The 55289-nt window shown below is 67.2% G+C and carries 57 protein-coding genes (2 of these 57 running past the window's edge); 16 read left to right on the top strand and 41 right to left on the bottom strand.

Annotation, left to right across the window (positions count from 1 at the left end; genetic code table 11):
• Together IPF36_RS19365 and IPF36_RS34750 are read left to right on the top strand one after the other, a co-directional pair.
• On the top strand, nucleotides 1-44 hold the final stretch of the coding sequence (locus IPF36_RS19365) for a cupin domain-containing protein (protein WP_195429607.1). It extends 1162 nt beyond the left edge of the window; the window shows 44 of its 1206 coding nt (coding positions 1163-1206); its start codon lies beyond the left edge, outside the window; the stop codon is at nucleotides 42-44.
• A 199-nt stretch (nucleotides 45-243) separates the two neighbouring features.
• Nucleotides 244-486 (top strand): hypothetical protein, encoded by a 243-nt coding sequence (locus IPF36_RS34750; protein WP_084402413.1) that lies wholly within the window; start codon nucleotides 244-246, stop codon nucleotides 484-486.
• A gap of 77 nt (nucleotides 487-563) precedes the next feature.
• On the opposite strand, the gene IPF36_RS19370 is transcribed toward IPF36_RS34750, so the two are convergent.
• From IPF36_RS19370 to IPF36_RS19400, 7 genes are all read right to left on the bottom strand, one after another.
• The gene (locus tag IPF36_RS19370) at nucleotides 564-1352 is read right to left on the bottom strand and encodes an MBL fold metallo-hydrolase (protein ID WP_133097505.1); all 789 of its coding nucleotides are present in this window, start codon (nucleotides 1350-1352) and stop codon (nucleotides 564-566) included.
• A 72-nt stretch (nucleotides 1353-1424) separates the two neighbouring features.
• Nucleotides 1425-2657, bottom strand: coding sequence for an outer membrane protein assembly factor BamC (gene bamC, locus IPF36_RS19375; RefSeq protein ID WP_133097506.1), 1233 nt, complete (start codon nucleotides 2655-2657; stop codon nucleotides 1425-1427).
• 48 nt (nucleotides 2658-2705) lie between these two features.
• The gene (gene dapA / locus IPF36_RS19380; protein ID WP_133097507.1) at nucleotides 2706-3590 is read right to left on the bottom strand and encodes a 4-hydroxy-tetrahydrodipicolinate synthase; all 885 of its coding nucleotides are present in this window, start codon (nucleotides 3588-3590) and stop codon (nucleotides 2706-2708) included.
• 147 nt (nucleotides 3591-3737) lie between these two features.
• The gene (locus tag IPF36_RS19385) at nucleotides 3738-4325 is read right to left on the bottom strand and encodes a bifunctional 2-polyprenyl-6-hydroxyphenol methylase/3-demethylubiquinol 3-O-methyltransferase UbiG (protein ID WP_133097508.1); all 588 of its coding nucleotides are present in this window, start codon (nucleotides 4323-4325) and stop codon (nucleotides 3738-3740) included.
• 10 nt (nucleotides 4326-4335) lie between these two features.
• The gene (locus tag IPF36_RS19390) at nucleotides 4336-5001 is read right to left on the bottom strand and encodes a site-2 protease family protein (RefSeq protein WP_133097509.1); all 666 of its coding nucleotides are present in this window, start codon (nucleotides 4999-5001) and stop codon (nucleotides 4336-4338) included.
• Nucleotides 5002-5114: 113 nt separating this feature from the next.
• Entirely contained in the window at nucleotides 5115-5738 is a 624-nt protein-coding gene (locus IPF36_RS19395) for an L-threonylcarbamoyladenylate synthase (RefSeq protein ID WP_133097510.1), read from the bottom strand.
• 40 nt (nucleotides 5739-5778) lie between these two features.
• The gene (locus tag IPF36_RS19400; protein ID WP_133097511.1) at nucleotides 5779-6624 is read right to left on the bottom strand and encodes a 3',5'-nucleoside bisphosphate phosphatase; all 846 of its coding nucleotides are present in this window, start codon (nucleotides 6622-6624) and stop codon (nucleotides 5779-5781) included.
• A gap of 181 nt (nucleotides 6625-6805) precedes the next feature.
• On the opposite strand from IPF36_RS19400, the gene IPF36_RS19405 reads away from it, so the two are divergent.
• Nucleotides 6806-7891: an NAD(P)/FAD-dependent oxidoreductase gene (locus tag IPF36_RS19405; RefSeq protein WP_135704955.1), complete on the top strand. Its 1086-nt coding sequence runs from the start codon at nucleotides 6806-6808 to the stop codon at nucleotides 7889-7891.
• Nucleotides 7892-7906: 15 nt separating this feature from the next.
• On the opposite strand, the gene IPF36_RS19410 is transcribed toward IPF36_RS19405, so the two are convergent.
• On the bottom strand, nucleotides 7907-8800 hold the full coding sequence (locus IPF36_RS19410) for an alpha/beta fold hydrolase (RefSeq protein ID WP_135704954.1): 894 nt from the start codon (nucleotides 8798-8800) through the stop codon (nucleotides 7907-7909).
• A 159-nt stretch (nucleotides 8801-8959) separates the two neighbouring features.
• Here IPF36_RS19410 and IPF36_RS19415 point away from each other — a divergent pair, with 159 nt between their 5' ends.
• Nucleotides 8960-10699, top strand: a complete 1740-nt coding sequence (locus IPF36_RS19415) for an acyl-CoA synthetase (protein ID WP_135704953.1) — start codon at nucleotides 8960-8962, stop codon at nucleotides 10697-10699.
• Here the strand turns inward: IPF36_RS19415 and IPF36_RS19420 are convergent.
• Nucleotides 10696-11550 (bottom strand): ferritin-like domain-containing protein, encoded by an 855-nt coding sequence (locus IPF36_RS19420; protein ID WP_135704952.1) that lies wholly within the window; start codon nucleotides 11548-11550, stop codon nucleotides 10696-10698. The genes IPF36_RS19415 and IPF36_RS19420 overlap by 4 nt on opposite strands.
• Before the next feature lie 147 nt (nucleotides 11551-11697).
• On the opposite strand from IPF36_RS19420, the gene IPF36_RS19425 reads away from it, so the two are divergent.
• The 3 genes from IPF36_RS19425 (at nucleotide 11698) to IPF36_RS19435 (ending at nucleotide 13842) form a co-directional block, all read left to right on the top strand.
• On the top strand, nucleotides 11698-12222 hold the full coding sequence (locus IPF36_RS19425; RefSeq protein ID WP_135704951.1) for a gamma carbonic anhydrase family protein: 525 nt from the start codon (nucleotides 11698-11700) through the stop codon (nucleotides 12220-12222).
• 42 nt (nucleotides 12223-12264) lie between these two features.
• Nucleotides 12265-13272, top strand: a complete 1008-nt coding sequence (locus IPF36_RS19430; RefSeq protein ID WP_133097516.1) for an Hsp33 family molecular chaperone HslO — start codon at nucleotides 12265-12267, stop codon at nucleotides 13270-13272.
• Nucleotides 13273-13410: 138 nt separating this feature from the next.
• Complete coding sequence (locus IPF36_RS19435) at nucleotides 13411-13842, top strand: hypothetical protein (protein ID WP_135704950.1); 432 nt, start codon at nucleotides 13411-13413, stop codon at nucleotides 13840-13842.
• A gap of 37 nt (nucleotides 13843-13879) precedes the next feature.
• Here the strand turns inward: IPF36_RS19435 and ftsB are convergent, their stop codons facing one another.
• The 12 genes from ftsB to edd form a co-directional block, all read right to left on the bottom strand.
• A complete protein-coding gene (ftsB, locus tag IPF36_RS19440; protein WP_029046895.1) occupies nucleotides 13880-14221 on the bottom strand; it encodes a cell division protein FtsB in 342 nt (113 codons plus the stop codon).
• 183 nt (nucleotides 14222-14404) lie between these two features.
• Complete coding sequence (eno, locus tag IPF36_RS19445) at nucleotides 14405-15694, bottom strand: phosphopyruvate hydratase (protein WP_133097518.1); 1290 nt, start codon at nucleotides 15692-15694, stop codon at nucleotides 14405-14407.
• Nucleotides 15695-15782: 88 nt separating this feature from the next.
• Nucleotides 15783-16076, bottom strand: coding sequence for a DUF1330 domain-containing protein (locus IPF36_RS19450; RefSeq protein ID WP_133097519.1), 294 nt, complete (start codon nucleotides 16074-16076; stop codon nucleotides 15783-15785).
• Between the two features lie 82 nt (nucleotides 16077-16158).
• A complete protein-coding gene (kdsA, locus tag IPF36_RS19455) occupies nucleotides 16159-17028 on the bottom strand; it encodes a 3-deoxy-8-phosphooctulonate synthase (RefSeq protein ID WP_135704949.1) in 870 nt (289 codons plus the stop codon).
• 27 nt (nucleotides 17029-17055) lie between these two features.
• The gene (locus tag IPF36_RS19460) at nucleotides 17056-18708 is read right to left on the bottom strand and encodes a CTP synthase (protein ID WP_135704948.1); all 1653 of its coding nucleotides are present in this window, start codon (nucleotides 18706-18708) and stop codon (nucleotides 17056-17058) included.
• Nucleotides 18709-18881: 173 nt separating this feature from the next.
• Entirely contained in the window at nucleotides 18882-19688 is an 807-nt protein-coding gene (locus tag IPF36_RS19465) for an alpha/beta fold hydrolase (protein WP_133097522.1), read from the bottom strand.
• Nucleotides 19689-19699: 11 nt separating this feature from the next.
• Nucleotides 19700-20521, bottom strand: coding sequence for a peptidase (locus tag IPF36_RS19470; protein WP_133097523.1), 822 nt, complete (start codon nucleotides 20519-20521; stop codon nucleotides 19700-19702).
• A gap of 130 nt (nucleotides 20522-20651) precedes the next feature.
• Nucleotides 20652-21497 carry a transglutaminase family protein gene (locus IPF36_RS19475; RefSeq protein WP_195429609.1) on the bottom strand — a complete coding sequence of 282 codons (846 nt, stop codon included), beginning with the start codon at nucleotides 21495-21497 and terminating at the stop codon, nucleotides 20652-20654.
• Between the two features lie 56 nt (nucleotides 21498-21553).
• Nucleotides 21554-22507 (bottom strand): alpha-E domain-containing protein, encoded by a 954-nt coding sequence (locus IPF36_RS19480; protein WP_133097525.1) that lies wholly within the window; start codon nucleotides 22505-22507, stop codon nucleotides 21554-21556.
• A 79-nt stretch (nucleotides 22508-22586) separates the two neighbouring features.
• Complete coding sequence (locus IPF36_RS19485; RefSeq protein WP_133097526.1) at nucleotides 22587-24062, bottom strand: circularly permuted type 2 ATP-grasp protein; 1476 nt, start codon at nucleotides 24060-24062, stop codon at nucleotides 22587-22589.
• A 322-nt stretch (nucleotides 24063-24384) separates the two neighbouring features.
• On the bottom strand, nucleotides 24385-24870 hold the full coding sequence (locus IPF36_RS19490; protein ID WP_195429611.1) for a gluconokinase: 486 nt from the start codon (nucleotides 24868-24870) through the stop codon (nucleotides 24385-24387).
• Between the two features lie 54 nt (nucleotides 24871-24924).
• Nucleotides 24925-26820, bottom strand: a complete 1896-nt coding sequence (gene edd, locus IPF36_RS19495; protein WP_135704945.1) for a phosphogluconate dehydratase — start codon at nucleotides 26818-26820, stop codon at nucleotides 24925-24927.
• A gap of 255 nt (nucleotides 26821-27075) precedes the next feature.
• On the opposite strand from edd, the gene IPF36_RS19500 reads away from it, so the two are divergent.
• Nucleotides 27076-28026, top strand: coding sequence for a MurR/RpiR family transcriptional regulator (locus tag IPF36_RS19500; protein WP_195429613.1), 951 nt, complete (start codon nucleotides 27076-27078; stop codon nucleotides 28024-28026).
• Here IPF36_RS19500 and IPF36_RS19505 read toward each other — a convergent pair.
• The 4 genes from IPF36_RS19505 to IPF36_RS19520 form a co-directional block, all read right to left on the bottom strand.
• A complete protein-coding gene (locus tag IPF36_RS19505) occupies nucleotides 28023-30461 on the bottom strand; it encodes a DNA internalization-related competence protein ComEC/Rec2 (RefSeq protein WP_195429615.1) in 2439 nt (812 codons plus the stop codon). The genes IPF36_RS19500 and IPF36_RS19505 overlap by 4 nt on opposite strands.
• 71 nt (nucleotides 30462-30532) lie before the next feature.
• Nucleotides 30533-31384: a TatD family hydrolase gene (locus tag IPF36_RS19510; protein ID WP_195429617.1), complete on the bottom strand. Its 852-nt coding sequence runs from the start codon at nucleotides 31382-31384 to the stop codon at nucleotides 30533-30535.
• Between the two features lie 22 nt (nucleotides 31385-31406).
• On the bottom strand, nucleotides 31407-32147 hold the full coding sequence (lolD, locus tag IPF36_RS19515; protein ID WP_133097574.1) for a lipoprotein-releasing ABC transporter ATP-binding protein LolD: 741 nt from the start codon (nucleotides 32145-32147) through the stop codon (nucleotides 31407-31409).
• A complete protein-coding gene (locus IPF36_RS19520) occupies nucleotides 32140-33390 on the bottom strand; it encodes a lipoprotein-releasing ABC transporter permease subunit (protein ID WP_195429626.1) in 1251 nt (416 codons plus the stop codon). The genes lolD and IPF36_RS19520 overlap by 8 nt, the downstream gene beginning before the upstream one ends.
• Before the next feature lie 146 nt (nucleotides 33391-33536).
• Here IPF36_RS19520 and IPF36_RS19525 point away from each other — a divergent pair, with 146 nt between their 5' ends.
• Both IPF36_RS19525 and recJ read left to right on the top strand, forming a co-directional pair.
• A complete protein-coding gene (locus IPF36_RS19525; protein ID WP_195429628.1) occupies nucleotides 33537-34643 on the top strand; it encodes a hypothetical protein in 1107 nt (368 codons plus the stop codon).
• 52 nt (nucleotides 34644-34695) lie between these two features.
• Nucleotides 34696-36402, top strand: a complete 1707-nt coding sequence (recJ, locus tag IPF36_RS19530) for a single-stranded-DNA-specific exonuclease RecJ (RefSeq protein WP_195429630.1) — start codon at nucleotides 34696-34698, stop codon at nucleotides 36400-36402.
• 27 nt (nucleotides 36403-36429) lie between these two features.
• Here the strand turns inward: recJ and IPF36_RS19535 are convergent, their stop codons facing one another.
• Nucleotides 36430-37161 (bottom strand): peptidoglycan DD-metalloendopeptidase family protein, encoded by a 732-nt coding sequence (locus tag IPF36_RS19535; RefSeq protein ID WP_135704938.1) that lies wholly within the window; start codon nucleotides 37159-37161, stop codon nucleotides 36430-36432.
• A 203-nt stretch (nucleotides 37162-37364) separates the two neighbouring features.
• On the opposite strand from IPF36_RS19535, the gene prfB reads away from it, so the two are divergent.
• The 4 genes from prfB (at nucleotide 37365) to IPF36_RS19555 (ending at nucleotide 41977) form a co-directional block, all read left to right on the top strand.
• Nucleotides 37365-38469 (top strand): peptide chain release factor 2 gene (prfB, locus tag IPF36_RS19540; protein WP_133097579.1). Its coding sequence is split into 2 segments (ribosomal slippage): nucleotides 37365-37445 and nucleotides 37447-38469, totalling 1104 coding nucleotides; the frame shifts between segments, so codons are not numbered across the junction.
• A gap of 130 nt (nucleotides 38470-38599) precedes the next feature.
• Nucleotides 38600-39358, top strand: coding sequence for an SDR family oxidoreductase (locus tag IPF36_RS19545; protein WP_133097580.1), 759 nt, complete (start codon nucleotides 38600-38602; stop codon nucleotides 39356-39358).
• Nucleotides 39359-39409: 51 nt separating this feature from the next.
• On the top strand, nucleotides 39410-40966 hold the full coding sequence (gene lysS, locus IPF36_RS19550; RefSeq protein WP_195429640.1) for a lysine--tRNA ligase: 1557 nt from the start codon (nucleotides 39410-39412) through the stop codon (nucleotides 40964-40966).
• Between the two features lie 237 nt (nucleotides 40967-41203).
• The gene (locus IPF36_RS19555) at nucleotides 41204-41977 is read left to right on the top strand and encodes a glycine zipper 2TM domain-containing protein (RefSeq protein WP_195429642.1); all 774 of its coding nucleotides are present in this window, start codon (nucleotides 41204-41206) and stop codon (nucleotides 41975-41977) included.
• Between the two features lie 78 nt (nucleotides 41978-42055).
• Here IPF36_RS19555 and iscX read toward each other — a convergent pair whose 3' ends face one another.
• The 14 genes from iscX to uvrB all read right to left on the bottom strand — a co-directional run bounded on the left by iscX (nucleotide 42056) and on the right by uvrB (nucleotide 51960).
• Nucleotides 42056-42250, bottom strand: a complete 195-nt coding sequence (iscX, locus tag IPF36_RS19560) for a Fe-S cluster assembly protein IscX (RefSeq protein WP_133097583.1) — start codon at nucleotides 42248-42250, stop codon at nucleotides 42056-42058.
• 34 nt (nucleotides 42251-42284) lie between these two features.
• Nucleotides 42285-42623, bottom strand: coding sequence for an ISC system 2Fe-2S type ferredoxin (gene fdx / locus IPF36_RS19565; RefSeq protein WP_111519648.1), 339 nt, complete (start codon nucleotides 42621-42623; stop codon nucleotides 42285-42287).
• Nucleotides 42624-42663: 40 nt separating this feature from the next.
• Complete coding sequence (gene hscA, locus IPF36_RS19570) at nucleotides 42664-44529, bottom strand: Fe-S protein assembly chaperone HscA (protein WP_133097584.1); 1866 nt, start codon at nucleotides 44527-44529, stop codon at nucleotides 42664-42666.
• Between the two features lie 107 nt (nucleotides 44530-44636).
• On the bottom strand, nucleotides 44637-45155 hold the full coding sequence (gene hscB, locus IPF36_RS19575; protein WP_133097585.1) for a Fe-S protein assembly co-chaperone HscB: 519 nt from the start codon (nucleotides 45153-45155) through the stop codon (nucleotides 44637-44639).
• Between the two features lie 55 nt (nucleotides 45156-45210).
• Entirely contained in the window at nucleotides 45211-45450 is a 240-nt protein-coding gene (locus tag IPF36_RS19580) for a DUF3565 domain-containing protein (protein WP_135704934.1), read from the bottom strand.
• A gap of 22 nt (nucleotides 45451-45472) precedes the next feature.
• Entirely contained in the window at nucleotides 45473-45793 is a 321-nt protein-coding gene (gene iscA, locus IPF36_RS19585) for an iron-sulfur cluster assembly protein IscA (RefSeq protein WP_010809024.1), read from the bottom strand.
• 41 nt (nucleotides 45794-45834) lie between these two features.
• Nucleotides 45835-46233 (bottom strand): Fe-S cluster assembly scaffold IscU, encoded by a 399-nt coding sequence (iscU, locus tag IPF36_RS19590; RefSeq protein WP_010809025.1) that lies wholly within the window; start codon nucleotides 46231-46233, stop codon nucleotides 45835-45837.
• A gap of 66 nt (nucleotides 46234-46299) precedes the next feature.
• Entirely contained in the window at nucleotides 46300-47523 is a 1224-nt protein-coding gene (locus IPF36_RS19595; protein ID WP_276609610.1) for an IscS subfamily cysteine desulfurase, read from the bottom strand.
• A gap of 67 nt (nucleotides 47524-47590) precedes the next feature.
• Nucleotides 47591-48145, bottom strand: a complete 555-nt coding sequence (iscR, locus tag IPF36_RS19600; protein WP_063238406.1) for a Fe-S cluster assembly transcriptional regulator IscR — start codon at nucleotides 48143-48145, stop codon at nucleotides 47591-47593.
• 172 nt (nucleotides 48146-48317) lie between these two features.
• Nucleotides 48318-48806, bottom strand: a complete 489-nt coding sequence (locus IPF36_RS19605; RefSeq protein WP_133097589.1) for a low molecular weight protein-tyrosine-phosphatase — start codon at nucleotides 48804-48806, stop codon at nucleotides 48318-48320.
• Between the two features lie 169 nt (nucleotides 48807-48975).
• A complete protein-coding gene (locus IPF36_RS19610; protein WP_133097590.1) occupies nucleotides 48976-49218 on the bottom strand; it encodes a hypothetical protein in 243 nt (80 codons plus the stop codon).
• Between the two features lie 36 nt (nucleotides 49219-49254).
• A complete protein-coding gene (locus tag IPF36_RS19615) occupies nucleotides 49255-49476 on the bottom strand; it encodes a hypothetical protein (RefSeq protein ID WP_195429644.1) in 222 nt (73 codons plus the stop codon).
• A gap of 20 nt (nucleotides 49477-49496) precedes the next feature.
• Nucleotides 49497-49799 (bottom strand): putative quinol monooxygenase, encoded by a 303-nt coding sequence (locus IPF36_RS19620; RefSeq protein ID WP_133097591.1) that lies wholly within the window; start codon nucleotides 49797-49799, stop codon nucleotides 49497-49499.
• Between the two features lie 76 nt (nucleotides 49800-49875).
• Nucleotides 49876-51960: an excinuclease ABC subunit UvrB gene (gene uvrB, locus IPF36_RS19625; RefSeq protein ID WP_135704933.1), complete on the bottom strand. Its 2085-nt coding sequence runs from the start codon at nucleotides 51958-51960 to the stop codon at nucleotides 49876-49878.
• Between the two features lie 257 nt (nucleotides 51961-52217).
• On the opposite strand from uvrB, the gene IPF36_RS19630 reads away from it, so the two are divergent.
• Complete coding sequence (locus IPF36_RS19630) at nucleotides 52218-53414, top strand: amino acid aminotransferase (protein ID WP_135704932.1); 1197 nt, start codon at nucleotides 52218-52220, stop codon at nucleotides 53412-53414.
• A gap of 325 nt (nucleotides 53415-53739) precedes the next feature.
• Nucleotides 53740-54996, top strand: coding sequence for a polyhydroxyalkanoate depolymerase (locus tag IPF36_RS19635; protein ID WP_133097594.1), 1257 nt, complete (start codon nucleotides 53740-53742; stop codon nucleotides 54994-54996).
• 45 nt (nucleotides 54997-55041) lie between these two features.
• Here the strand turns inward: IPF36_RS19635 and IPF36_RS19640 are convergent, their stop codons facing one another.
• Nucleotides 55042-55289, bottom strand: partial view of a TetR family transcriptional regulator gene (locus tag IPF36_RS19640; protein ID WP_133097595.1) — the 3' end only. Its footprint extends 409 nt past the window's final position; the window shows 248 of its 657 coding nt (coding positions 410-657); its start codon lies beyond the right edge, outside the window — the gene reads right to left on this strand; its stop codon occupies nucleotides 55042-55044.

Genomic DNA, 55289 nt, shown 5'->3' on the forward strand with positions numbered 1-55289 from the left:
ACTGGACACAGGAGGGATGGCTACAATTGGGACCCCGGCTGTAATAATGCGTAACATTGCAATTCAGTAAATTTCGGCGCTACACAAGCCGGGAAAACGCGGATATAATCGTTGGCTGGCTAGTACTGTGGACCACTGCATATGTCGGCACCCGGGAGGGCCTCTATTTTGCAGTTCAAGAGCGATAATTACCGGTAATTATTCATCGCCTGTTTTCCGTTATTACAAGTTAAAGGACGAACAATGAAGAAGTCTCTCCTGATCGCATCGCTGCTGGCCGCTGTTGCTCTCGCCGCTTGCGGCAAGAAGGAAGAACCGGCTGCTCCGGCCGCTGACACGGCTGCTCCGGCTGCCGCCGCTCCGGCTGCTGAAGCTTCGGCTCCCGCTGCTGAAGCCCCGGCTGCTGCCGCTGCTGACGCCTCGGCCCCGGCTGCTGAAGCCTCGGCTCCGGCTGCTGACGCTTCGGCTCCGGCTGCCAAGCAGTAATCGGTTTCGACCGACAAAAAAACCGGCCTTCGGGCCGGTTTTTTTTATTGGGCGCCGCAAGGCGCGTCGTGCTCGGTTCAGGCACGCACCGCTTGCCAGTCCAGCCCCATTTCCTGATCGGCTACCAACACTTCCGAAGGCAACGCGCCCAGCGCCGCAGCCAGCGCGCCCGTTGCCAGCTCACGCGTGTTGTTCTGCTTGCTCAGGTGTGCCGCCACGACGCGGTTCAGGCCGGCATGCGCGACCTGCCCCAGGATGCTCGCCGCCACCTCATTGGCCAGATGGCCGAAGTCACCGCCAATCCGCCGCTTCAGCGACGCCGGGTAGACCGAGTTGCGCAGCATCTCGCGGTCGTGATTGCACTCCAGCACCAGCGCATCGACACCTGAGAGGCGCGCCGTCACATAGGGCGTTTCCATGCCCGCGTCGGTCAGCACGCCCAGGCGCGACTGCCCATCGGACAGCACGAACTGCAGCGGCTCGCGCGCGTCGTGCGGGACCGTGTATGGCATTACCTGGATGCCGCCAATGGCAAAGGCGTGGTCTGCGCCGCAGACGCGCACATCGGCAAGGTCGGCGCCACGCATATGCGAGGTCGCCAGCCAGGTGCCGTGGCTGGTGTGGACCGCCAGCCGGTGCCGTGCCGCAAAGGCGTAGGCCGAGCCGACATGGTCGCCATGCTCGTGCGTGACCAGCACGGCGTCGAGTTGGTCCGGCGTGACGCCAAGCCGCTCCAGGCGCCGCGCGGTCTCGCGGATGCCGAAGCCGCAATCAAGCAGCACGCGCGTGGTGGTGGTGTCTTCGCGGGATTCGATCAGCAGCGAGTTGCCCTCGCTGCCGCTGCCGAGGAAGGCGAAGCGCATCATGGCCACGCCCTCCCCGCCGTGCAGTTGGCAGGCCGGCCAGAACGGCCGGTGGTTGAGCCGGTCACCGCCGGCTCAGTGCAGTTGCTCGTCGAGCAGCGACAGGATGCGCTTGCCGATTTCGCCGTTCTCAGGCTGGCCGGCATCGTTGAGCACCGTCACCAGCGTGCCGCTGCCGGTACCCTTGAGCGCCACGCGGTATTTCTTGGCGGTCTTGGGATCATCCGGCTTGGTGAACAGCTTGGAGAAGAAGCCACGGTTGTCGACGTTGGTGCGCGGATCCACGTAGCGCACGTAGTACAGGCCCTGGGCACGGTCGCGGTCTTCGATGGTGAAGTTGACGCGATCCAGCGACAGGCCGACCGAGCGCCAGGCGCGATCGAATGGCTCCGGCAATTGCAGCGCCGGGGCGCCATTGACCTGGGCCAGGTAAGACTTCTGTGCAGCGCCGCCGGCTGCGGCAGCCGTAGCACCGGCTGCGCCAGCCGCGGCCGCATCGGCCGTCGCGGCGCTGCTGCCGGCCGCCGCCGGATTCTTGGCCATGCGGTCGGCCTGTTCCTTCTGCACGCCCAGGCGTTGCGCCAGGCGCGACAGGAACTCGGCTTCCAGCTCGGGATCGGCCGGCCGCGGGGTCCAGACGGTGCTGGACTTGTCGATGCCGGTCAGTTGCTCCTGCGCGCCGCGGTGGCTGATGAACACTTCCAGCGTGCCGTTCTGCGCACGCTCGACGCGGGTGCGGAACTTGTCGCGCTCGGAGGTCGAGTACAGGCCGTCGAACACCTTGCCGATGGTATTGCGGATGATGTCCTGCGGGATCTTGGCGCGGTTCTCGGCCCAGTCGGTCTCCATGATGCCGGTCTCGGGCGAGTCCTGCACCAGCAGGAAACCGCTTTCCTGCCAGAAACCACGCAGTTGCTGCCACAGCTGGTCGCCGCGCATGCCGTTGCTGATCACCAGCCAGCGCGTGTTGCCGTCGCGCTCCATGCGGATGCCCTGCGCCGAGGGGAGTACGTTCTCGGTCGGGGATTGCTCGCGCACCTTGGTCGCCTGGCTATAGGTCGACAGCGTCGAAGTGCCGTTGGCATCGGGCACCGAGTAGCGGCGGTCGCCTTCCAGCTTGGTCAGGTCGGGCGGGATGTCCAGCGTAGGGGTGCGCTTCGACGCCGACGACTTGTAGTCGATCTTGTCGGGCTGCATCGCTTCGTTGAGGCTGCTGCAGCCGGTGATCACGCCCGCGGCCAGCACGGGCACAACCAGGGCGGCGCGGCGGACTTGCGTCGCGCCGCGGCGGTTAAGCTTCGATTTCATTGACACGCAATCCTAGTTGAGGGAGCGACAGCAAGACGCCGCGGTAAATCAGGCCAGCAGGCCGGCGGCGGCCAGTGCCTTGCGTACGGTTTCGTGGTTGGATTCCGACAGCGGGGTCAGCGGCAGGCGGATGCCGCCTTCCATCTTGCCCATCTGCTGCAGGGCCCACTTCACCGGGATCGGATTGGCTTCGACGAACATGGCCTTGTTCAGTCCGATCAGTTCCATGTGCAGGCGGCGCGCGGTGACGACGTCGCCCTTCAGTGCCGCCGCGCACATCTCGTGCATCTTGCGCGGGGCCACGTTCGCAGTGACCGAGATATTGCCCTTGCCGCCCAGCAGGATCAGCGCGACCGCGGTGGGATCGTCGCCGCTGTAGATGGCAAAGCTTTCCGGCGCGTCGTTGATCAGCTGCGCGGCCCGGTCGATATTGCCCGTGGCTTCCTTGACGCCGACGATGCCCGGCACCTGCGCCAGGCGCAGGATGGTGTCGTTGCTCATGTCGGCAACGGTGCGGCCCGGCACGTTGTACAGCAGCACCGGCAGCTCCACCGCTTCCGCGATTGTGCGGAAATGGCGGTACATGCCTTCCTGGGTCGGCTTGTTGTAGTACGGCACGACCTGCAGCGATGCGTCGGCACCCACCTTCTTGGCGAAGGCGGTCAGCTCGATGGCCTCCTTAGTGGAGTTGCCGCCGGTGCCCGCGATGATCGGGATGCGCTTGCCGGCCTGTTCCACGGCCACGCGGATCAGCTCGCAGTGCTCCTCGACGGAAACCGTCGGGGATTCACCGGTCGTGCCGACGATCACGATGGCGTCGGTACCCTCGGCGACGTGCCAGTCGACCAGTGCGCGCAGGGCCGGGAAGTCCAGGCTTCCGTCCTCATGCATCGGAGTGACGATGGCGACGATGCTGCCGGTAATCTGTGTCATAACGTTAAGGAATTCGGGATGCGAATAACGGGATTGTACCGGAACCGCAGGCGGCTTCGACCGCCGGCGGCAGGCAGGATGACTCGGGGTTGATACCAACTGTTTCAACGTGTGCAGCGCATTCTCGCCGACAGCGCACACGCGCTTTCAGGGGTCCAGGCGGTAGCGTGCCGGGGTGGCCGCATCCGGCACGGCGGCGGCCTCGCGCACCGCACACAGGCGCTGCACGAAGGCCGTTTTCGGCACTTCCTGCACGCCGTCTTCATAGGCGATGACGCGCAGTCCATGCGTGCGCGCCACATCGAGCAACTCTCCGGGACGGAGCAGAAAGTCGGGCCGCGACGGCTTGCCGACGGTCTCGTTGCCCGCCGCGAAGGTCTCGTAGAGCCACACCCCGCCCGGCGCCAGCGCCGCGGCCAGGTGCGGCCACAGCGGCCGGTGCAGGTAGTTGGTGACGACGATGGCGTCGAACGGCGCCTCGTCGGCCAGCGGCCAGGCCCCCTGCTCCAGGTCGGCCACGCGCCCGGTCACGCCGGACGGCAGCGCGGCAATGGCGGCGGCATCGCGGTCAACTGCCAGCACCGCATGCCCGCGCGCGGCCAGCCAGGCGGCATGGCGGCCGCTGCCACAGGCCAGATCAAGCACGCGGGCACCGGGACGCAGCAGGTGCGCCCAGCGGGTGACCCAGGCGGAAGGTGCGGACAGGCCGGCATGCGGCGCTGGAACGTCGCTCATGGCGCCCCCGTCAGTGCAGCAGCATCACGACCGGGCGCAGCATCAGCTCGATCAGCGACATCAGCACGTTGACTACCGGCGTCATCCAGATAGTGGTGATCACGCCCGCGGCGACCAGCGCCAGCACCACGAAAATCCCGTAGGGCTCGATGCGCGACACCGCGCGCGCCACGCCCTGCGGCAGCAGTGCGGTCAGCACGCGGCCGCCGTCCAGCGGCGGCACCGGGAACAGGTTGAAGGCGGCCACCACCAGGTTGACGCGCACGCCGGCCAGCGCCATTTCGCCAAAGAAGGGTTCGCGCACGCCGGCCCACGTCAGGCCGATCGCCAGCAGCACCCAGACGAAGGCCTGCACCACGTTGCTGGCGGGGCCTGCCAGCGCCACCCACATGCCATGCCAGCGCGGATTGCGCAGGCGCTCGAACACCACCGGCACCGGCTTGGCATAGCCAAACACGAACTGGCCGCTGGTCATGATGTAGAGCAGCAGCGGCACCGCGATGGTGCCGATCGGGTCGATATGGCGGATCGGGTTCACGCTGACGCGCCCGAGCGAATAGGCCGTGTTATCGCCGAATACTTTGGCCACATAACCGTGCGACGCCTCGTGCAGCGTGATGGCGAACAGCACCGGCAGGGCATAGACCGCGAAGGTCTGGATAAGGGAGGAATCCATGTCGGCTATTGTAACGGGCCGCCGGCTTGCCAGGCGCACGGCGGCGCACCTGTGGCGGCGGCGCACCGCGGGCCTGGCGCCCGAAGTCCAGAGCCCGGGTTCAGAGCCCGGGTTCAGAGCCCGAAGCGCGAGATGTCGCCGCGGCCGGCGCGCACCAGCTCGGGCTCGCCGCTGGTCAGGTCGATCACCGTGGTCGGCTGCGCCGGCGCCGGGCCGCCGCAGACCACCAGGTCGAGCTGCTTCTCCAGCCGGGCGCGGATTTCCGCCGGATCGTTGAGCGGCTCGTCGTCGCCGGGCACCTGCAGCGTGGCCGAGATCAGCGGCTCGCCCGCTTCGCCCAGCAGCGCCAGCGGGATGGCGTGGTCGGGCACGCGTACGCCGATGGTCTTGCGCGCCGGGTGCGACAGGCGCCGCGGCACTTCCTTGGTGGCTTCCAGGATAAAGACGTACGGCCCGGGCGTGGCGCCCTTGATCCAGCGGTACTGGCGGTTGTCGACGCGAGCGAAGTTGCCCAGTTCGGACAGATCGCGGCACATCAGCGTCAGGTGGTGGCGATCGTCGATGCCGCGCAGCCGGCGCAGGCGCTCGACCGCGTGCTTGTCGTCGAGCTGGCAGGCGAGCGCGTAGCTGGAATCGGTCGGCAGCGCGATCAGTCCGCCCTTCTGCAGGATCTGCGCGGCCTGCTTGATCAGGCGCGACTGCGGGTTGAGCGGATGGATCTCGAAGTACTGGGACATGCAGGGCGCCTTTGGTTTTGCTTTTCGTTGGGCTGGCTGGTTACCAGTCGTGCCAGACCGGCGTGACCGTGGACGGCAGCGGCGGCAGCGTGCCGAGTTCGACCCGGCCTTCGCCGGGTCCGTGGAAATCCGAGCCGCGCGAGGCCAGCAGCCCGTAGTGGCGCGCCACCTCGGCATAGCGGCGGTACTGGTCCGGCGTGTGGCTGCCGGTCACGACCTCGACGGCGCCGCCGCCGAGCGACTTGAACTCGTCGAACAGGGCATCGTGCTGGGTGTCGGTGTAGTGGTAGCGGCCTGGGTGCGCCATCACGGCGATGCCGCCGGCGGTGCGGATCCAGCCCACGGCTTCGGACAGGCTGGCCCAGCGATGGCCGACATAGCCGGGCCGGCCTTCCGACAGGTATTCGCTGAACACGTCGCCGATGGTTGCGCAGTGGCCCTGGTCAACCAGCCAGCGCGCGAAATGGGTGCGCGAGATCAGGTCGGGATTGCCAACGTACTTCAGCGCGCCCGCGTAGGCGCCTTCGATGCCGACCCTGGCCAGCGCCTCGGCGATGTCGCGCGCACGCCGGGCACGTCCCGAACGGGTGTCGGTCAGGCCATCGATCAGCTCGGGACAGAACGGGTCGATCTGCAGGCCGACCACATGCACGGTCTGCCCGGCCCACGTCACCGATATCTCCACGCCGGGCACATAGCGCATGCCGAATTCTTCGGCCGCGGCGCGCGCCGCGGCCTGCCCGCCGACCTCGTCGTGGTCGGTCAGCGCCCAGTACTGGACGCCCGCATCGCGCGCGATCTCAGCCACCGCGCGGGGCGACAGCGTGCCGTCGGACACGGTGGAATGGCAGTGCAGGTCGGCGTTGATGGCGTGGGCGTTTTGCATGGGGCTCATTCTACTCCGATCGCCCTTTGCCAGCGTGGCGCCGGCGGCCTGCCGGAGGTGGTCCGGCGCCCATGGCAAAGCCCTGCCGGCAACGCTGGCGTCGCCGGGAAACGGGCTGGCGCGGGGTATAGTCGGGCTTTGCACCATCTTCCGCGGGCCGTCCGTGCCCGCCTTGCCCACCATGTCTACCGACGCCACCACCGCCGCGACCACGTCCGCCGTCACCACCACTGACGTCCTGATCGTGGGCGCCGGCCCGGTCGGGCTGTTCGCCGCCTTCCAGGCCGGCGTGCTCGGCCTCAAATGTGAACTGATCGACGTGCTCGACCGCGCCGGCGGCCAGTGCACCGAGCTGTATCCCGAGAAGCCGATCTACGACATCCCGGCCGTGCCCGGCTGCCTGGCGCAGGAACTGGTGGACCGGCTGCTGGAGCAGTGCGAGCCGTTCGCCTTCCCGATGCATTTCGGCCAGCGCGCCGAAAGCGTGTCCGAAATCCCCGGCGCCCCAGCGCAGGACGGCCATCCGGCGCACCAGCGCATGCTGGTCACCACCGATGGCGGCAAGCGCTTCGATGTCGCGGCGGTGCTGGTCTGCTCCGGCGCGGGCGCGTTCGCGCCGCAGCGCGTGGCGCTGCCCGAGGCCGCGGCGCTGGAAGATCGCCACGTGCACTACGCCGTGCGCGATGTATCGCGCTTTGCCGGCAAGCGCGTGATCGTCGCCGGCGGCGGCGATTCGGCGCTGGACTGGGCGCTGGCGCTGCGCAAGGTGGCCGCGCGCGTGACGCTGCTGCACCGGCGCGAGGGCTTCCGCGCCGCCGATGGCACCGTGGCCGAGATGCGCGCCGCGGTGGCGGCCGGCGAGATGGATTTCGTGGTCGGCATGCTCGGCACCCTGCGCACCGACGGCGATGCACTGGCCGAAGTGGAAGTGCGCACCCGCGACGGCAGCCAGATGCTGCCCGCCGATGAGCTGGTGGCGCTGTACGGCCTGGTGTCCGAACCCGGCCCGATCGCGCAATGGGACATGGACATGCGTGCCGGCCGCATCCTGGTCGACACCACCACGTATGAAAGCTCGCGCCGCGGCATTTTCGCCGCGGGCGATATCGCCTTCTATCCCAACAAGCAGAAGCTGATCTTGTCAGGCTTCCACGAAGCCGCGCTGGCGCTGCGCAAGGCGTATCACTACGCCTTCCCGGAGAAGGCGCTGGTGCATGTCCACACCAGCAACAACGCCGCGCTGAAGGAAAAGCTCACCCACGCCTGAACGCGGGCGCCGTCCCTAGCGGCAGAACGACTCGACCAGCTCGGCCACCGCGGCCGGCTGGTCATGGTGCAGCATGTGGCCGGCGTCATCGATCACGGCCTCGCGGAAATCGCGGAAGGCGCGGAAGCGCTCCTTGAACTCGTCGATGCCCTGCTTGTGGGCGATATGGCGCAGCGTCTCCGAATCGCGCGCCTCGACATGCAACACCGGCGCGCTGACCTGCTCCCAGATCGCCATCACTTCATCGAGCCGGTACAGCAACGGATTGACCAGCTTGTGCGCCGGGTCGCCCAGGATTTCCCAGCGGCCGTCGGCATTGCGGCGCGACCAGTGCGCGGCCAGGAACGCGGCGCGGTCGTCGGGCAGGCGCGGGTTGGTCTTCTGCAGGCGCGCGGCGACGCCGTCGACACTGTCGTAGGTCTTCAGCTCGGCGCCAATGCGCAACTCGTCCAGCCAGCGCGCGTAGCGTTTGGGGGCATGCGCCGGCCGTGTCGCCGTCATGCCGAAGCCTTCCAGGTCCACCACGCGGCGCACGCGTTCGGGGCGGATGCCGGCATACAGGCAGATCACGTTGGCGCCCATGCTGTGGCCGAGCAGGTCCACCTGCCCTTCCGGCTGGTAGTGGTCGAGCAGCGCCTCCATGTCGGCGATGTAGTCCGGGAACCAGTACGACTGCGTGCCGGGATAGCGCGAAGGCCAGTCGGTCTCGCCAAACCCGCGCCAGTCGGGAGCGATCACGTGCCAGTCGCCGCGCAGGTGGTCGACCAGGAACTGGAACGAGGCGGCCACATCCATCCAGCCATGCAGCATGAACAGCTTGCGCGCGCCGGGCGTACCCCAGTGGCGCACGTGGTAGCGCAGCCCGCGCAACGTGATAAATTCAGACCGCGAGGTTTCCTTGATTGTCATTGTCTCCACCCTGGCGTCGGGTCTTCCTGCCGCGGGGGCTGGCGAAGGGAAGCCTCGACAAAATAGAACGATCGTTCGCTTGTTGGCATTATAGCGGCCAGCGCCATTTGCAGCTTGCCGCGCAGGGCGAACGGACAGCAGACCTTCAGGAGACCTTGGATGGCCGCAGCTGCCTTGCCGGCAAGCCGGCGCGACGACTACCGCGCGCTGTACGAATCCTTCCGCTGGGAAATCCCCCCGAACTTCAACATTGCCGAAGCCTGCTGCGGCCGCTGGGCGCGCGATCCGGCAACCATGGACCGCATCGCCGTCTATACCGAGCACGAAGACGGCCGGCGCAACGCGCATACCTTCTCCTACATCCAGGCCGAAGCCAACCGGCTCTCGGCGGCGCTGCGCGACCTGGGCGTGGCGCGCGGCGACCGGGTGGCGATCGTGATGCCGCAGCGGATCGAGACCGTGATCGCCCACATGGCGATCTATCAGCTGGGCGCGATCGCGATGCCGCTGTCGATGCTGTTCGGGCCCGAGGCGCTGGCCTACCGCATCGCGCACAGCGAAGCCAGCGTGGCGATTGCCGACGAAACCTCGATCGACAACGTGCTCGCCGCGCGCCCGGAATGCCCGGCGCTGGCCACCGTGATCGCCGCCGGCGATGCGCATGGCCGCGGCGACCATGACTGGGACGTTCTGCTGGCCGCGCAGCTGCCCACCTTCACCGCCGAAGAGACCAAGGCCGGCGAGGCCGCCGTGCTGATCTACACCAGCGGCACCACCGGCCCGCCCAAGGGCGCGCTGATCCCGCACCGCGCGCTGGTCGGCAACCTGACCGGCTTTGTCTGCTCGCAGAACTGGTATCCGCAGGACGCCGACGTGTTCTGGAGCCCGGCCGACTGGGCCTGGACCGGCGGGCTGTGGGATGCGCTGATGCCGGCGCTGTACTTCGGCAAGCCCATCGTCGGCTACCAGGGCCGCTTCTCCGCCGAGCGCGCCTTCGAGCTGCTCGAGCGCTACGCCGTCACCAACACCTTCCTGTTCCCCACCGCGCTCAAGCAGATGATGAAGGCCTGCCCCGAGCCGCGGCAGCGCTACGACATCAGGTTGCGCGCCTTGATGAGCGCCGGCGAAGCGGTTGGCGAGACCGTGTTCGGCTGGTGCCGCGACGCCCTTGGCGTGATCGTCAACGAGATGTTCGGCCAGACCGAGATCAACTACATCGTCGGCAACTGCACCGCGCAGAACGACGACGAGCGCCTGGGCTGGCCGGCGCGGCCCGGCTCGATGGGACGCCCCTACCCCGGCCATCGCGTGCAGGTGATCGACGAAGAAGGCCGCCCCTGCGCGCCGGGCGAGGACGGCGAAGTTGCGGTCTGCGCCACCGATAGCGCCGGGCATCCGGACCCGGTGTTCTTCCTCGGCTACTGGAAGAACGAGGCGGCGACCGCGGGCAAGTACGTCGAGCGCGACGGCCTGCGCTGGTGCCGCACCGGCGACCTCGCGCGCATCGATGCCGACGGCTACCTGTGGTACCAGGGCCGTGCCGACGATGTGTTCAAATCCTCGGGCTACCGCATCGGGCCGAGCGAGATCGAGAACTGCCTGCTCAGGCATCCGGCGGTGTCCAACTGCGCCGTGGTGCCCTCGCCCGATCCCGAGCGCGGCGCGGTGGTCAAGGCCTTCGTGGTGCTGACGCCGGCGGTGGCGCGCTCATTCGACGCCGACGCGGCGCTGGTGGCGGAACTGCAGGCGCATGTGCGCGGGCAGCTGGCGCCGTACGAGTATCCGAAGGCGATCGAGTTTATCGACCAGTTGCCGATGACGACCACCGGGAAGATACAGCGGCGGGTGCTGCGCTTACTGGAGGAAGAGCGGGCGGCGCAGCGCCGGCAGTCGGCCTAGCCAGCCGACGCTTCCAGCCAGGCCAGCTCATCCTCATCAAACCCGGCCGCGCGCCGAGCATCGAGGTTGAATGGCCCGCGCAGCTTCGGCGCACGGTACTGCTCGGCCAGTCGCGCATAGGTAGCAACCGGCTCCAGCTTGCGCTGCGCGCACAGCCAGCGGTACCAGTGGTTGCCGATCGCAACATGGCCGACCTCGTCGCGCAGGATGATATCGATGATCGCCGCGGCGGCATGATCCCCGGCGCCGGCCAGCCTGGCGCGCACCGGCGGCGAGGCATCGAGCCCGCGCGCTTCCAGCGTGCGCGGCACCAGCGCCATGCGCGCCAGCACGTCGCCGGCGGTCTTGTCGGTCATCTCCCACAGGCTGTTGTGCGCGGGAAAATCGCCGTAGGCCGCACCCAGTGTGCCCAGATGCCCGGCCAGCAGCGTGAAATGCAGCGCCTCTTCGTCGGCCACGCGCAACCAGTCGCGGTAGTAGGCCGGCGGCATGCCGGAGAAGCGCCACACCGCATCCAGCGCGAGGTTGATAGCGTTGAATTCGATATGGCACAGCGCGTGGATCATCGCCGCGCGGCCGGCGGGCGTATGCAGCGAGCGGCGCCGTTCGACGCCCTGCGGCGCCACCAGTACCGGCCGTGCCGGACGTCCCGGGATGGTATGGCCCGCGCCGGCATCGATCGCCTCGTCCGCATGCAGCGCCGCATCGGACAGCGCCATGGCATCGCGGTACAACGCGCGCGCGGCGCCGGCCTTTTCGCGCGGATCGGTCATGCACAGCACCGCCAGCGCGCGATGGCGCGGCGAAAGTGACGGATCAGGCAAAGCGGCGGCGGGAGTTTTTTCTGGCATGAGCGTAAAATCCGGACTGCCGCCATTGTAGGGCCTCGCCGGCACCCACCCTTGTGCCTGGCCATGCAGTTCCCCACAGACCCGCTGACTCTTTAAAGTCCGGCGGCAACCCCCACTTCAACAAAAGCCTTTCGTGCAGGAGACCTCATGGCGCTTTACCAGCTCGGCGACGTCAAGCCCAATATCGACAGCGAAGCCTACGTGGCCCCGGAAGCCACCGTCATCGGCAACGTGACCCTCAAGTCCCGCGCCAGCGCCTGGCCCGGTGTCGTGATCCGCGGCGACAACGAGCCGATCATGGTGGGGCATGACACCAATATCCAGGAGGGCGCGGTGCTGCACACCGACCCGGGCTGCCCGCTGACCCTGGGCGACAAGGTTTCGATCGGCCACCAGGCCATGCTGCATGGCTGCACTGTCGGCGAAGGCTCGCTGATCGGCATCCAGGCCGTGGTGCTGAACCGTGCCGTGATCGGCAAGGAATGCCTGGTGGGCGCGGGCGCCGTGGTCACCGAGGGCAAGGTCTTCCCGGACCGCTCGCTGATCCTGGGCGCGCCGGCCAAGGTGGTGCGGCAGCTGACGGATGAGGACGTCGCCAACCTCTATCGCAACGCCGAAACCTACGCCTCGCGGCAGGCCATGTACAAGCAACAGCTCAAGCGGATCGGCTGAACGCAGCCGCGACCGCGTCCATCGCATTACTCGACAGACAACGTGACTCAGACTACCCCCACCACCCCCGACACCCTGCAGAAGTTCCTGTTCGACGCCGCCCCGGTGCGCGGCGAACTGGTGCGCATGGAAGCCACCTGGCAGGAAGTGCTGGGCCGCCACCGCTACCCCACGCCGGTGCGCCGGCTGCTGGGCGAGATGATGGCCGCCGCGGCACTGCTGTCAGCCAACCTGAAGTTCAACGGCGCGCTGGTGATGCAGCTGCACGGCGACGGCCCGGTGCGGATGCTGGTGGTGGAATGCCTGTCCGACCTGTCGATGCGGGCCACCGCCAAGCTGGCCGAGGGCGCCGAGATTGCCGACGACGCCACGCTGGCCGACCTGGTCCATGCGCACGGCCACGGCCGCTTTGCCATCACGCTCGACCCCAAGGACAAGCTGCCGGGACAGCAGCCGTACCAGGGCATCGTGCCGCTGGCGGACGAGCACGGTCCGCTGCCGTCGATCAGTGCGGTGCTGGAGCACTACATGAAGGCCTCCGAGCAGCTCGACACGCGCCTGTGGCTGGCCGCCGACGATCGCGTGGCCGCCGGCATGCTGCTGCAGAAGCTGCCCTCCTACGGCGGCACCGCCGACGTAGGCGAAACCGGCGCGCCGCTGGCCAGCCATGCCAGGGCCCAGGACCTGGATACCTGGGATCGCGCGGTGCAGCTGGGCTCCACGCTCAAGGCCGAGGAACTGCTGGCCGAATCGCCCGAGACGCTGCTGCGCCGCCTGTTCTGGGAAGACCTGCAGGACGCCGGCCTGCGCGTGTTTGAGCCGATGACGCCGCATTTCCATTGCTCGTGCTCGCGGCCCAAGGTGGCGGGCATGCTGCAGTCGCTGGGGCGTGAAGAGATCGAGGGCATCATCGCCGAGCGCGGCAACGTGGAGATCCATTGCGATTTCTGCGGCCAGCGCTATGAATTTGACCCGGTCGACTGCGCCCAGCTGTTCTCGGCCACGCACATCGCCACCGGCGCCGGGGCCGGCGCGCACCAGCACCACTGAGGCGGCATTCCTCGGCTCGGCCCGTGGCGGGAGCGGCAGGGAGCGGCAGGGAGCGGCGAAATGGAAACATCCGGCGCGCCGCCCGGTCCAACGGCTGTACGATCGCTATACCCGCGAGCCGTGAGCCTGAGGACCGTCATGAACGCCGAAGCCTCCCTCCCGTTACCAGAATCCGGCGCCACGACAGCGGCCGCCACGCGCGGCTGCTTGCGTGGCGCTTTTGTTTTGGCCGCGGCAGTCGCCCTGCTGCTGGCCACCGGCTGCGCGCAGATCCCGCGCGACGCCAACGGCTCGCCCCCGACGGCGCGGCTCGCCCCGAATGCCATGCCGCCCGCCCGGCTGACGCCCGAAGCACGGCAAAAGCTCGATGCCCTGAACCAGGAGGTGCTGCGCGAGCAGGCCGACGCCATCGCGCGGCAGCAACAGGCCGAGGCCTATGCGCGTGCGGCATATGCCTATCCCAATACCAGCTGGAACCTGTTTTACGGAGGATGGGGGGGCGGCCACTGGGGTGGCGGCGTCAGCGTGGGAATGCCCGGCTACTGGGGCGGCTATCCGTACTGGTGGTGACGGCCACGGTGCCGCCGGGCAGGAAGCAGAACGTTGATCAGTGTCCGCCGCGCCCGGCGACGGAGTTCGCCGGCGGCGGCAGCGGCGGCGTGGCGCTGACCTTGGGAGCCGGTGCCACGAACTGCACGAACACCTCGCCTTCCCTCACCATGCCCAGCTCATAGCGCGCACGTTCCTCGATCGCGCCGGTGCCGTCCTGCAGGTCGGCAACTTCCCCTTCCAGCTTGGCATTGCGCAGCTTGAGCGTCTGGTTGCGGGTACCTTGCTCGGTCAGCTGGCGGTTCAGGTCCCAGACGCGCAGCCAGCCACCCTTGCCCAGCCAGAGCGGATACTGGACCGCGAGCAGCAGCACGAACAACAGCAGCGAAATCAGACGCATGAAAGGTTGCGGACGAGAAATTCCGCACAATGATCTGCGAAGTCGGCCCGGAAGGCAATTGCCAGGCAGATTTCGATACAAAAACGGCGGTGGCCGGATGTTATCCGTGCCACCGCCTTTTCACAGCCATCACGTCATGCCGCACTAACGCACTAATGCGCTAACGGGCACGACGGGCAAGGTTCAGCGCAGGTTGTAGAACGCGCCCTTGCCCGGGTAGCTGGCGATATCGCCGAGGTCTTCCTCGATGCGCAGCAGCTGATTGTACTTGGCCATGCGGTCCGAGCGCGACAGCGAGCCGGTCTTGATCTGGCCGGCGTTGGTGCCCACGGCGATGTCGGCAATGGTGCTGTCTTCGGTTTCGCCCGAGCGGTGCGAGATCACGGCGGTATAGCCGGCGCGCTTGGCCATCTCGATGGCGGCGAAGGTTTCGGTCAGGGTGCCGATCTGGTTGATCTTGATCAGGATCGAGTTGCCGATGCCCTTCTCGATGCCTTCCTTCAGGATCTTGGTGTTGGTGACGAACAGGTCGTCTCCCACCAGCTGCACGCGCTTGCCCAGCTTGTCGGTCAGCGTCTTCCAGCCGTCCCAGTCGCCTTCGGCCATGCCGTCCTCGATCGACACGATCGGGAACTTGTCGCACAGGTTGGCCAGGTAGTCGGCGAACTGGGTCGAGGTCAGCTTCAGGCCTTCGCCTTCCAGCTGGTACACGCCTTCGCCTTCGTGGTAGAACTCGCTGGCGGCGCAGTCCAGCGCCAGCAGCACGTCTTCACCGGCGCGGTAGCCGGCCTTCTCGATGGCTTGCACGATGGTGTTCAGGCATTCCTCGTTGGACGAGAAGTTCGGCGCGAAGCCGCCCTCGTCGCCCACCGCGGTGGACATGCCCTTGTCGGCCAGGATCTTCTTCAGCGCGTGGAAGATTTCGGCGCCGCAACGCAGCGCTTCGCGGAAGCTGGTCTGCGACACCGGCATGACCATGAATTCCTGGATGTCCAGGCTGTTGTTGGCGTGCGCGCCGCCGTTGACGATGTTCATCATCGGCACCGGCAGTTGCATCGCGCCCGAGCCGCCGAAGTAGCGGTACAGCGGCAGGCCGGCTTCTTCAGCGGCGGCCTTGGCCACGGCCATCGACACCGCCAGCATGGCGTTGGCGCCCAGGCGGCCCTTGTTCTCGGTGCCGTCGAGGTCGATCAGGGTGCGGTCCAGGAAGGCCTGCTCGGAGGCGTCCAGGCCCATGATGGCTTCGGAGATTTCGGTGTTGATGTGCTCGACGGCCTTCAGCACGCCCTTGCCCAGGTAGCGCGACTTGTCGCCGTCACGCAGTTCGATGGCTTCGCGCGAACCGGTCGATGCGCCCGACGGCACCGCGGCGCGGCCCATCACGCCCGATTCCAGCAGCACGTCGCATTCGACGGTGGGGTTGCCGCGCGAGTCGAGAACCTCGCGACCGATGATATCTACGATTGCACTCATGAATTCCTCTCTGACTGTTGATTCTTGCTGCTGCTGATTACTTCAACCTGTGCCTGTGTCAGGCGCGTGTCAAACGGCCCGACAACCCTCAGGCAGCGCCTTCCACCACGATCATGTTCATCTTTGCCGCATGCTCGCGCGCCTTGCGGGCCGCGCGATAGGCTTCGCCGTCGTGGAACGACTTGGCGGCTTCATAGCTGGGGAATTTCAGCACCACGACGCGGCTCGGCGCCCACTCGCCTTCCAGCGGCTCGGTCTTGCCGCCGCGTACCAGCACCTCGGCGCCATGGATCTGCATGGCCTTGCTCGACAGCACTTTGTATTCTTCGTACTGCTGGGGGTCGGTCACGTCGACGTAGGCGATGATATAGCCCGCGGCCATGGAGAATCTCCCGATTTTTTGTATTGTCTTTCGATATGGTTTGTCACCACCGGCATTGCGGTGGTGACAAGACCGGGCCTGCTCAGGCGCAGGCCGGCCAGCCGAAGTTGTCTTCCAGGAAACCGGCGCGCTTGACCAGCGTGTCCAGTTCCTTGAGTACGGCCAGCAGTTCCTTCATGCGCGACAGCGGCACCGCGTTGGGGCCGTCGGACATCGCCTTGCTCGGATCCGGGTGCGTTTCCATGAACAGGCCCGCCACGCCGGTGGCGACGGCGGCGCGCGACAGCACCGGCACGAACTCGCGCTGGCCGCCGGAGCTGGTGCCCTGGCCGCCCGGCAGCTGCACCGAGTGGGTGGCGTCGAACACCACCGGGGCACCGGTCTCGCGCATGATCGCCAGCGAGCGCATGTCGGACACGAGGTTGTTGTAGCCGAACGAGACGCCGCGTTCGCAGGCCATGAAGACGTCATCCGGCAGGCCGGCTTCGCGCGCGGCGTCGCGGGCCTTGTCGATCACGTTCTTCATGTCGCCCGGCGCCAGGAACTGGCCCTTCTTGATGTTCACCGGCTTGCCGCTCTGGGCGCAGGCACGGATGAAATCGGTCTGGCGGCACAGGAAGGCCGGGGTCTGCAGCACGTCGACCACGGCGGCGACGGGCTTGATCTCGTCGATCTCGTGGATGTCGGTCAGCACCGGCACGCCGACTTCGCGCTTGACGGTCGCCAGGATCTCCAGGCCCTTCTCCATCCCCAGGCCGCGGAACGATTTGCCGGAAGAACGGTTGGCCTTGTCGAACGACGACTTGTAGATGAACGGGATGCCCAGTTCAGCGGTGATGGCCTTGAGCTCGCCGGCGGTATCCAGCGCCATCTGCTCGGACTCGATCACGCACGGACCGGCGATCAGGAAGAACGGCTTGTCGAGGCCGACCTCGAATCCACAGAGTTTCATGACAGACTCCTCTCTTGCCGCCTGGCCTCAGGCGCCCTTGCGCTGCTGGCTGGCAAGCGCGGCTTCGACGTAGGCCTTGAACAGCGGATGGCCGTCACGCGGCGTCGAGGTGAATTCCGGGTGGAACTGCACGCCGACGAACCACGGGTGCATCGACTCCGGCAGCTCCATCATTTCCGGCAGGTTCTCGGTCGGGGTACGGGCCGAGATCACCATGCCGGCGTTTTCCAGCGTCGGCACGTAATGGTTGTTGACCTCGTAGCGGTGACGGTGGCGCTCGTTGACCTCGGCGCCGTAGATGGCGTTGGCCTTGGTGCCTTCCTTGACCGGCACGCGCTGCGCGCCCAGGCGCATGGTGCCGCCCAGATCGGAATCGGCCGAGCGCTGCTCGACCTTGCCTTCGCGGTCGACCCACTCGGTGATCAGCGCGACCACCGGGTGTTCGGTTTCAAGGTTGAATTCGGTCGAGTTGGCGTCGGCCATATTGGCCACGTGGCGGGCAAACTCGATCACGGCCAGCTGCATGCCGAGGCAGATGCCCAGGTACGGCACCTTGTTCTCGCGGGCGTACTGGATCGCGCGGATCTTGCCTTCCGTGCCGCGCTTGCCGAAGCCGCCCGGCACCAGGATGGCGTCGAGCGGGGCCAGCACTTCGAGGTGGCCCGATTCCAGTTCCTCGGAATCGATGTACTCGATGTTGACGCGCGTGGCGGTGTGCATGCCGGCGTGGCGCAGCGCCTCGATCAGCGACTTGTACGACTCGGTCAGGTCGACGTACTTGCCGACCATGCCGATGGTGATTTCGTGCTCGGGATGTTCCTGGGCGTTGACCAGCTTCTGCCACATCGACAGGTCGGCCGGGCGCGGGTCCAGGCGCAGTTCCTCGCAGATCAGGCGGTCGAGGCCCTGCTCGTTGAGCATCTGCGGAATCTTGTAGATGCTGTCCGCATCCCACACCGAGATCACGGCGTCTTGCGGGATATTGGCGAACAGCGAAATCTTGGCGCGCTCGTCGTCCGGGATCGGGCGGTCGGCGCGGCACAGCAGCGCGGTCGGCGAAATGCCGATTTCACGCAGTTTCTGCACCGAGTGCTGGGTCGGCTTGGTCTTCAGCTCGCCGGCGCTGGCAATGAACGGCACCAGCGTCAGGTGCACGAAGGCAGCGTGGTTGCGTCCCATGCGCAGGCTCATCTGGCGCGCGGCTTCCAGGAACGGCAGCGATTCGATGTCACCCACGGTACCGCCGATTTCCACCAGCGCCACGTCGGCCTTGCCGTCGTGCGAGGCAGCGGCGCCCTTCTCGATGAAGGCCTGGATCTCGTTGGTGATATGCGGAATCACCTGCACGGTCTTGCCGAGGTATTCGCCGCGGCGCTCCTTGCGGATCACCGATTCGTAGATCTGGCCGGTGGTGAAGTTGTTCGACTTGCGCATCTTGGCCGAGACGAAACGCTCGTAGTGGCCGAGATCGAGGTCGGTTTCCGCACCGTCTTCCGTGACAAACACCTCGCCATGCTGGAAGGGGCTCATCGTGCCGGGATCGACGTTGATGTAGGGATCTAGCTTGAGGAGGGTGACTTTGAGGCCGCGCGACTCAAGAATGGCCGCGAGCGAGGCAGCAGCGATGCCCTTGCCGAGAGAAGAGACGACGCCACCGGTGACGAAGACGAATTTGGTCATAAACCGAGCTTGCCGGGGAAATCGGGATTATACATGAGAGCCCGGTCCGCGCCGACCCGGAAATTGTGACAGCCCCGCCCGCCAATCGCCTGGCGGGCGGGGCTCTATGGGGATCTTCCGGGCCGCGCGGCAGGCTGCGCCGCATGCGCCGCTTGAAAATGATCAACGAAGGATCAGCGCCCGTCGCGGCGCATCGCTCCGATCAGGTCGCGCACCAGTTGCGCCGTTTCCTGCGGCCGCTCCATCGGGTATAAATGGCCGCCCTCGATAAAGCGCAGGTTTTCGCCCACGAGCTTGCGGGTCGCGGCAAGGCCGCACTGGCGCACCTCGCGCGAGCGCGTACCGGCGACAAAGCCGACCGGCACCGGCGCGCCCCGCCTGAGCTTGCGCCCCAGGCTGGTAGGCAGCGTGCGGTAGATCCAGTACTCGACCTCGCGGTCGAAGCGCAGGCGCCGCTCGTTGCCCTTGCCGGTCGGCTCGGTGCCATGGAGCGCATAGTCGCGCAGCACCTCCTGGTCCCACACGGCAAAATTCGGCTTGCCGCGGAAGTGCTGCCACACGGCCTCGGCATCGGGCCAGTGCGTGCGCCGGTTCTTCGTCACCGCCGCCGGGCCAGGCTTTTCGTCGATGCCGAGCACCTGCGCCGTCTTCAGCAGCGAGGCGCGCCAGCCGGCAATGATCGGCGAGTCCAGCATCACCACGCCGCGCACCCATTCGGGCCGGCGCAGCGCCGCCATCATCGACAGGAAGCCGCCCAGCGAATGGCCCACCAGCCAGACCGGCTCGCGGTACTGGCGCCCCACTTCCTCGAGCAGTTCTTCCACCAGATGCGGCCAGCCACGCGTGACCGGAAACTGGGGCCGGTGGCCGTAACGGTCCACGGCGCGGAACTCGAACTCGCCGTCCAGTTCGCCGAACAGCTTGCGGTACGTCGTGACCGGAAAGCCGTTGGCATGTGAAAAATGGATGATCTCGCGCACCGCCCCGCCCCTCATTCCTGGGTGCGGGAGGGATTGCGCCTGGCGCGCACGGGCTGGCCCCAGCAGTCGCCCTCGCCGCTGCGCGCCAGCGGGAAGTCGGCCGGCAGGGCCGGGTCCCATTCGGGGTTGTGGATTTCGCCGAACACCTGGCGCAGCCGGTGGCCCCAGGTATCGCGGATCATGCGGAAATAGGCGTTGCGCTCGTCGATGTTGACGAAGCGCGTCACGCGCAGCGAATCCGCCTCGTAGACCAGCAGGTCCAGCGGCAAACCCACTGAAATATTGGACTTCAGCGTCGAATCCATCGAGATCAGCGCGCATTTCGCGCCCTCGGCCAGCGGCAGCGACGGATGCACGACGCGGTCGATGATGGGCTTGCCGTACTTGGCCTCGCCGATCTGGAAATAACAGTTTTCCGGCGTGGCTTCGACGAAGTTGCCGGCAGCATAGATGTTGAACAGCCGCACCCGCTCGCCGCGGACCTGGCCGCCGAAGATCAGGCTGACGTTGAATTCGATGCCGGCATCGCGCAGCGCATGCGCGTCGCGCTTGTGCACCTGGCGCACCGCGTCACCGACGATGGACGCGGCTTCGAACATGTCCCGCGCGTTCCACAACGAGCGCTTGTCGTCGTGGTTCTCCGCCAGGATCTGGCGCACCGACTGGCTGATGGCGAGGTTGCCCGCGGTCATCAGCACCATCACGCGGTCGCCTGGCTCTTCGAACACGGTCATCTTGCGTGCCGTCGAGATGGCGTCCACCCCGGCGTTGGTGCGGGAATCGGACAGGAATACCAGGCCGGCATCCAGCCGCATGGCTACACAGTACGTCATGGTCTTGTTCTGGTGTTCTTGTCGGACGGCCGGGAGTGGCCGGCCGGAGGGCTGCATTAACGGATTCTAGCGCCGCTGCCGTGTCTCGGTGCCGGTTCTGGAATGTGGCACCTAATTGGCGCGGCCGAAGCTAGACCGGATCGACAAGCGGCGTGATCACGACATTGACCTCGAGCGTCTCGCCGGCACCGCCCTCCAGGATGCCCCGGACCGGTGCGGCAGACTGGTAGTCGCGCCCCACGGCGAGGCGGACATGGCGCTCGTCGGTGAGGCAGCCGTGGGTGATGTCGATGCTGCACCAGATCTCGCGCTGGGGATCCAGACAAACGTCGGCCCATGCATGGCTGGCCAGTTCGGTCGCGGCGGGATCGTAGAAGTAGCCGCTCACATAGCGCGCCGGCACACCGAGCGCGCGGCATACCGCCACCATCACTTGCGCCTGATCCTGGCACACGCCGCTGCCCAGGCCGAACGCCTCGGCGGCTGAAGTCCCGACATCGGTGGTATTGGGCTTGTAGCGGACGCGTTCGCCGACGGCCTGGGCCAGCGCCAGCAACGCGGGAATTTCATGGCCCGAGGCCAGGAAAGGCGCGGCGAAGGCCTGCATCTCGCGCGGCGCCGTGGTCAGCGGCGTGCTGCCGAGGAAGTACAGCGGCGACACGCGCGATTCGCCGGCCGGCGGCGCATCGCAGAAGGCATGGTGGCCGTCGCGGTCGAGGTCGCCATGCGGAGGCAGCACTTCCACTTCGCCGCTGGCTTCGATGGCAATGGTGTCCGCCGGGCCCGCCACGGTGAAGTTGTGCACGATGTTACCGAAGCCGTCGCACGCCGCCGACGGGTTGCCCGGCGTGCTCAGCTGCCAGCTGTGCACGGTCTGCAGCGGGCCCGAGCGCGGCTCGAGCCGCAGCTCGTGCACGCTGCGGCGCACCGGCTCGGCATAGCGGTAGACAGTATGGTGGTGGATCTTGTATTTCACGGTATCAGGGCGCGGCGCGGCGGCGGCAGCACATGGTCGTTGCCGGTGCGCCCATGTCAGGCCGCCTGCAGCGGTACCAGGAAGTCCCGGCTGATGCCATTGCCGAGATCGCCGATGCGCTCCAGGAAGCTGGTCAGGTACGCATGCAGGCCGACGGCAAAGATGTCGTCGATGCGCGCGTATTTCAGGTCGGCGTGGAGTTTACCAGCCTGCCGCTCGGTCTCCGCCGACTGCTGGTTGCGCACCATGGCCAGGATCGTCACCACCTCGTCCATGCTCGACACCAGCGAGCGCGGCATGTCGGGGCGCAGCACCAGCAGTTCGGCCACGCGCTGTGGCGTGACCACCGCGCGATACACCTTGCGGTAGACCTCGAAGCCGGACACCGAGCGCAGCACCGCAGCCCAGTGGTAGAAGTCGTTCTGCTCGCGGTTGGGATCGCTGTCGTCACTGCCCGAGGCCTGGAACTTGACGTCGAGGATCCGCGCGGTATTGTCGGCGCGCTCCAGGAAGGTGCCCAGCCGCATGAAGTGAAAGGCATCGTCCTTGAGCATGGTGCCGAACTGCACGCCGCGCGCCAGGTGCGAGCGGAACTTGACCCATTCGAAGAAGCTCGACGGGTCTTCCCTGAGTACGCCGTCGGCGATCATGCGCTGCACGTCGAGCCAGGTCGTGTTGACGGTTTCCCAGACTTCGGTGGTCAGCGAGCCGCGCACCGCGCGCGCGTTCTCGCGTGCCGCGCGCAGGCAACTCATGATCGACGACACATTGGTCATGTCGCGCACCATGAAGTCGATCACGTCGTCGCGCGACAGCAGGCCGTACTTGTGGTCGAAGGCCTGCGTCAGCTCCGAGATATCGAGCATCGCCCACCAGCCCTGCTCGGCCACCTCGGCCGACTGCGGCAGCAGCGAGGTCTGGTAGTTGACGTCGAGCATCCGTGCGGTGTTTTCCGCGCGCTCGGTGTAGCGGGCCATCCAGAACAGGTGGTCGGCGGTACGGCTCAGCATGTGGGCTCTCCTGGCATGGCAGCGGCGGTGTTGATCGCGGTGTTGCTCGCGGTCTTGATCGCGTGAGGGGCTGTCGTCGTCATCGTTCGAGCACCCAGGTGTCCTTGGTGCCGCCCCCTTGCGAGGAATTGACCACCAGCGAGCCCTCGCGCAGCGCCACGCGCGTGAGCCCGCCGGGCACCATGCGCACCTCCTTGCCCGACAGCACGAACGGGCGCAGGTCGATATGGCGCGGGGCGATGCCCGACTCCACATAGGTCGGGCAGGTCGACAGCGCCAGCGTCGGCTGCGCGATGTACTGCTCGGGCCTGGCCTTGACCACCTCGCGGAAGGCATCGATCTCGGCGCGCGTCGCGGCCGGACCCACCAGCATGCCGTAGCCGCCGGCGCCGTGGGTTTCCTTGACCACCAGCTCTTGCATATGGTCGAGCACGTACTGCAGGTCGTCGGGACGCCGGCACATGTAGGTGGGTACGTTGTTGAGGATGACCTCTTCGCCGAGGTAGAAGCGGATCATGTCGGGCACGTACGGATAGATCGACTTGTCGTCCGCCACGCCGGTGCCGATCGCATTGCAGATGGTCACGTTGCCGGCACGGTAGACCGACAGCAGCCCGGCCGCGCCAAGCGCGGAATCGTGCCGGAACACCAGCGGGTCGAGGAAGTCGTCGTCGACGCGCCGGTAGATCACGTCGATGCGCTGCGGTCCCTGCGTGGTGCGCATGAACAGGTGGTCGTCCTCGACGAACAGGTCGCTGCCTTCGACCAGTTCAACGCCCATCTGCTGCGCCAGGAAGGCGTGCTCGAAGTACGCCGAGTTATACATGCCCGGAGTCAGCACCACCACCGTGGGATCGGCGATCGCCTGCGGCGATACGCCGCGCAGCATGTCGAGCAGCAGGTCGGGATAGTGCGCCACCGGCGCGACGCGGTTGCGTGCGAACAGGTCCGGGAACAGCCGCATCATCATCTTGCGGTTTTCCAGCATGTACGACACGCCGGAGGGCACGCGCAGGTTGTCTTCCAGCACGTAGAACTCGCCCTCGCCGGCACGCACCACGTCGATGCCGGCCACGTGCGCATAGATGTCGTGCGGCACGGTGACGCCGAGCATCTCGGGTCGGTACTGGGCGTTGTTGTAGATCTGATCGGGCGGGATCACGCCGGCCCGGATGATGTCCTGGCCGTGGTAGATGTCGTGGATGAACCGGTTCAGCGCAGCCACGCGCTGGCGCAGGCCTTTTTCCAGCAGCGCCCATTCGCTGGCCGGGAAGATGCGCGGGATCACGTCGAACGGGATGGTGCGCTCGGTGCCGCTGTTGGCTTCGTCCTTGTCGCCATAGACGGCAAAGGTAATGCCCACGCGCCGGAAGATCAGGTCCGCCTCGGCCCGCTTGTTGTCCATGGTGCCGCCGGACTGCCGCGCCAGCCAGTCAGCGAAATGCCGGTAATGCGGGCGTACCGCCCCGTCGGGCAATGCCTGCCCTGCCTGGATGACCGTGGGCGCCCCGTCGGCGCGCCAGTCCAGCATCTCGTCGAAAAACCGCCCTGCCATGATGGCCGTTCCTCCATGTAGTGGGCGTCGGGTGCTGCCACTGCCCCGCATCCGGCCGCCCTGGTTTGACCTGGCTGTCCTGCCACAAGCCCGCCGCGTTATTGCCTCGGGGCCCGGGAGGGTCTCCGATGGCATTGGCGCGGCGATACTGTCGAGTCACTGGCCCTTTCAGCATACCTGTACCGGCGAAAGCCGCAAGCTGGCGAATCCTGGCCGGCACGGAAAGTGAGCTAGCAAGATGTCTGCCAGCGCACGCAAAAACGGCCGCCGGCGAGGCTGGCGGCCGTCATTGCGATGGCGCGGTGGATCGCGGGCGAAAGGCTCAGCGAGCGGAAGCCTGCAGGATGGTGTCCACCAGGACTTCGGGCGACTGGCGGATATCGAGCTCCAGCGCGTCGCGCGGCGCTTCCAGCGTATCGAACTGGCTCTGCAGCAGCTCGGGATTGAAGAAGTGGTCGCTGCGGGCGGACAGGCGCCCGGCGATCAGTGCGGCATCGCCCTTCATGTGGACGAAGGTCACGCCGCCGTCTGGCGGCGTGAGCCGGTCGCGGTACGCCTGGCGCAGGGCCGAGCAAGTGAACACGTGGGTCCGGCCTTCGGCGCGCGCCGTGTCGATGGCGGCGCGCATCGCCGCCAGCCAGGGCCAGCGGTCTTCGTCGGTCAGCGGGATGCCCGCGTGCATCTTGGCCTTGTTGGCCTCGCTGTGGAATTCGTCCGCGTCATGGAAGCCGCAGCCCAGGCGCTGCGCCAGCAGCTGGCCGACCGTGGTCTTGCCGCTGCCGGAAACGCCCATCAGGATATAGATCATGTCTGCTCCGTCGGTCTTGGTATCGTCTTGCTGTCGTGAGGCAGGTGCGCAAGGCTATTGTGCGACGGTTTGCGCCGCCACGGCAGCGGCGGATGCGCCTGGCGCGGCGCCGGCATCCGCTTCGGACAGGTCGAGTGCGCTGCCCCCCTCTTCCGCGATGCGCGCATGGCGCCGGAACGAGCCAAACAGGCCGCGCCCGAGGCTGAACCGGGCAAAATCGTCGGCCGGGGCCGGCGCCGGCTCGCGCGCCGCGAACTCGCCCTCGTCGCCCAGCCATTGCAGCACGCCGGCGACCGCGTCGACGCGGATGCGGTCGCCGTCGCGCACGCGGGCCAGCGCGCCGCCGGCCAGTGCCTCAGGGCCGACGTGGATCACCGCAGGCACCTTGCCCGACGCGCCCGACATGCGCCCGTCGGTCACCAGCGCCACCTTGTGGCCGGCGTCCTGCAGCGCGCCCAGCACCGGCGTCAGGCGGTGCAGCTCGGGCATGCCGTTGGCGTTCGGCCCCTGGAAGCGGACCACGGCGACCAGGTCGCCATTCAGTTCGCCGGCATCGAACGCGGCCTGCAGCGCTTCCTGCGCATCGAAGACGCGCACCGGCGCCTCAACCACGCGATGCTCGGGCGCCACGGCCGAGACCTTGATCACACCGCGGCCCAGGTTGCCCTGCATCAGCCGCAGCCCGCCTTCGGGCGAGAACGGCGCCGCGGCGCTGGCAACGACCTGGGCGTCGCCGCTTGCCGTCGCCCCCTCGCGCCATTGCAGCACGCTATCGCGCATCACCGGCTCCTGCGTGTAGCGCGCCAGGCCCGGGCCCGCGACGGTCTGCACGTCCTCATGCAGCAGCCCGGCCTGCAGCAGCTCGCGGATAATCAGCCCGGCCCCGCCGGCGGCATGGAAGTGGTTCACGTCGGCGGAGCCGTTCGGGTACACCCGCGCCAGCAGCGGCGTGATGCGCGACAGTCGGTCGAAGTCGTCCCAGTCGATGATGATGCCGGCGGCGCGCGCCATGGCCACCAGGTGGATGGTGTGGTTGGTCGAGCCGCCTGTCGCCAGCAGGCCGACCATGGCGTTGGCCACGGCGCGCTCGTCGACGATGCGCGCCAGCGGCAGGTAGTCGCTGCCGCGCGCACTCAGCGCAATCGCGCGCTGCGCCGCCGCGGCCGTCAGCGCATCGCGCAGGCCGCTGTCCGGGTGGACGAAGGCCGCGCCGGGCAGGTGCAGGCCCATGATCTCCATCAGGAACTGGTTGCTGTTGGCGGTGCCATAGAAGGTGCAGGTGCCGGCCCCGTGGTAGGCCTGGCATTCGGCCTCGAGCAGCGCATCGCGGCCAACCTGGCCGGTGGCGTAAAGCTGGCGCACGCGCGCCTTCTCCTTGTTGGACAGGCCGGTGGCCATCGGGCCCGCCGGCACGAACACTACCGGCAGGTGGCCGAACTGCAGCGCGCCCATCAGCAGGCCCGGCACGATCTTGTCGCACACGCCCAGCATCAGCGCCGCATCGAAGGTGTTGTGCGACAACGCGATGGCCGTGCCCATGGCAATCGCATCGCGCGAGAACAGCGACAGCTCCATGCCGGCGTTGCCCTGCGTGATGCCATCGCACATCGCCGGCACGCCGCCCGCCACCTGCGCCACGGCCCCGACCGCGCGCGCGGCTTCGCGGATGACGCCGGGGTAGCGCTCATAGGGCTGGTGCGCCGACAGCATGTCGTTGTACGCGGTGACGATGCCGAGATTGGGCGCATGGTCGACGCGCAGCTTCAGCTTGTCGTTGGCTGGCAGTGCGGCGAAGCCGTGCGCCAGGTTGGCGCAGGACATGCCGCGCAGCGGTCCCAGCTCGGCTTGCGCACGCTCGCAGCGTGCAAGGTAGGCGGCACGGCTGGCGCGGCTGCGGGCAACGATGCGTTCGGTGACGGCCAACAGCTCGGCATGGACGGCAATGGGCATGGCGGAGGCGTTCCTTTTGTCGGGGCGTAGCACCAAAGCGGCGCGATCGCATGTAGATTTTCTACATTATTACCGATAGCAATGCCGCCGTCGACTGGATCATGCATCACAATGGCGCTCAATCTTGCTTGTTTTCCCACATCACGGGCAAACCCTGACAGCCAGGCGGGCACGATTTCGGGCACGATGCCTCGCCAACGGATGTAGAATCTCTACATTAGAGAATCCCGAACAACCTGATATCCGCCCGCCGCCATGCGCGACCGAATCCTTGCCGTCTACGACACGCTCCGCCCCTCCGAACGCCGTCTGGCGGACTACGTCGCCGAGCACGGCGCCGCCGTTATCCGCCTGTCGATGCCCGAACTGGCCGAGCGCGCAGGCGTGTCGCAGCCCACCATCGCACGGTTCTGCGCCGCACTGGGCTACGACGGCTTCCGCGAGTTCAAGCTGCAATTCGCGCAGAACGTCGGCGGCGGCATGCCATTCGTGCACCAGGATGTGGACGCCCACGACCGCCCCGCCGACATCGCCGGCAAGGTGTTCGACCGCACCATCGCCACGCTGATGAGCGTGCGCAACGCGCTGTCGGCCGACCAGATCGAACACGGCATCCACCTGCTGGCGCGCGCCCGCCGCATCGAGTTCTACGGCTGCGGCAATTCCGGCATCGTCGCGCTCGACATCCAGCACAAGTTCTTCCGTCTCGGCATCCCGACCGTCGCCTATTCCGACCCGCATGTCTTCAGCATGTCCGCCGCGCTGCTCGGCGCCGGCGACGTGGCGGTGCTGGTGTCCAACAGCGGCCGCACCTGGGACATGCTGACTGCCGCCACGCTGGCGCGCAGCAGCGGCGCCAGCGTGCTGGCGATCACCCACAGCGGCTCGCCGCTGGCCAAGCTGGCCGACGTTAGCGTGTTTTCCGATGTCGAGGAAGACAGCGAGGTCTATACGCCGATGACCTCGCGCATCAGCCACCTGGTGCTTGGCGACGTGCTGGCCGCGGGCGTGGCACTGGAGCGCGCGGAAACGGTTGCCGCCGGGCTGCAGCGTGCCAAGGCCCACCTGCGCGAACGCCGCATCGCGGGCGCCGAGCCGGCACGCACGCTGCCGCCTGCCCGAGGCCGCGCCAAGCCCCAGCCGGCTGCCGCCGACGCGCAACCTGCCCCGGCGGCCACCCGCGCGCGACGCCGCAAGGCCCGCTAGCGCGGCGCCTCCGGCCGCGCGCGCCAATAGCGCGGCTCGGCCTGCCGAAACACTGACAACGCATACCCCGCCGGCGCCGTGGCCATGGTCACCGCGCCGGTTTCGTCAGTGCGGTAGCGCGCGATGCCGGCGCGTCCATAGCGCTCCCACACGTCGGCGCGGGGGTGGCGGTAGCGGTTGGCATAGCCAAGCTGGAATACCGCCGCCCGGGGCCGCACCGCGTCCAGCCACGCTGCACCGGAAGAGGTGCCGCTGCCGTGGTGCGCCACCACCATCACGTCGGCATGCAGCGCTTCGGGCGGCAGCCTGTCGATCAGCGCGCGTTCTTCGGCCACGCCGATATCGCCGGTCAGCAACAGGCGATGCCGCGCGGTCGCCACGCTCAGCACACAGCTACGGGCGTTGCTGGCGATCGCCGCCTGTTGCGACTGCAATGGCAACGGATGCAGCACCGTGAAACGCACGCCGTCCCAGTCCCATTGCTGGCCGTCCGCGCACGGCGCCCAGCCGGATGCTGGCGGCCCGAGCAAGGCATGGTGCGGCGGCGCGCCGGTACTGCGCGCCGCTACGGCCACCGCCGCCGCCACGTCAGCCACACCACCGGCATGATCCGCGTCTTCATGGCTGACCATCAGCTGGTCGAGCCGGCCGAGACCCAGGCCGCGCAGCACCGGCACCACCACTTGCGCGCCCGCACTGGAGCCCGATGCATAGCCAGGGCCCGTGTCGTACAGCAGCGCATGCGTACGCGTCTGCACCAGCACCGCGGTCCCCTGCCCCACGTCGAGCATCACCGCACGGAACTCGCCATGCGCCACCGGCGGGCCGCGCGCCAATACGAGCGGCAACACCAGCAGGCCGCCATGCAGGCGCGCCGCGGCACTGGCAGGCGGCGCCAGCAACAGCGCGATCCCGAGCAGGGCGAGCAGCAGCGGCAACGGCCCCGATGCCGGCGCCTCCCACATGGCCCACGGCAGGCCGGAAAGCCAACCCAGCAAGGCGGCCAGCCATACCATGGCCTGGTGCGCGACGGCCAGCAACGGCGTGGCCAGCATGGCCGGCGCGGCGGCGGCAGCCAGCGACAGTGGCGTCACCAGCAGGCTGACCACCGGGATCGCGATAGCATTGGCGAGCGGCGACACCACCGACACCTGCTGGAACAGCAACAGCGTCAGCGGCACCAGCCCGGCTGTGACCGCCCATTGCGTGCGCGCCGCGGCGGCAAGCGTGGCACGCATGCGTTGCCAGCGAGTTTCCGGCGCGCCATGCCCGGACCGGGCAGCGTAGAAGATCACCGCCACCGCGCCGAAAGACAGCCAGAAGCCCGGCGACATCACCGCCCACGGATCCAGCAGCAACGCCGCCAGTGCCGCACAAGCCAGCACCACCGACGCCGGCGGTGCCCGCCCACTCCACACCGCCAGTGCGGCCACGCATAGCATCGCCACCGTGCGCAACGCGGGCACCTGCATCCCGGCCAGCAGCCCGTATGTCACCGCACCGGCTACCGCCGTCACCAGGGCCGCGTGCCTGGCCGGCAGCCACAGGGGCAGCGGCCGGCGCAGCCGGCGCCCCAGCCCGAACGAATGCCGCCACAGCATGCCGGCGAACGACCCCGCCATGCCAGCGATCATGGTGATGTGCAGGCCTGAAATGCTGACAAGGTGGCTGATGCCGGTACGCCGGAACAACTGCCAGTCTTCCGTATCGATGCCGCGCTGGTCGCCGATCACCAGCGCGACCAGCACCGGGCCATAGCGCGCATCATCCGGCAGCGCCGCGCGCAGGTGATCGCGCACTGCCGCGCGCCACGCTTCGATGCGCCATGCGAGCCGTTCCCGCGTTGCCTCCTGCGGCGGACCATGCGCGCGTCGTACGTAGCCCGTCGCGCCATAGCCCTGCGCCAGCAGCCAATAGGCATAGTCGAAGCCGAAGGGATTGGCCAGTCCGCGCGGGCGCCGCAGGCGTATGGTCAGGGTATAGCGCTGGCCGGGGTACAGGTCAGGCGGCGCGTCGCGCCAGTGGAGAAGCAGCCGGCCGGGCAACGTCAACCCTGGTTCGTCCGCCCCATCCGGCACGGTCTTCCCGACGGTGAAGGCAAAGCGGACGCCGCCCGCTGATTCGGACGGCAATCCGGAAACCACACCCTGCACGTCGAGATCGCGCGATTCGAGCGATGCGGGCAACCACTCCCGCAAGCGCATATCGGCGCGCCATGCCGCCCAGCAGAACGCGGCACCAACGGCCACCGCGGCCACGGCGGCCAGCACCAGTCCCCGCCATGCGGCACGCAGGCGCCTGCCACGCAGCAGCATCGCGATGGCCGCCAGCACCAGACCGGCAGCGGCCACGCGCACGACGTCCTGCCGCGGCAGCGTTGCCTGCTGCTGCAGCAGCCAGCATCCCGCGACGAACGCCACCACGAACACGCGCACGGCATCTCCCCGGCTGATTGCACACAGCCAGAGTTGTAACCGCACGATGCAGCGGAAAGCTTGTCAGCCTGTCAGGAAATCGTGGAAGTTGTGTGTGTGGCCGGCGCCATGGATTCGGCGAACGCAGCCAGCCGCGGCAGTGCCTCGACGGCATTGCGCCAGGTTGCCTGCGCCAGCGCCGCGGCATCGATGCCGCGCAGATCGCTCAGCACGCGCGCCACGCCGGCGACTTCGGCGGGGGTGTTGCGCACCTTGTGCTGCTCGCCGAACTGGTCGTCGGCAAGCCACGCGGGTGCGATATCGGGAGCGTCGGTTTCCAGCACCAGCGCCTCCAGCGGCATGTCCGTAGCCAGCCGTCGGATCTGGCGCGCGCGGCTGAAGGTCAGGTTGCCGCCGAAGCCAAGCTTGAAGCCCTGCTCGACAAAGCGCCGCGCCTGCTCATGGCTGCCGTTGAACGCATGGGCGATGCCGCGCTTCACGCCCAGCTTGCGCAACTGCGCGCCGACCTGGTCCTGCGACTTGCGCACATGCAGCAGCACCGGCAGGTCAAATTCGCGCGCGATCTTCAACTGTTCGGCATAGAGCCAGGCCTGGTGATTGCTATCGAGACCGGCGACAAAGAAATCGAGCCCGATCTCGCCAATGCCGACGAAGCGCGGATCGCCCATGCTGGCCGCCACCTCGCGCCGCAGCGCATCGATATCGGCCTGCCCGGTACCGGGCGAGCAGAGCGGATGGATGCCGAGTGCGTAGACACAGCGCGAGTCCTCGTGCGCCAGCTTGCGCACCGCCTCGAAATTCCACACCGCCACCGCCGGCACGACCATGCCGCGCACGCCGGCGGCCTCGGCCGCGTCGGCTACCTGGCGCCGGTCAGCGTCGAATTCGCGCGCGTCGAGATGGCAGTGGGTGTCGATCCACATGGTGCAATGCCGGGGGCCCGGCCTAGCGTTCCTGGTGCAGGTGGCCGTCGCGCAGCCGCAGCACGCGGTCGCAGCGGCCGGCCAGGTCGAGGTCGTGGGTGACGATGACGAAGCTGGTGCCGAGCGTGCGCGACAGTTCGAGCATCAGATCGTAGACGCCGCCGGCGGTATGGTCGTCGAGGTTGCCGGTCGGTTCGTCGGCCAGCACGCAGGCGGGTTGCCCCACCAGCGCGCGCGCGATCGCCACGCGCTGCCGCTCGCCGCCGGACAGCTCGCCCGGCCGGTGTTTGGAGCGGCCGCCCAGCCCCACGCGCTCCAGCATCGCCTGCGCCGTGCCGCGCGCATCGTGCTGCGTCATGCCGCGGATACGCATCGGCATCGCCACGTTGTCGAGCGCGGTGAATTCCGGCAGCAGGTGATGGAACTGGTAGACAAAGCCCAGCGAGCGGTTGCGCACCACATTGCGCTCGCGCTCGCGCAGCGCCGTGAACGGCTTGCCGAGCAGCGCAACGCGGCCCGAGTCGGGATTGTCGAGCCCGCCCAGCACATGCAGCAGCGTGCTCTTGCCCGAGCCGGACGCACCGACGATGGCGACCTTCTCGCCGGCATTGACGCGCACGTCCACGCCGCGCAGCACTTCGACATCGAGCCCGCCCTGGCGAAAACGCTTGGTCAGGCCCTCCGCCACCAGCACCGGCGAACCGGCGACCGCCTGGCCCGCCGCATTGGGGGCGGTATCCGCTTGCAGCACGGCTTCACTCATAGCGCAGCGCCTCCGCGGGGTTGACGCGGGCGGCACGCCAGCTGGGGTACAGCGTGGCCAGCGTGGCCAGCACGAAGGAAATGATGCCGATGGTGGCGATGTCGTTCACGCGGGGATCCGAAGGCAATTCACTGATGAAATAGATGTCGCGCGGCAGGAACTGCACGCTGAGCACGCGCTCGATAAACGGCACAATCACGTCGATATTGGTCGCGATCAGCGTACCGCCGGCCACGCCCAGGATGGTGCCGATAAAGCCGATGGCGACGCCCTGCACGATAAAGATCTTCATGATCGAGCGGGGCTGCGCGCCCATGGTGCGCAGGATGGCGATATCGGCCTGCTTGTCGGTCACGGTCATCACCAGCGTCGACACCAGGTTGAACGCGGCCACCGCGATGATCAGCGTCAGGATGATGAACATCATGCGCTTCTCGGTCTGCACCGCGGCGAACCAGTTGCGGTTCTGCTTGGACCAGTCGCGCAGGTACAGCTCGCCCGACATGGTGCCGGCGAGCTGCTGCGCCACCTGCGGCGCGCGCTGCATGTCCTGCAGCTTCAGCCGCACACCGGTAGGTCCGCTCAGGCGGAACAGCGTCTCGGCGTCATGCATGTTGACCAGCGCCAGCGCGCTGTCGAACTCGAAGTGGCCCGACGAGAAGATGCCGGTCACGGTGAACTGCTTGAGCCGCGGCAGCACGCCGGCCGGCGTGATGGTGCCCTGCGGCGCGACCAGCGTAACCTTGTCGCCGACCTGCACGCCCATGGCATTGGCCAGCTCGTTGCCCAGCGCGATGCCGAATTCGCCCGGCACCAGCGCGTTCATGCTGCCGGACTTGAACTGGCTGCCGATGTCCGAGACCTTGGGTTCCTGCGACGGCTCGACACCACGCAGCAGCACGCCGCGCACGGCATCGTCGCGGGTCAGCATGGCCTGCGCCGCCACATAGGGCGCGGCGCCGACCACTTCCTTGTTCTGCATCGCCTCGGCCGCGGTGTGCTGCCAGTCGGGCAGCGACGACGGGCCGATGACCTCGATATGCGCCAGCACCGACAGCATGCGGTCGCGCACTTCTTTCTGGAAGCCGTTCATCACCGACAGCACCACGATCAGCGCGGCCACGCCCAGGGCGATCCCGAACATCGAGATCATCGAGATAAACGAAATAAAGGTGTTGCGGCTGGCGCGCTTGCTGGCGCGGGTGTATCGCCAGCCGATCTGCCACTCGTAGGGAAAGTTCAAGAGGATTCCTGTTGTTTCGGGATATCGCCGCCGCCCTTTCAAGGGGCGCCGGCGGCACTCAGGGAGCCGTGGCGAACGCCTTCCACGATGCACGGAAGCGGCGCGGGACTGGCATCGACCAGCCGGAAGTTTACAATCTCGCCACCATGATGACGCACCTGACCCTGATTGTGCCCTTTTCCGTCCCGCCGGGCGCCGGCGACGACGGCCGTGACGACGTCATTCCCGGCGCGCTGCTGCGGCAGTTGGAGCTGCCAGCGCTCGGAAAGTTGCTGACGCGGGCCACGCCGGGCCAGCGCGAGCGGCACGACGACCCGTTCCTGCGCAGCCTGCCGCAGGAACGCTGGCTGGCCGCCAAGACGGGGCTCGACACAGGCCGGGTGCCGTCGGCGCCTTATATGCGGCTGGCCGACAGCAGCGCAGCCGCCCTGGCGGCGGACGGCCAGTCCTGGGCCTGCCTGCAGCCGGTGCACATCCACGCGGCACGCGACCACCTGGTGCTGATGCCGCCGGCGCATCTCGGCATCCGGCCGGATGAGGCGGCCGCGCTGCACGCCGCCATCGAGCCGCTGCTGCAGGAATCCGGCATCGCGCTGCAGACGCCCTGCCCGGTGCGCTGGTACCTTCCCGAGTCAGTGTTCGGCCCGCTGGTAGCGACCACGCCGCTGCGCGCGGCCGGGCGCAACATCGATATCTGGATGCAGGCCGGCGAGCGTGCGCGCGACTGGCGCCGGGTACAGAACGAGATCCAGATGACCTGGTTCGACCACCCGGTCAACCAGGCCCGCGAGGCGCGCGGCGAGCTGCCGGTGAACTCGGTCTGGCTGTATGGCGGCGGCACGCTGCAGGCCGTGCCGCGCCTGGCCGACACGGTACTGAGCGACGACCCGTTCCTGGCCGGGCTGGCGCTGGCCGCCGGCAGCCGCGTATTGCCCGTGCCAGCGGGATTGGCCGGCGTGGCGGCGTCCGGGGGATCGGCGTTGGCGATGCTGGAACTCGCCACCGAAGCCCATATCACGGAGGACTGGGGCCTGTGGATCGAGCGCATGCATGCGCTCGATGCCGACTGGTTCGCACCGGCGCTGGAGGCGCTGGCCGCAGGCGGCATCGGCGGCGTGACGCTGGTGCTGGGCGGCGAGAACCACTTTGCCGAGTTCACCGTGACCCGCGCCGACCTGCGCAAGTTCTGGCGCGGCATGGGCCAGCGCGGCGACTGGCGCGCGCTGCTGTCCGACCTCGCCTTTGCCGCCTGAACCTCGCCGAACGCCAGCCAACGACCCATCGCAAGAACAAGACCGCCCCGCCATGACCCGGATCGCCATCCGCACCTATTCCTCCGAACACGTCTCCACGCTGGCCGCCGCCGGATTGCATCCCACGCTGGCCCGCATCCTGGCCGCGCGCGGCGTGGCCCGCACCGCCGAGCTGGCGACCGACCTGCCTGAACTGGTGCCACCGGGCGCCATGAAGGGCATCGGCCATGCCGCCACCTACCTCGCCGACGCCATCGCCGCCGGCAAGCGCCTGCTGATCGTCGCCGACTATGACTGCGACGGCGCCACCGCCTGCGCGGTCGGGGTGCGCGGGCTGCGCATGCTGGGCGCGCGGGTCGAGTACATCGTCCCCAACCGCTTCGAGTACGGCTACGGCCTGACGCCGGAGATCGTGGCGCTGGCGGCCAGGCAGCAGCCGGACGTGATCGTCACCGTCGACAACGGCATCGCCAGCGTCGACGGCGTGGCCGCGGCCAATGCGCTGGGAATCGACGTGGTGGTGACCGACCACCACCTGCCGGGCGCCGAACTGCCCGACGCGGCGGTGATCGTCAACCCGAACCAGCCGGGCTGCGAATTCCCGAGCAAGAACCTGGCGGGCGTGGGCGTGATGTTCTACGTGCTGCTGGCGCTGCGCGCCGAGCTGCGCCGGCGCGGCGTCTACACCCAGGCCACCCAGCCGCCGCTGCAGACGCTGCTCGACCTGGTGGCGCTGGGCACCGTCGCCGACGTGGTCAAGCTCGACACCAATAACCGCATCCTGGTGGCGCAGGGCCTGCGGCGGATGCGCGCGGGACGCATGCAGCCGGGCGTGGCGGCGCTGTTCCGCGCCGCGGGCCGCGAGGCGTCGCGTGCCAATACCTTCGACCTCGGCTTCGGGCTGGGCCCGCGCCTGAACGCGGCCGGCCGGCTGGCGGACATGTCGCTGGGCATCGAATGCCTGCTGACCGACGATGCCAACCGCGCCTGGGAAATCGCCCAGGAGCTCGACAGCATGAACCGCGAGCGGCGCGATATCGAGGCCGGCATGCAGCAGGAGGCCTTGCAGATCCTGGAGCAGCCCATGGCCGGTCTTGCCGGCCCGGATCCGTCGGCGCGCTTTACCGTCAGCGTGTTCAACGACACCTGGCACCAGGGCGTGATCGGCATCGTCGCATCGCGGCTCAAGGACAAGTACCACCGCCCCACCATCACCTTCGCGCCCGGCGATGAAGCCACCATCAAGGGCTCGGGCCGCTCGATCCCGGGCTTCCACCTGCGCGACGCGCTCGACCTGGTGTCCAAGCGCTGCCCCGGCATGATGGTCAAGTTCGGCGGCCATGCCATGGCGGCCGGCCTGACCGTGCGCGCCGAGCGTTTTGCCGAGTTCCAGGAAGCCTTCGAAGCGGTCGGCAAGGAATGGCTGACCGACGACCAGCTCGCGCGCGTGATCGAGACCGACGGCGATATCGAGGACCACTGCTTCAGCCCAGAATTCGTCACCCTGCTGGAGCAGCAGGTGTGGGGCCAGGGCTTCCCGGCACCGACCTTTTGCGGCGAGTTCGACGTGCTGCGCCAGAGCGTGCTCAAGGGCAAGCACCTGAAGCTGCAGCTCGGGCGCGGCAGCCAGCGCTTCGATGCGATCTGGTTCAACCACGCCGAATCGCTCGGGGCCAGCGCGCAGGTGGCCTACCGGCTCGACAACAACACCTTCAACGGCGTCACGCGCGTGCAACTGGTGATCGAGCACGCGCAATAGCGTGCCGGCCGGGGCATCGCCCCGGTCCTAGCCGCGCGCGGGGAGATAGGCCGCCGGATCGACCGGCTTGCCATTGGCGCGCACTTCGAAATGCAGTTCGCTGGCGCTGGCGCCCATGCGGCCCACGTCCTGCCCGGCCGCCACCGTGGTGCCCTCGCTGACCAGCGGCTGGTCCAGGTTGCCGTAGACGGTCAGCCAGTCGTCGTTGTGCTTGACGATCACCAGCATGCCGTAGCCGCGCAGGTTGCCCACATGGATGGCCCGGCCGGCCGCGGCGGCGCGCACCGTGCCGTTGGCCGGCACGGCAATGGTCAGGCCCTTGCTGGCGGGCGGCGAGTAGCGCGCGATGACGCGGCCGTCGGCCGGCCATTGCAGGCGGATGCTGCTGGCGGGCGGCCTTGACGCGCCGCTGTCGGCGCGTGGGGTATCGGTGACGGCCTGGCCGGTGCCGGTCGAGGCGGTCGAGCCGGCCGAGGCGGCGGCACTGCCGCCGGGCGGCCGCACGCGGATCAGCTGGCCCACTTCGATCTGGCTGGGGCTGGCGATGTCGCTGTTCCAGCGGGTCAGGTCGCGCACGGTGCGGCCGTGCTTGCGGGCGATCGAATAGAGCGTATCGCCGCGTTCCACGCGGTAATAGCCATCCGGCACGGGGCCGCCGGTGGTGCCGCAGCCGGCCGCGACCGCGGCGGCGGTGGCGGCCAGCAGCAGGCCCAGCGCGCGGCGCCGGCCTGCCTCGATGTCATGTCTGGTTTTCGTCATGCGTCCCTGTTTGTCTTCATGCCGGGGGGCGGCTTGCGAATGCGTATTATCGCCGCGTGCGCTGCCCGGCACCGCCGGATAGACCATCGCATGGCCTTTCCGTTCGCCGCGCGGCAGCCATGGCCGCCGCAAATGCCCGAATCCGCGACCGATCCCGGGCACCAATCCGCTATAATTCAAGGTTTTCGAAGCGCAGGAACATCATGGAAGCAGAACGCCTCAACGCCATCTCCGGTGCCATCTCCGATCTCCGTTCCCGGACGGAAGATCTACGGGGGTATCTTTGACTACGATGTCAAAGTAGGAAGGCTGGACGAAGTCAACGGCCTGCTGGAAGACCCGGACGTCTGGAACAACCCCAAGCGCGCCCAGGATCTCGGCAAGGAAAAAAAGGCCCTCGAGGGCGTGGTCAGCGTCCTCGGCAAGCTCACGGACGACCTTAGCGGTGCCGAGGAACTGTTCGAGCTCGCCAAGGAAGAAGGCGACGACGAGACCCTCGAATCGATCGAAACCGACGTCCAGGGCTTCGAGGAGATTGTGGCGGGCATGGAATTCCGCCGCATGTTCTCCGGCGAAATGGACCAGGCCAACGCCTTTATCGACATCCAGGCCGGCGCCGGCGGCACCGAAGCCTGCGACTGGGCCTCGATGCTGCTGCGCCAGTACCTGAAGTACTGCGAGCGCAAGGGCTTCAAGGCCGAGGTGCTGGAAGAGTCCGAAGGCGACGTGGCCGGCATCAAGAGCGCGACCATCAAGATCGAGGGCGAATACGCCTTCGGCTATCTGCGTACCGAGACCGGCGTGCACCGCCTGGTGCGCAAGTCGCCGTTCGATTCGTCGGGCGGGCGCCATACCTCGTTCTCGTCGGTGTTCGTCTACCCCGAGGTGGACGACTCGTTCGAAGTGGAAGTCAACCCGGCCGACCTGCGCGTGGACACGTACCGCGCTTCGGGCGCCGGCGGCCAGCACATCAACAAGACCGATTCGGCCGTGCGGATCACGCACATCCCGACCGGCATCGTGGTGCAGTGCCAGAACGACCGCTCGCAGCACCGCAACCGTGCCGAGGCCATGTCGATGCTGAAGTCGCGCCTGTACGAGCACGAGATGCGCAAGCGCCAGGCCGAGGCCGACAAGCTGGAAGCCGGCAAGACCGACGTGGGCTGGGGCCACCAGATCCGCTCCTACGTGCTGGACCAGAGCCGCATCAAGGACCTGCGCACCAACGTGGAAATGTCCAATACCCAGAAGGTGCTGGACGGCGACCTGGACCCGTTCATCGAGGCCAGCCTCAAGCAAGGACTGTAAGGCAACGACCGTTGTCCGCGCCGCCCGCCCTGCCGGCGCGGCCGGCGGCGGCACAGCAATCCATCCAACGCTGTACCACCGCCCGCGCCGCACCGCACGGCGGCAGGGCGACATCTCCGACCGGGGCACCATGAGCGAAGCCAATCACCTCTACATCATCACCGGCGCCTCGCGCGGGCTGGGCGCTGCACTGACCAACGCCCTGCTCGTGCCGGGCAACCGCCTGATCTGCGTGGCGCGCAGCCGCAACAACGAGCTGGAGCGCATCGCCACCATGAGCGGCGTGCCGGTGGCCTGGCACCTGCAGGACCTGTCCCAGGCCGGCCCCGCGGCCACCTGGCTGGCCAGCGTGATCGATACCCTCGACCAGCCGCCGGCCAGCGCCACGCTGATCCTGAACGCCGGCGTGGTCGAGCCGATCGGCCCGGTCTCGCGCCTGCAGGAAAGCACGCTGGTACCGCACTTGCTGACCAACCTCGCGGCGCCGATGACGATGACCGCTGCGTTCCTGGAGCGCACCGAGAAGTTCGACTGCCCGCGCAAGGTGCTGGCGATCTCTTCCGGCGCGGCACGCCGCCCGATCGAGGGCTGGAGCGCCTACTGCGCCGGCAAGGCGGGCCTGGACATGTTCATGCGCTCGGTCAACGCCGAGTATGCGCAGGCACCGGCACCGCGCACCGTGCGCGCGGTGGCGCTGGCGCCGGGCGTGATCGATACCGGCATGCAGAACGTGATCCGCAACGCCGACTTTGCCCAGGTCCAGCGCTTCCGCGACCTGAAGGCGAACGAACAGCTCGCTTCCGCCGAGGAAACCGCGGGCCGCATCGTCGCCTACCTGCACCGCCCGGATTTCGGCAGCACCGAGCTGGACGATCTCCGCAATTACTGAAGCCATACTGATCCCGCGCGCGGCCCGCCGCGTGCGACGCTAGAAGACATCATGACCGAACCGAATCACGCCCAGGCCAAGTCGCAGGCCAAGCCAGCCGCCGCGGACACGCCCGCCGTCGACGAGAACAAGATCATCGCGGAGCGGCGCGAGAAGCTGGCCGCGCTGCGCCAGCAAGGCGTGGCCTTCCCCAACGATTTCCGCCCCACCCACCAGGCCGCCGCGCTGCACGCGCAGTATGGCGAGTCCGACCAGGCCGCGCTCGAAGCCAGCCCGGTCGAGGTCGCGATCGCCGGCCGCATGATGCTCAAGCGCGTGATGGGCAAGGCCAGCTTCGCCACCGTGCAGGACGGCAGCGGCCAGATCCAGTTCTACATCACCCGCGACAAGGTCGGCGAAGAGGTCTACGCCGCCTTCAAGCACTGGGACCTGGGCGACATCATCAGCGCCCGCGGCGAGCTGTTCCGCACCAACAAGGGCGAGCTGTCGGTGCAGGTGCGCGAGCTGCGCCTGCTGTCCAAGTCGCTGCGTCCGCTGCCGGACAAGTTCCACGGCCTGGCCGACCAGGAGATGAAGTACCGCCAGCGCTATGTCGACCTGATCGTGTCGCCGGAAACGCGCAACACCTTCCGTGCCCGCACCAACGCGATCTCCTCGCTGCGCCGCCATATGGCCGACGCCGGCTTCATGGAAGTGGAAACGCCGATGCTGCACCCGATCCCGGGCGGCGCCGCGGCCAAGCCGTTCATCACGCACCACAACGCGCTGGACATGCAGATGTTCATGCGCATCGCGCCCGAGCTGTACCTGAAGCGCCTGGTCGTCGGCGGCTTCGAGCGCGTGTTCGAGATCAACCGCAACTTCCGCAACGAGGGGGTGAGCCCGCGCCACAACCCCGAGTTCACCATGATGGAGTTCTACGCGGCCTACACGGACTACCGCTGGCTGATGGACTTCACCGAAGACCTGATCCGCAAGGCCGCGATCGACGCGCGCGGCAGCGCCGTGCTGACCTACCAGGACCGCGAGCTCGACCTGTCGAAGCCGTTCCATCGCCTGACCATCTGCCAGGCGATCCAGAAGTTCGCGCCGCAGTACACCGACGCGCAACTGGCCGATGCCGAGTTCCTGCGCGTCGAGCTGAAGAAGTTCGGCGTCAACACCAACGCGCCGCAGTTCCTCAATGCCGGGCTGGGCACGCTGCAGCTGGTGCTGTTCGAGGAAACCGCCGAGAGCCAGCTGTGGGAGCCGACGTTCATCGTCGACTACCCGGTCGAGGTCTCGCCGCTGGCGCGCGCTTCGGACACGGTGCCGGGCATCACCGAGCGATTCGAGCTGTTCATCACCGGCCGCGAGATCGCCAACGGCTTCTCGGAGCTCAATGATGCCGAGGACCAGGCCGACCGCTTCCGCAAGCAGGTCGAGCAGAAGGATGCCGGCGACGAGGAGGCGATGTATTTCGACGCCGACTATATCCGCGCGCTGGAATACGGCATGCCCCCGACGGGCGGCTGCGGCATCGGCATCGATCGCCTGGTGATGCTGCTGACGGATAGCCCGAATATCCGCGACGTCATCCTGTTCCCGCACCTGCGCAAGGAAGACTGACGGTTTGCTCCCTCTCCCGCAAGCGGGAGAGGGAGCACACAAGCGGTAGATCAAGACACGCCGCACGGGCCATCATCTGTTACAGCCCCACCTCCCCGCCGCACCAAGCCACGCCCAACTCATTGATACAAAAGGCCTTTTCCGCCTACATATATTTACAAAAACAAACGGAAAACGCCCCCCGCTTCCGCCAAACTGGTTCCATCCCATCGCGGCCATCGCCGCACCGGAGCCACAATGCAGAGCCAAGCCACTTCGCACGACCACACCCCCACACCGCTGCAGCCGCTGCCGCCGCTGCGCCGGCTGCATCCGCTGATCGGCGCGGCAGCCGTGGCCGTGGTCATTGCCAGCCTGACCGCCGTCGCCGCCGTCACCGGCGTGCTGCCGCTCGGCAAGGCCGACCCTGATCTGCACGCACCGCAAAGCCAGCAAGCTGCACAGGCGCCGCAAGGGCCTTTGCCGGTCACCACGCAGACCGCCCCGCCGCCAGGCAGTACTACGCGTCCGCCTGTCTACGACGACGGCCAGCCCGCGCAATCGCGCCAGAACGCCACTTCCTCGCAGCCGACGCAAGCGGCACCGCGCACCGCTCCCGCGCGCCAGGCCGCCCAGCGCGATAGCGAGCCCCGCGCCAGCCAGAGCGCCGGCACCGAGCGCCCGGCCGCCAAGGGCAGCCCATATGCCGGCCGCATCGTCGCCGTCACGCCGATAGAGACCCAGAAGCCCAACACCAGCGGCCTGGGCGCGCTCGGCGGCGCCGTGGTCGGCGGCCTGCTGGGCAACCAGGTGGGCAAGGGCAATGGCCGCATCGTCGGCACGGTTGTCGGTGCGGTGGGCGGCGGCGTCGCAGGCAACCAGATCGAAAAGGCCGTGAGCAAGGACACCCACTATCAGGTGCGCGTCCGCATGGATGACGGCAGCCACCGCACCTTCACGTATGAGCAGGACCCCGCGGTGCAGGTCGGCGAGCGCGTGCACATGGAAAACGGTGCGCTGGTGCGAGGCTGACCCTCCAAATTCGCGCTGCACCAATGCAAAAGGCCGGCGATCACGCCGGCCTTTCTGCTTCATTCCGATACCGAGAGCTTATTCCGCTTCCTGGATCCAAGCTTGCTGGATCGCCTCCAGGATCTTCTCGCCCGAACGCGCCGGATCGTCGGCGAAGCCGTCGAGCTCCAGCACCCAGCTGCGCAGGTCGGTAAAGCGCACGCCGGCCGGGTCGACGTCAGGATACTTGTCGTACAGCGCGGCGGCGATATCGTAGGTATCGGTCCACTTCATGGGTTCGTTCTCCGCTGAGATCTGTGCCGGCGGCTCAGTGGCCTTCCTTGGCGTGGTTGATGGTGTACTTGGGAATCTCGACGGTCAGGTCTTCCTCGTCGACGATGGCCTGGCAAGACAGGCGCGAATTCGGCTCCAGGCCCCAGGCCTTGTCGAGCAGGTCCTCTTCCTTCTCCTCGGCCTCGTTGAGCGAATCGAAGCCTTCGCGCACGATCACGTGGCAAGTGGTGCAGGCACAGGATTTCTCGCACGCGTGCTCGAGCTCGATACCGTGGGAAAGCAGCGAGTCGAGGACGCTGACGCCCTTCTCGGCTTCGATCACCTTCCCTTCCGGGCAGTATTCGACGTGGGGCAAAACAATGATCTGTGGCATGTCGTTTCCTGGGTTCTGTAGTGCGGTGCAGGCGCGGTGATCAGCCCAGTTCCTGTACCTTGCGCCCGGCCAGCGCGCTCTTGATCGAGCGGTCCATGCGGCGGGCGGCGAATTCATCGGTGCCGTGCGACAGTTTTTCCACCGTGGCGCGGATCGCCAGGTGATCTTCACCCCTGGCGATCTCGCGCACGCCGGCGATCAGCGCTTCGACCTGTGCGCGCTCCTCGGCCGACAGCAAGTCGCCATCGGTCTGCAGCGCACGCTCGGTGGCCTCGACCAGGCGGTCGGCCTCGACACGTTCCTCGGCCAGCGCACGGCTCTTCATGTCGTGCTCGGCTTCGCGGAAGCTGTCCTGCAGCATGCGCGCGATATCGTCGTCGGCCAGCCCGTACGACGGCTTGACCGTCACCGAGGCTTCCACGCCCGAATGCGTCTCGCGCGCGGTCACCGACAGCAGGCCGTCGGCGTCGACCTGGTAGGTCACGCGGATGCGCGCCGCGCCAGCCACCATCGGCGGGATGCCGCGCAGCTCGAAGCGCGCCAGCGAGCGGCAGTCACTGGCCAGCTCGCGCTCGCCCTGCAGCACGTGGATCGCCATCGCAGTCTGGCCGTCCTTGAAGGTGGTGAACTCCTGCGCACGCGCCACCGGGATGGTGCTGTTGCGCGGGATGATCTTCTCGACCAGCCCGCCCATGGTCTCGACGCCCAGCGACAGCGGGATCACGTCGAGCAGCAGCCAGTCTTCGCCCGGCGCATGGTTGCCGGCCAGCAGGTTGGCCTGCATCGCGGCGCCCAGCGCCACCACGCGGTCGGGGTCGAGATTGGTCAGCGGGGTCTGGCCGAAGTAGTCGCCGACCGCCTTGCGGATCGACGGCATGCGCGTGGCGCCACCGACCAGCACCACGCCCTTGACGTCGTCGGGCGTCACGCCGGCGTCGCGCAGCGCCTTGCGCACCGGTGCCAGTGTCTTCTGCACCAGATTGGCGGTGATCTTCTCGAAGGTCTCGTCGGTCAGCGTCAGGTGGACGATCTCGCCGGAGTCGAGCACTGCGTCGATCACGGTGCTGTCCGCTTCCGACAGGGCTTCCTTGGCGGCGCGCGCGCGCACCATCAGCAGGCGCATGTCCTGCGCCGACAGCGGCTGCAGGCTGGCCTGCTCGACGATCCAGCACAGCAGCCGCTGGTCGAAGTCATCGCCGCCCAGCGCGGAATCGCCGCCGGTGGCCATCACTTCGAACACGCCGCGCGTGAGCTTGAGCACCGAGATATCGAAGGTGCCGCCGCCCAGGTCATAGACCGCGTAGACGCCTTCGGCGGCGTTGTCGAGGCCATAGGCAATGGCCGCGGCGGTGGGCTCGTTCAGCAGGCGCAGCACTTCCAGGCCGGCCAGGCGCGCGGCGTCCTTGGTCGCCTGGCGCTGTGCCTCATCGAAATAGGCCGGCACGGTGATGACCGCACCGACCAGGTCGTCGCCCAGCGTGTCTTCGGCACGCTGGCGCAGCGTGGCCAGGATCTCGGCCGAGATTTCCACCGGGCTTTTCACGCCCGCGGCGGTCTTGATCTGCACCATGCCCGGCGCATCGACGAAATCGTACGGGCTGTGCTCGATATTGGCCACGTCGCGCAGGCCGCGGCCCATGAAACGCTTGACCGAGACGATGGTGTTCTTGGGATCGCGCACCGCTTCGTCCTGGGCCCGGTAGCCGATATGCGCGGTACGGTCCGGCAGGTAGCGCACGACCGAAGGCAGCAGCGCGCGGCCGCGCTCGTCGCCCAGCACCTCGGGGATGCTGCTGCGTACCGCGGCCACCAGCGAGTTGGTGGTGCCGAGGTCGATGCCGACGGCCAGGCGGCGTTGGTGGGGCGCCGGCGACATGCCGGGTTCGGAAATCTGGAGCAGTGCCATGGTAATTCTTCGCTGTCTTGTACGGCAGGGGAAACCGCCATGCGGGCGGCATGGGTGCGGTTTTCAAGCCGGGCGCCATTGTGTCACGGCCCCGGCAATCGTGCCGGTCAGTCTTCCAGCCGGTCGATAGCCTCGCTGGTATCGTGCTCGATCTTCTCGATAAACATCAGCTGGCGGACCGCGCCACCGGCGGCTTCGTTGTCGCCGGCGTCGAGCAGCGCGCCCATTGCGGCGTGGCGCTCGCGCTTTTCCCGGCGCAGCTCGCGCAGCAGCGCATCGAGGCGGTCCACGTCGCGCGCTTCCACCGCTTCCTGCAGTGCTTCACGCCACTCCATCTGCTGCATCAGGAAGGCGGGCGACATGGCGGTGTTGTTCTCCGCCTGCACGTCGACGCCGCGCAGCTTCAGCAGGTAGGTCGCGCGGCGCAGCGGCTGGCGCAGCGTGCGGTACGCTTCGTTGGCATGCGCGGCCCACTGCATGGCCACGCGGCGCTCGGCATCGCCGGCGTTGGCGAAGCGGTCCGGGTGCGCCTGCGACTGCACGGTGCGATAGGCCGCGTCCAGCGCGGCCTCGTCGACGCCGAACTGTGCCGGCAGGCCGAACAGCGCAAAAAAATCGTCTTTCAACTGCTTCCCCAAGAAAAAAGAGCGGCCGCGCCGCCCCTTCGTCCATTCGCCGCCATCACCGGCCGGCAGGCTGGCTGGCCCGCGCCAGCGCCCACTCCGCCGGCGCTTCATTGCGGTCGCACTTCAGGCAGTTCACCCGCGTGCCGATCATGCCGGCGCGGCCCTGCACGCTCTGCGTCCACGGCCGCAACTGCCACGGCGGATCGTGCCGGACGTGCTGGCCATGGCCGCAATCGAGTTCGGCCACCCAGTGGCCTTCCTCGTCCCGGTGGAACCCGGTGATGCTGCGCTCCACCGACGCTACCGCGATGTGCTGCTCAGACCGTGAAGGACTCGCCGCAGCCGCACTCGTCCTTGACGTTGGGGTTGTTGAAGCGGAACCCTTCATTCAACCCTTCGCGCGCATAGTCGAGCTCGGTGCCGTCGATATACGGCAGGCTCTTGGCGTCGACGATGACCTTGATGCCGTGCGACTCGAACACCGCGTCTTCCGGCAGCAGCTCGTCCACATACTCCAGCTTGTAGGCCAGGCCCGAGCAGCCGGTGGTCTTCACGCCCAGGCGCAGGCCCACGCCCTTGCCGCGGCGTTCCAGGTAGCGGGCGACGTGCTTGGCCGCCTTCTCGGTCATCGTGATCATCGTTGCGTCTTCCTTCGTGCTTCGCTTGTCGATCGACAGGATCAGGCGGCCTTCTGCTCGGCGCCGTGCTTCTTCTTGTAGTCTTCGACAGCGGCCTTGATCGCGTCTTCAGCCAGGATCGAGCAGTGGATCTTCACCGGCGGCAGCGCCAGTTCCTCGGCGATCTGGGTGTTCTTGATCTCCAGCGCCTGGTCCACGGTCTTGCCCTTGACCCACTCGGTCACCAGCGACGACGAGGCGATGGCCGAGCCGCAGCCATAGGTCTTGAACTTGGCGTCTTCGATCACGCCAGCCTCGTTGACCTTGATCTGCAGCTTCATCACGTCGCCGCAAGCCGGGGCGCCGACCATGCCGGTGCCGACCGCATCGTCGTTCTTGTCGAACGAACCGACGTTGCGGGGGTTTTCATAGTGGTCGAGAACCTTCGTGCTGTATGACATTTTGCTTACCTCTTGCGTATCTTTTGCGGGGGGTCTTGCTGTAATTTTTTCTGATCCGTCGGGCGCTCAGTGCGCGGCCCACTGGATCGAATTCAGGTCGACGCCGTCCTTGAACATTTCCCACAGCGGCGACAGGTCGCGCAGCTTGCCGATCTTCGACTTGAGCAGCTCGACAGTGAAGTCGATCTCCTGCTCGGTGGTGAAGCGGCCGACCGTGAAGCGGATCGAGCTGTGCGCCAGCTCATCGTTGCGGCCCAGCGCGCGCAGCACGTACGACGGCTCCAGCGAGGCCGAGGTGCAGGCGGAGCCCGACGACACCGCCACGTCCTTGATCGCCATGATCAGCGACTCGCCCTCGACGAAGTTGAAGCTGACGTTCAGGTTGTGCGGCACACGGTGTTCCAGGTCGCCGTTCAGGTAGACCTCTTCCATGTCCGACAGGCCGTTCCAGAGGCGGTCGCGCAGCATGCGGATGCGTTCGTTCTCGGTGGCCATTTCCTCGCGGGCGATGCGGAAGGCTTCGCCCATGCCGACGATCTGGTGCGGGGCCAGCGTGCCCGAGCGCATGCCGCGCTCATGGCCGCCGCCGTGCATCTGCGCCTCGATGCGCACGCGCGGCTTGCGGCGCACGTACAGCGCGCCGATGCCCTTGGGGCCATAGGTCTTGTGGGCCGAGAACGACATCAGGTCGCACTTCAGCTTGTTCAGGTCGATCGCCACCTTGCCGGTCGCCTGTGCGGCGTCGCAGTGGAAGATGATGCCCTTCTCGCGGCAGATCTCGCCGATCTGCTCCACGTCCTGGATTACGCCGATCTCGTTGTTGACCAGCATCACCGACACCAGGATCGTGTCCGGGCGCAGTGCCTGCTTGAACACGTCCATGTCGAGCAGGCCGTTTTCCTTCACGTCCAGGTAGGTCACCTCGAAGCCCTGGCGCTCCAGTTCGCGCGTGGTGTCGAGCACGGCCTTGTGCTCGGTCTTCACGGTGATGATGTGCTTGCCCTTGCCCGAATAGAAGTTCGCGGCACCCTTGATCGCCAGGTTGTCCGATTCGGTCGCACCCGACGTCCACACGATCTCGCGCGGGTCGGCGCCGACCAGTGCGGCGACCTGCTCACGCGCTTCTTCCACCGCGCGCTCCGCGTCCCAGCCGTACGCATGGCTGCGCGAGGCGGGGTTGCCGAACTGCTCGCGCAGGTACGGAATCATCTTGTCCGCCACGCGCGGGTCCACCGGCGTGGTGGCCGAGTAATCCATGTAGATGGGGAAATGTGGGGTGCTCATCGTTATGACTGCCTTTTAGGGACCGCTGTATCGCTGATTACTGTCGTTGCCTGCCGCGTGCGTTGGTAGACGCTCAGGACTGCGCCAGGCTGAATACTGAATTCACCACCCTCGCCCGGACCGGCTTTTCCTGCTTGTCGGCCTTGCCGCGCGCGGCGGCGGCGGCCGGCTGCGCGGCTTCCTCGCGCATGTCGTGCAGCACCGCGGGTTGGCGGGCACGCTGCTGGTCGACCAGGTTCTTGAGGGAGACGGAGTCGAGGTACTCGACCATCTTCTGGTTCAGCGTTGCCCACAGTTCGTGGGTCATGCAACGCCCGGAGCCGTCATCTCCGTTACAATTACCCTTTCCGCCGCACTGGGTGGCGTCCAGCGGCTCGTCGACGGCGATGATGATGTCCGCCACCGTGACGTCTTCGGCCTTGCGCGCCAGGCTGTAGCCACCGCCCGGGCCGCGCACGCTTTCGACGATCTCATGCCGGCGCAGCTTGCCGAACAGCTGTTCCAGGTAGGACAGCGAGATCTTCTGGCGCTGGCTGATGCCGGCGAGCGTCACCGGTCCCTGATCCTGGCGCATGGCCAGGTCGATCATCGCAGTGACCGCGAAGCGGCCTTTGGTGGTCAGTCTCATGGTGCAGGGCTCTGGGGGGTAAAGCGAATACTTGATCGTTTCCGTCAAGTATAAAGGTACCCGACTAATTCAGTCAACTACCCTGCCGCAGCGCATCAAACCCCGCGCCCTCCTCCCGGCAGCCCTCGCCGGGCTTGCCGCACGCGGCGGCATGACCCGCGCCCGTGCCGGCTCAACCGGCGGCGGCCTGCAGGCGCTGGCGCAGCATCGCGACCAGCCCATCGCAGGCATCCTCGACATAGTCGAGCACGCGCTCGAAGCCGTCGCCCTCGCCGTAGTACGGATCGGGCACTTCTTCGGCATCGTGGCAAGTGGCGAAGCTCATCAGCAGGCGAAGCTTGTCACCGGCGCCGGGATGCAGCCGGGACAGGCCGGCGAGGTTTTCGCGGTCCATCGCCAGGATCAGGTCGAAGCGGTCGAAGTCAGGCAGGCCGACCTTGCGGGCGCGCAGCGCCGACAGGTCGTAACCGCGGCGCAGCGCGGCGCGCTGGGTGCGTGGATCGGGCGCACGGCCCAGGTGGTACTCATGGGTGCCGGCCGAGTCCAGTTCGACCAGCTGCTCCAGCCCGGCCACGGCGAGCTTGGCGCGCAGCACCCCCTCCGCCGTTGGCGAGCGGCAGATGTTGCCCATGCAACACATCAGAATGGCGTATTTCTTCATCGGTCGATCGACAGCGGGGCTGGAGAAAGCGCAGGCGCGGCCACGGCACGGCGGCGCTCAAAGGCCCCTTGCCCGCCGGGCCTGGTGGTTCCGAGAGGCAGAATTCTAGCCGCCTGCACGGAACGGACGCCAAAGCCCTCCGGTGCCCGCGCCGTGGCGGCGGGCCGGCCTATGCGAGCTGCTTGGCCAGGCGCTCGCCGTGCGCAAACCCGGCCACCAGGGCAGCTTCGGCGGATTTGAAATGATCGGTGATGCGCGAGGTCTCGGTCAGCGTGCCGGCGGCGCGGATATTGGTCCCCGGGCGGCAGACGCGCACCGTGTACGACCATTCGCTTTGCGAGCGTTGCTTGACCTGGACCTGCACCTCGTGGGTTTCATAGACCTTTTTCTTCCACTCGCCGACTTCGGTCATTGTGTTTTCTCCTCGGGAAATGGGACAGGATAGCGGCTAATTGACCTCACCGGCATCGATGGCCCGCATTGCCGCGGCCTCGGCCAGCGCAACGGCCGCCTCCTGCGTGGGCGCATCGCCGGCGATGGCCTCGTAGGTGGGCCCGGCCGGCTCGCCAAAGGCATCGGCAATGCGCATCTGCCCGGCAAAGCCCCCTACGGCATTAGGCACCGCGCTGGCCACGACCAGGTAGCCCCCGTACTCGAACTGGCGCTCCATGGCAGCTCCTTGAGCCCGGCTCACGCCGGCAGCTTGGCCGCCAGCACTTCCAGCTTCTGGATCGGCGGCGTACCCATGAACAGTTCCGGCGCCCGGGCCATCAGCGCGGCGGCAACCTTGCCGGCCAGGTGTGCCTCGCGCGCGGACTCATCGGCAAAGGCATCGAAGATGCCGAACATCGACGGCCCCAGGCGCAGCGCGAACCAGGCTGCGGTGCCGGTCTCCTGCTGCACCAGCGCCAGTCCGTCGCGCAGGAACTGCCCGACTTCCTGCTCCTTGCCGGGCCGCGCTTCCAGCGGCACCCACAGGCCAAGCTTCACCATGATGCGTCTCCGGGATCGGTGATGACGCTTTTCACTATAGGCCAGCCGCGGCGCGCGCCGGCGCCACTGCCGGACCTCACGCCGGCGGCAGCACGCCCTCGCCGCTGGCGCCGAACACCTGCGCCTTGAGCTTGGCCAGCTGATCGCGCACCTGTGCCGCCTGCTCGAACTCCAGGTTGCGGGCATGGTCGAGCATGAGCTTTTCCAGCCGCTTGATTTCCTTGGAGACCTGCTTCTCGCTCATGTCCTCGTAGCGCGCCTGCTCCTGCGCTGCCTGCAGCTCGGCCCTGGCATCGCTGGCGTTGTAGACGCCGTCGATGATGTCCTTGATGCGCTTGACCACGCCGCGCGGAACGATGCCGTTGGCCTCGTTGAAGGCCATCTGCTTGGCGCGGCGGCGCTCGGTCTCGCTGATGGCCTTCTGCATCGAGTCGGTCATGCGGTCGGCATACAGGATGGCGGTGCCATTGACGTTGCGCGCGGCGCGGCCGATGGTCTGGATCAGCGAGCGCTCGGCGCGCAGAAAGCCTTCCTTGTCCGCGTCCAGGATCGCCACCAGCGAGACTTCGGGGATATCCAGGCCCTCGCGCAACAGGTTGATGCCGACCAGCACGTCGAAGGTACCCAGGCGCAGGTCGCGGATGATCTCGACACGCTCCACCGTATCGATATCCGAGTGCAGGTAGCGCACCTTGACGCCGTTCTCGGACAGGAACTCGGTCAGCTGCTCGGCCATGCGCTTGGTCAGCGTGGTCACCAGCACGCGCTCGTTGACCTCCACGCGCGCGTGGATTTCCGACAGCAGGTCGTCCACCTGCGTGGTCGCCGGACGCACGATGATGGTCGGATCGACCAGCCCGGTCGGGCGCACCACTTGCTCCACCACCTGCCCGGCGTGGTCCTTCTCGAACTGCGCTGGCGTCGCCGTGACGAACATCACCTGGCGCATCTTGCGCTCGAATTCGTCGAACTTGAGCGGGCGGTTGTCCAGCGCCGACGGCAGCCGGAAGCCGTACTCGACCAGCGTGGTCTTGCGCGCGCGGTCGCCGTTGTACATGCCGTTGAGCTGGCCGATCAGCACGTGCGACTCGTCCAGGAACATCAGCGCATCGGACGGCAGGTAGTCGACCAGCGTTGGCGGCGGCTCGCCCGGGCGAGCGCCGGACAGGTGGCGCGAATAGTTCTCGATGCCCTTGCAGAAGCCCAGCTCGGAAAGCATTTCGAGATCGAAGCGGGTACGCTGCTCCAGCCGCTGCGCCTCCACCAGGCGGTTTTCCTTGTGGAAGAACTCCAGCCTGTCGCGCAGCTCGTCCTTGATCGCCTCGATCGCGCGCATCACGGTCTCGCGCGGCGTTACATAGTGGCTCGAGGGATAGACCGTGAAGCGCGGGATCTTCTGTTTCACGCGTCCGGTGAGCGGATCGAAAAACTGCAGCGACTCCACTTCGTCGTCGAACATCTCCAGCCGCACCGCCATCTCGGCGTGTTCCGCCGGGAAGATGTCGATGGTGTCGCCGCGCACGCGGAACGTGCCGCGCTGGAAATCGGTCTCGTTGCGGGTGTACTGCATGGCGATCAGGCGCGCGATCACGTCGCGCTGGCTGATCTTGTCGCCGGCCCGCAAAGTGAGAATCATCTGGTGGTATTCGTTCGGGTTGCCGATACCATAGATCGCAGAAACCGTCGCCACGATCACCGTGTCGCGGCGCTCCAGCAGGCTCTTGGTCGCCGACAGACGCATCTGCTCGATATGCTCGTTGATCGACGAGTCCTTCTCGATGAACAGGTCGCGCTGCGGGACGTAGGCCTCAGGCTGGTAGTAGTCGTAGTAGCTGACGAAGTACTCGACCGCATTGCGCGGGAAGAACTCGCGAAACTCGGCATATAGCTGGGCCGCCAGCGTCTTGTTGGGCGCGAACACGATCGCCGGCCGTCCCAGCCGGGCGATCGTGTTGGCCATGGTGAAGGTCTTGCCCGACCCGGTCACGCCCAGCAATGTCTGGTACGAGAGGCCGTCCTCCACCCCCTCCACCAGCTGGCGGATCGCCTCCGGCTGGTCCCCGGCGGGCGGGAACGGCTGGTACAGCTGGAACGGGGAGCCGGGAAATGTGACGAATTTGCTTTCGTCCAGGGCCGGCGCGGCTTCTGCGAGGTTCGACATAGGGGGCGGAATAGCGGGAGAGGTAATTAAGAAGTAACGAAAGAAGTGATGGCGAGACTAGGGAAAAACCTCAGGAAAACGGGCGGATACGCTAGAATCTTGGGGTTGACAGCCCCCGCTTCAAACCGTTTCAGGCCCGTCCCGAACGGCATGGGGCCGATTCCGCCCAGAACGGAACGGGGCCTGCCAGCCGCCAGCGCAGTCCGAAGCATTCTACGCCTTCCCGTTTTCTTTCATTGCCGACCACGAGATTCCAAATGAGTTTGTTTTCTGCCGTCGAGATGGCCCCGCGTGACCCGATCCTGGGCCTCAACGAAGCCTTCAATGCCGACACCCGCGCCACCAAGGTCAACCTGGGCGTTGGCGTGTACTTCACCGACGAAGGGAAAATCCCCCTGCTGCGCGCCGTCCAGGAGGCAGAAAAAGCCCGTCTGACCACCGCCACCCCGCGTGGCTACCTGCCGATCGAAGGCATCGCCGCCTATGACCAGGCAGTGCAGACGCTGCTGTTCGGCAAGGAATCGCCGCTGATCACCGAAGGCCGCGTGGTGACGGCCCAGGCACTGGGCGGCACCGGCGCGCTGAAGATCGGCGCCGACTTCCTCAAGCGCCTGTACCCGGACGCCAAGGTCGCCATCAGCGACCCGAGCTGGGAAAACCACCGCGCGCTGTTTGAAGCCGCCGGTTTCCCGGTCGTCAACTACGCTTACTACGACGCTGCCAGCCACGGCCTGAACTTCGCCGGCATGGTGGAATCGCTGAAGTCGTACCCGGCCAACACCATCGTCGTGCTGCACGCCTGCTGCCACAACCCGACCGGCGTCGACCTGTCGGCCGAGCAGTGGAAGCAAGTGGTGGAACTGGTCAAGGAACACAACCTGATCCCGTTCCTGGACATGGCCTACCAGGGCTTCGCCGACGGCATCGACGCCGACGGTGCCGCCGTGCGCCTGTTCGCCGACTCCGGCCTGCCGTTCTTCGTGTCCAGCTCGTTCTCGAAGAGCTTCTCGCTGTACGGCGAGCGCGTGGGCGCGCTGTCGATCGTCACCACCGGCAAGGAAGAAGCCCAGCGCGTGATGTCGCAGGTCAAGCGCGTGATCCGCACCAACTATTCCAATCCGCCGACGCACGGCGGCACCGTGGTCGCCACCGTGCTGAACAGCCCGGAACTGCGCGCCATGTGGGAAGAAGAGCTGGCCGAGATGCGCGACCGCATCAAGCTGATGCGCCATGCGCTGGTGGACAAGCTGGCCGCCAAGGGCGTGCCGGGCGACTTCTCCTTCGTCAAGGCGCAGCGCGGCATGTTCTCGTACTCGGGCCTGACCTCGGCCCAGGTGGACCGCCTGCGCAACGAACACGGCATCTACGCTGTCGGCACCGGCCGCATCTGCGTGGCGGCGCTGAACAGCCGCAACATCGATGCGGTGGTCGATGCGATCGCAGCGGTGATGTAAGGCTGCCAGCGTTGCTGCGCGGCAACGGGCGGCAACACGTGACAGTGCGTTGCAACTGGCGCAAGCATCACAAAGCGTCATTAAAAAAGCGGCCTCGGCCGCTTTTTGCATTTGTTTTCAGTCTTGTAGGACAGTGTCATCCAAATATCAGGCGAATGCCTTATTGTGTTCCGCAGATAGGGAAGTACCTTAAGGTATATGCTGCAAAGCAAGATCGTTAGCACGGTCGTTCGATAACGGGCATAATCCGCGACGATCCCAGGTGTATTGTCAGTACATTAGTACTTGGTGGTACGTGACCAAAAGTAAGACAGGCAGAAACGGCATGCTCTACCAACTGCATGAGTTCCAGCGCTCGATCCTGCACCCGCTCACCGCATGGGCCCAGGCGACCGCCAAGACTTTCACCAATCCCCTCAGCCCGATGTCGCTGGTTCCCGGCGCCCCCCGGCTTGCGGCGGGCTATGAGCTGCTGTACCGGCTCGGCAAGGAATACGAAAAGCCGGCATTCGACATCAAGTCGGTGCGCTCCAACGGCCGCGACATCCCCATCGTCGAACAGTCCGTGCTGGAAAAGCCGTTCTGCAAGCTGCTGCGCTTCAAGCGCTATGCCGACGACCCGGAAACCATCAAGCTGCTGAAGGATGAGCCGGTGGTGCTGGTGTGCGCGCCGCTGTCGGGCCACCACGCCACGCTTCTGCGCGACACCGTGCGCACGCTGCTGCAGGACCACAAGGTCTACGTGACCGACTGGATCGACGCGCGCATGGTGCCGGCCGAAGACGGTGCCTTCCACCTGTCGGACTACATCTACTATATTCAGGAATTCATCCGCCATATCGGCGCCGAAAACCTGCATGTGGTGTCGGTGTGCCAGCCGACCGTGCCAGTGCTGGCCGCGATCTCGCTGCTGGCCTCGGCCGGCGAGACCACGCCGCGCACCATGACCATGATGGGTGGCCCGATCGATGCCCGCAAGAGCCCGACCGCAGTCAATTCGCTGGCCACCAACAAGTCCTTCGAGTGGTTCGAGAACAACGTGATCTACACCGTGCCGGCCAACTACCCCGGCCACGGCCGCCGCGTGTACCCGGGCTTCCTGCAGCATGCCGGCTTCGTGGCGATGAACCCGGACCGGCACCTGTCCTCGCACTATGACTATTACCTGAGCCTGGTCGAGGGCGACGCCGACGACGCCGAGGCGCATGTGCGCTTCTACGACGAGTACAACGCGGTGCTGGACATGGCCGCCGACTATTACCTCGACACCATCCGCGAAGTGTTCCAGGAATTCCGCCTGGCCAACGGCACGTGGGCCATCGATGGCAAGCCGGTGCGGCCGCAGGATATCGAGGGCACCGCGCTGATGACGGTGGAAGGCGAACTGGACGATATCTCGGGCGCGGGCCAGACTGCCGCCGCGCACGACCTGTGCAGCGGCATCCCGAAAGACCGCAAGCAGCACATCACCGCGCCGCGTTGCGGCCACTACGGGATTTTCTCGGGCCGGCGCTGGCGCGAGAACATCTATCCGGACCTGCGCGATTTCATCCGCAAGTATCACCAGACCGCGGCGAAGTAACGCTGCCGCAGACAGGACAACGCCCGCAATCGCGGGCGTTTCCTTTCAGGTCGCGCTCTCGGGACAGCAGGAGCGCTTCAGGTAGCAGAGCAGCATCTCGGAATGCAGCTCGGCAAAACGCTCGTGCTCATGTTGCGAAGCCACGTCGCGCCCGGTCACGGCGCTGATGGTGTAGCGGTTGGACAGCACGTAGTAACCCAGCGCCGAGATCGTCAGGTAGAACTGCGGCACGTCGATGTTGTCACGGAAGACGCCCTGCTGCTGGCCCCTGCGGATCACGTCGGCCAGCACAT

The sequence above is a fragment of the Cupriavidus sp. IK-TO18 genome, assembly GCF_015549295.1.
Taxonomy (GTDB): domain Bacteria; phylum Pseudomonadota; class Gammaproteobacteria; order Burkholderiales; family Burkholderiaceae; genus Cupriavidus; species Cupriavidus oxalaticus_A.

What these genes read in the sequence shown, in the direction of transcription:
- IPF36_RS19615 (WP_195429644.1), bottom strand. Translation starts at nt 49,476, where the DNA reads ATGGAGCGCCAGTTCGAGTACGGGGGCTACCTGGTCGTGGCCAGCGCG.
- IPF36_RS19405 (WP_135704955.1), top strand. Translation starts at nt 6,806, where the DNA reads ATGTCTACCGACGCCACCACCGCCGCGACCACGTCCGCCGTCACCACC.
- edd (WP_135704945.1), bottom strand. Translation starts at nt 26,820, where the DNA reads ATGCCCATTGCCGTCCATGCCGAGCTGTTGGCCGTCACCGAACGCATC.
- IPF36_RS19490 (WP_195429611.1), bottom strand. Translation starts at nt 24,870, where the DNA reads ATGATCTATATCCTGATGGGCGTTTCCGGCAGCGGCAAGACCACGGTC.
- IPF36_RS19510 (WP_195429617.1), bottom strand. Translation starts at nt 31,384, where the DNA reads ATGTGGATCGACACCCACTGCCATCTCGACGCGCGCGAATTCGACGCT.
- iscR (WP_063238406.1), bottom strand. Translation starts at nt 48,145, where the DNA reads ATGAGACTGACCACCAAAGGCCGCTTCGCGGTCACTGCGATGATCGAC.
- IPF36_RS19500 (WP_195429613.1), top strand. Translation starts at nt 27,076, where the DNA reads ATGCGCGACCGAATCCTTGCCGTCTACGACACGCTCCGCCCCTCCGAA.
- IPF36_RS19555 (WP_195429642.1), top strand. Translation starts at nt 41,204, where the DNA reads ATGCAGAGCCAAGCCACTTCGCACGACCACACCCCCACACCGCTGCAG.
- IPF36_RS19635 (WP_133097594.1), top strand. Translation starts at nt 53,740, where the DNA reads ATGCTCTACCAACTGCATGAGTTCCAGCGCTCGATCCTGCACCCGCTC.
- IPF36_RS19395 (WP_133097510.1), bottom strand. Translation starts at nt 5,738, where the DNA reads ATGTCCCAGTACTTCGAGATCCATCCGCTCAACCCGCAGTCGCGCCTG.
- IPF36_RS19450 (WP_133097519.1), bottom strand. Translation starts at nt 16,076, where the DNA reads ATGGCCGCGGGCTATATCATCGCCTACGTCGACGTGACCGACCCCCAG.
- IPF36_RS19400 (WP_133097511.1), bottom strand. Translation starts at nt 6,624, where the DNA reads ATGCAAAACGCCCACGCCATCAACGCCGACCTGCACTGCCATTCCACC.
- eno (WP_133097518.1), bottom strand. Translation starts at nt 15,694, where the DNA reads ATGAGTGCAATCGTAGATATCATCGGTCGCGAGGTTCTCGACTCGCGC.
- IPF36_RS19605 (WP_133097589.1), bottom strand. Translation starts at nt 48,806, where the DNA reads ATGAAGAAATACGCCATTCTGATGTGTTGCATGGGCAACATCTGCCGC.
- IPF36_RS19420 (WP_135704952.1), bottom strand. Translation starts at nt 11,550, where the DNA reads ATGCCAGAAAAAACTCCCGCCGCCGCTTTGCCTGATCCGTCACTTTCG.
- IPF36_RS19470 (WP_133097523.1), bottom strand. Translation starts at nt 20,521, where the DNA reads ATGACGTACTGTGTAGCCATGCGGCTGGATGCCGGCCTGGTATTCCTG.
- IPF36_RS19410 (WP_135704954.1), bottom strand. Translation starts at nt 8,800, where the DNA reads ATGACAATCAAGGAAACCTCGCGGTCTGAATTTATCACGTTGCGCGGG.
- IPF36_RS19370 (WP_133097505.1), bottom strand. Translation starts at nt 1,352, where the DNA reads ATGATGCGCTTCGCCTTCCTCGGCAGCGGCAGCGAGGGCAACTCGCTG.
- IPF36_RS19620 (WP_133097591.1), bottom strand. Translation starts at nt 49,799, where the DNA reads ATGGTGAAGCTTGGCCTGTGGGTGCCGCTGGAAGCGCGGCCCGGCAAG.
- IPF36_RS19425 (WP_135704951.1), top strand. Translation starts at nt 11,698, where the DNA reads ATGGCGCTTTACCAGCTCGGCGACGTCAAGCCCAATATCGACAGCGAA.
- bamC (WP_133097506.1), bottom strand. Translation starts at nt 2,657, where the DNA reads ATGAAATCGAAGCTTAACCGCCGCGGCGCGACGCAAGTCCGCCGCGCC.
- IPF36_RS19415 (WP_135704953.1), top strand. Translation starts at nt 8,960, where the DNA reads ATGGCCGCAGCTGCCTTGCCGGCAAGCCGGCGCGACGACTACCGCGCG.
- IPF36_RS34750 (WP_084402413.1), top strand. Translation starts at nt 244, where the DNA reads ATGAAGAAGTCTCTCCTGATCGCATCGCTGCTGGCCGCTGTTGCTCTC.
- IPF36_RS19535 (WP_135704938.1), bottom strand. Translation starts at nt 37,161, where the DNA reads ATGACGAAAACCAGACATGACATCGAGGCAGGCCGGCGCCGCGCGCTG.
- iscX (WP_133097583.1), bottom strand. Translation starts at nt 42,250, where the DNA reads ATGAAGTGGACCGATACCTACGATATCGCCGCCGCGCTGTACGACAAG.
- iscU (WP_010809025.1), bottom strand. Translation starts at nt 46,233, where the DNA reads ATGTCATACAGCACGAAGGTTCTCGACCACTATGAAAACCCCCGCAAC.
- IPF36_RS19385 (WP_133097508.1), bottom strand. Translation starts at nt 4,325, where the DNA reads ATGAGCGACGTTCCAGCGCCGCATGCCGGCCTGTCCGCACCTTCCGCC.
- lolD (WP_133097574.1), bottom strand. Translation starts at nt 32,147, where the DNA reads ATGAGTGAAGCCGTGCTGCAAGCGGATACCGCCCCCAATGCGGCGGGC.
- kdsA (WP_135704949.1), bottom strand. Translation starts at nt 17,028, where the DNA reads ATGAAACTCTGTGGATTCGAGGTCGGCCTCGACAAGCCGTTCTTCCTG.
- ftsB (WP_029046895.1), bottom strand. Translation starts at nt 14,221, where the DNA reads ATGCGTCTGATTTCGCTGCTGTTGTTCGTGCTGCTGCTCGCGGTCCAG.
- IPF36_RS19525 (WP_195429628.1), top strand. Translation starts at nt 33,537, where the DNA reads ATGATGACGCACCTGACCCTGATTGTGCCCTTTTCCGTCCCGCCGGGC.
- IPF36_RS19610 (WP_133097590.1), bottom strand. Translation starts at nt 49,218, where the DNA reads ATGACCGAAGTCGGCGAGTGGAAGAAAAAGGTCTATGAAACCCACGAG.
- IPF36_RS19460 (WP_135704948.1), bottom strand. Translation starts at nt 18,708, where the DNA reads ATGACCAAATTCGTCTTCGTCACCGGTGGCGTCGTCTCTTCTCTCGGC.
- IPF36_RS19630 (WP_135704932.1), top strand. Translation starts at nt 52,218, where the DNA reads ATGAGTTTGTTTTCTGCCGTCGAGATGGCCCCGCGTGACCCGATCCTG.
- fdx (WP_111519648.1), bottom strand. Translation starts at nt 42,623, where the DNA reads ATGCCACAGATCATTGTTTTGCCCCACGTCGAATACTGCCCGGAAGGG.
- recJ (WP_195429630.1), top strand. Translation starts at nt 34,696, where the DNA reads ATGACCCGGATCGCCATCCGCACCTATTCCTCCGAACACGTCTCCACG.
- IPF36_RS19545 (WP_133097580.1), top strand. Translation starts at nt 38,600, where the DNA reads ATGAGCGAAGCCAATCACCTCTACATCATCACCGGCGCCTCGCGCGGG.
- uvrB (WP_135704933.1), bottom strand. Translation starts at nt 51,960, where the DNA reads ATGTCGAACCTCGCAGAAGCCGCGCCGGCCCTGGACGAAAGCAAATTC.
- IPF36_RS19435 (WP_135704950.1), top strand. Translation starts at nt 13,411, where the DNA reads ATGAACGCCGAAGCCTCCCTCCCGTTACCAGAATCCGGCGCCACGACA.
- iscA (WP_010809024.1), bottom strand. Translation starts at nt 45,793, where the DNA reads ATGATCACGATGACCGAGAAGGCGGCCAAGCACGTCGCCCGCTACCTG.
- IPF36_RS19390 (WP_133097509.1), bottom strand. Translation starts at nt 5,001, where the DNA reads ATGGATTCCTCCCTTATCCAGACCTTCGCGGTCTATGCCCTGCCGGTG.
- hscA (WP_133097584.1), bottom strand. Translation starts at nt 44,529, where the DNA reads ATGGCACTGCTCCAGATTTCCGAACCCGGCATGTCGCCGGCGCCCCAC.
- lysS (WP_195429640.1), top strand. Translation starts at nt 39,410, where the DNA reads ATGACCGAACCGAATCACGCCCAGGCCAAGTCGCAGGCCAAGCCAGCC.
- IPF36_RS19480 (WP_133097525.1), bottom strand. Translation starts at nt 22,507, where the DNA reads ATGCTGAGCCGTACCGCCGACCACCTGTTCTGGATGGCCCGCTACACC.
- IPF36_RS19485 (WP_133097526.1), bottom strand. Translation starts at nt 24,062, where the DNA reads ATGGCAGGGCGGTTTTTCGACGAGATGCTGGACTGGCGCGCCGACGGG.
- dapA (WP_133097507.1), bottom strand. Translation starts at nt 3,590, where the DNA reads ATGACACAGATTACCGGCAGCATCGTCGCCATCGTCACTCCGATGCAT.